This window comes from Streptomyces sp. NPDC046931, from assembly GCF_040644655.1.
In the GTDB taxonomy this organism is placed as follows: domain Bacteria; phylum Actinomycetota; class Actinomycetes; order Streptomycetales; family Streptomycetaceae; genus Streptomyces.
In genome coordinates this window covers 56,868-113,780 of record NZ_JBEYWX010000014.1, presented here as the reverse complement: position 1 = coordinate 113,780, position 56,913 = coordinate 56,868, and the positions used below count along the sequence as shown (strand labels likewise).

Annotated in this window: 47 protein-coding genes, 1 tRNA gene and 3 pseudogenes (1 of these 51 cut by a window edge); 32 read left to right on the top strand and 19 right to left on the bottom strand. The window is 71.3% G+C overall.

Going from position 1 to position 56,913, the window contains the following annotated elements:
- Window positions 1-54: 54 nt before the first annotated feature.
- Complete coding sequence (locus tag ABZ876_RS23695; RefSeq protein ID WP_361784538.1) at window positions 55-228, bottom strand: CsbD family protein; 174 nt, start codon at window positions 226-228, stop codon at window positions 55-57.
- Between the two features lie 190 nt (window positions 229-418).
- Here ABZ876_RS23695 and ABZ876_RS23690 point away from each other — a divergent pair, with 190 nt between their 5' ends.
- Complete coding sequence (locus ABZ876_RS23690; RefSeq protein ID WP_361784535.1) at window positions 419-1,309, top strand: hypothetical protein; 891 nt, start codon at window positions 419-421, stop codon at window positions 1,307-1,309.
- Window positions 1,310-1,427: 118 nt separating this feature from the next.
- On the opposite strand, the gene ABZ876_RS23685 is transcribed toward ABZ876_RS23690, so the two are convergent.
- Window positions 1,428-2,261 carry an SGNH/GDSL hydrolase family protein gene (locus ABZ876_RS23685; protein WP_361784820.1) on the bottom strand — a complete coding sequence of 278 codons (834 nt, stop codon included), beginning with the start codon at window positions 2,259-2,261 and terminating at the stop codon, window positions 1,428-1,430.
- 331 nt (window positions 2,262-2,592) lie between these two features.
- Between ABZ876_RS23685 and ABZ876_RS23680 the strand changes: the two genes are divergently transcribed.
- The gene (locus tag ABZ876_RS23680; RefSeq protein ID WP_361784532.1) at window positions 2,593-3,573 is read left to right on the top strand and encodes a D-cysteine desulfhydrase family protein; all 981 of its coding nucleotides are present in this window, start codon (window positions 2,593-2,595) and stop codon (window positions 3,571-3,573) included.
- A 74-nt stretch (window positions 3,574-3,647) separates the two neighbouring features.
- Window positions 3,648-4,496: an MBL fold metallo-hydrolase gene (locus ABZ876_RS23675; RefSeq protein WP_361784529.1), complete on the top strand. Its 849-nt coding sequence runs from the start codon at window positions 3,648-3,650 to the stop codon at window positions 4,494-4,496.
- Between the two features lie 68 nt (window positions 4,497-4,564).
- On the opposite strand, the gene ABZ876_RS23670 is transcribed toward ABZ876_RS23675, so the two are convergent.
- Window positions 4,565-5,737 (bottom strand): DNA topoisomerase IB, encoded by a 1,173-nt coding sequence (locus tag ABZ876_RS23670; RefSeq protein ID WP_361784526.1) that lies wholly within the window; start codon window positions 5,735-5,737, stop codon window positions 4,565-4,567.
- 155 nt (window positions 5,738-5,892) lie between these two features.
- On the opposite strand from ABZ876_RS23670, the gene ABZ876_RS23665 reads away from it, so the two are divergent.
- On the top strand, window positions 5,893-6,099 hold the full coding sequence (locus ABZ876_RS23665; protein WP_234517065.1) for a DUF6417 family protein: 207 nt from the start codon (window positions 5,893-5,895) through the stop codon (window positions 6,097-6,099).
- Between the two features lie 33 nt (window positions 6,100-6,132).
- On the opposite strand, the gene ABZ876_RS23660 is transcribed toward ABZ876_RS23665, so the two are convergent.
- Window positions 6,133-7,854, bottom strand: coding sequence for a SpoIIE family protein phosphatase (locus ABZ876_RS23660; protein ID WP_361784522.1), 1,722 nt, complete (start codon window positions 7,852-7,854; stop codon window positions 6,133-6,135).
- 508 nt (window positions 7,855-8,362) lie between these two features.
- Here ABZ876_RS23660 and ABZ876_RS23655 point away from each other — a divergent pair.
- The 3 genes from ABZ876_RS23655 (at window position 8,363) to ABZ876_RS23645 (ending at window position 11,780) form a co-directional block, all read left to right on the top strand.
- A complete protein-coding gene (locus ABZ876_RS23655; RefSeq protein WP_361784519.1) occupies window positions 8,363-9,292 on the top strand; it encodes an SRPBCC family protein in 930 nt (309 codons plus the stop codon).
- Between the two features lie 56 nt (window positions 9,293-9,348).
- Window positions 9,349-10,521 carry a zinc-dependent alcohol dehydrogenase gene (locus ABZ876_RS23650; RefSeq protein ID WP_361784516.1) on the top strand — a complete coding sequence of 391 codons (1,173 nt, stop codon included), beginning with the start codon at window positions 9,349-9,351 and terminating at the stop codon, window positions 10,519-10,521.
- A gap of 194 nt (window positions 10,522-10,715) precedes the next feature.
- Window positions 10,716-11,780, top strand: a complete 1,065-nt coding sequence (locus ABZ876_RS23645) for a biotin/lipoate A/B protein ligase family protein (RefSeq protein WP_361784513.1) — start codon at window positions 10,716-10,718, stop codon at window positions 11,778-11,780.
- A gap of 30 nt (window positions 11,781-11,810) precedes the next feature.
- Here ABZ876_RS23645 and ABZ876_RS23640 read toward each other — a convergent pair whose 3' ends face one another.
- Window positions 11,811-12,266 (bottom strand): hypothetical protein, encoded by a 456-nt coding sequence (locus ABZ876_RS23640; RefSeq protein ID WP_361784510.1) that lies wholly within the window; start codon window positions 12,264-12,266, stop codon window positions 11,811-11,813.
- An 84-nt stretch (window positions 12,267-12,350) separates the two neighbouring features.
- Complete coding sequence (locus ABZ876_RS23635; protein ID WP_361784508.1) at window positions 12,351-12,929, bottom strand: GNAT family N-acetyltransferase; 579 nt, start codon at window positions 12,927-12,929, stop codon at window positions 12,351-12,353.
- A 678-nt stretch (window positions 12,930-13,607) separates the two neighbouring features.
- Between ABZ876_RS23635 and ABZ876_RS23630 the strand changes: the two genes are divergently transcribed.
- The 5 genes from ABZ876_RS23630 to sbnA are packed head-to-tail and all read left to right on the top strand — an operon-like array spanning window position 13,608 to window position 22,661.
- Entirely contained in the window at window positions 13,608-16,205 is a 2,598-nt protein-coding gene (locus ABZ876_RS23630; RefSeq protein ID WP_361784506.1) for a Pls/PosA family non-ribosomal peptide synthetase, read from the top strand.
- A 13-nt stretch (window positions 16,206-16,218) separates the two neighbouring features.
- A complete protein-coding gene (locus tag ABZ876_RS23625) occupies window positions 16,219-19,482 on the top strand; it encodes an amino acid adenylation domain-containing protein (RefSeq protein WP_361784504.1) in 3,264 nt (1,087 codons plus the stop codon).
- A gap of 41 nt (window positions 19,483-19,523) precedes the next feature.
- The gene (locus ABZ876_RS23620) at window positions 19,524-20,528 is read left to right on the top strand and encodes a TauD/TfdA family dioxygenase (RefSeq protein WP_361784501.1); all 1,005 of its coding nucleotides are present in this window, start codon (window positions 19,524-19,526) and stop codon (window positions 20,526-20,528) included.
- The gene (sbnB, locus tag ABZ876_RS23615) at window positions 20,525-21,595 is read left to right on the top strand and encodes a 2,3-diaminopropionate biosynthesis protein SbnB (RefSeq protein ID WP_361784498.1); all 1,071 of its coding nucleotides are present in this window, start codon (window positions 20,525-20,527) and stop codon (window positions 21,593-21,595) included. The genes ABZ876_RS23620 and sbnB overlap by 4 nt, the downstream gene beginning before the upstream one ends.
- Window positions 21,596-21,632: 37 nt before the next feature.
- On the top strand, window positions 21,633-22,661 hold the full coding sequence (gene sbnA, locus ABZ876_RS23610) for a 2,3-diaminopropionate biosynthesis protein SbnA (RefSeq protein WP_361784495.1): 1,029 nt from the start codon (window positions 21,633-21,635) through the stop codon (window positions 22,659-22,661).
- Window positions 22,662-22,804: 143 nt separating this feature from the next.
- Here the strand turns inward: sbnA and ABZ876_RS23605 are convergent, their stop codons facing one another.
- The 3 genes from ABZ876_RS23605 to ABZ876_RS23595 all read right to left on the bottom strand — a co-directional run bounded on the left by ABZ876_RS23605 (window position 22,805) and on the right by ABZ876_RS23595 (window position 26,424).
- Entirely contained in the window at window positions 22,805-23,908 is a 1,104-nt protein-coding gene (locus tag ABZ876_RS23605; protein WP_361784492.1) for a hypothetical protein, read from the bottom strand.
- 219 nt (window positions 23,909-24,127) lie between these two features.
- Complete coding sequence (locus ABZ876_RS23600) at window positions 24,128-25,897, bottom strand: MFS transporter (protein WP_361784817.1); 1,770 nt, start codon at window positions 25,895-25,897, stop codon at window positions 24,128-24,130.
- 65 nt (window positions 25,898-25,962) lie between these two features.
- Window positions 25,963-26,424 carry a MarR family transcriptional regulator gene (locus ABZ876_RS23595; protein ID WP_361784489.1) on the bottom strand — a complete coding sequence of 154 codons (462 nt, stop codon included), beginning with the start codon at window positions 26,422-26,424 and terminating at the stop codon, window positions 25,963-25,965.
- A 198-nt stretch (window positions 26,425-26,622) separates the two neighbouring features.
- On the opposite strand from ABZ876_RS23595, the gene ABZ876_RS23590 reads away from it, so the two are divergent.
- The 5 genes and pseudogenes from ABZ876_RS23590 to ABZ876_RS23570 all read left to right on the top strand — a co-directional run.
- On the top strand, window positions 26,623-27,210 hold the full coding sequence (locus tag ABZ876_RS23590) for a hemerythrin domain-containing protein (RefSeq protein ID WP_361784488.1): 588 nt from the start codon (window positions 26,623-26,625) through the stop codon (window positions 27,208-27,210).
- A gap of 16 nt (window positions 27,211-27,226) precedes the next feature.
- On the top strand, window positions 27,227-27,880 hold the full coding sequence (locus tag ABZ876_RS23585) for a hypothetical protein (protein WP_361784485.1): 654 nt from the start codon (window positions 27,227-27,229) through the stop codon (window positions 27,878-27,880).
- Window positions 27,881-27,938: 58 nt separating this feature from the next.
- Entirely contained in the window at window positions 27,939-28,253 is a 315-nt protein-coding gene (locus tag ABZ876_RS23580; protein ID WP_361784482.1) for an ANTAR domain-containing protein, read from the top strand.
- A gap of 176 nt (window positions 28,254-28,429) precedes the next feature.
- Complete coding sequence (gene selA, locus ABZ876_RS23575) at window positions 28,430-29,812, top strand: L-seryl-tRNA(Sec) selenium transferase (RefSeq protein ID WP_361784479.1); 1,383 nt, start codon at window positions 28,430-28,432, stop codon at window positions 29,810-29,812.
- A 4-nt stretch (window positions 29,813-29,816) separates the two neighbouring features.
- Window positions 29,817-31,565: pseudogene (locus ABZ876_RS23570) on the top strand (SelB C-terminal domain-containing protein); the annotation flags it as partial.
- Between the two features lie 34 nt (window positions 31,566-31,599).
- On the opposite strand, the gene ABZ876_RS23565 reads toward ABZ876_RS23570, so the two are convergent.
- Window positions 31,600-31,693: transfer RNA gene (locus ABZ876_RS23565), tRNA-Sec, on the bottom strand.
- Window positions 31,694-31,931: 238 nt separating this feature from the next.
- On the opposite strand from ABZ876_RS23565, the gene selD reads away from it, so the two are divergent.
- A complete protein-coding gene (gene selD, locus ABZ876_RS23560) occupies window positions 31,932-32,954 on the top strand; it encodes a selenide, water dikinase SelD (protein WP_361784476.1) in 1,023 nt (340 codons plus the stop codon).
- A gap of 6 nt (window positions 32,955-32,960) precedes the next feature.
- Here the strand turns inward: selD and ABZ876_RS23555 are convergent.
- A pseudogene (locus ABZ876_RS23555) lies at window positions 32,961-33,728 on the bottom strand (formate dehydrogenase subunit alpha); the annotation flags it as partial.
- 138 nt (window positions 33,729-33,866) lie between these two features.
- Between ABZ876_RS23555 and ABZ876_RS23550 the strand changes: the two are divergent.
- Window positions 33,867-34,193, top strand: coding sequence for a plasmid stabilization protein (locus tag ABZ876_RS23550; RefSeq protein ID WP_361784473.1), 327 nt, complete (start codon window positions 33,867-33,869; stop codon window positions 34,191-34,193).
- Window positions 34,194-34,205: 12 nt separating this feature from the next.
- Here the strand turns inward: ABZ876_RS23550 and ABZ876_RS23545 are convergent, their stop codons facing one another.
- Window positions 34,206-34,601 carry a hypothetical protein gene (locus ABZ876_RS23545; protein WP_361784470.1) on the bottom strand — a complete coding sequence of 132 codons (396 nt, stop codon included), beginning with the start codon at window positions 34,599-34,601 and terminating at the stop codon, window positions 34,206-34,208.
- Between the two features lie 229 nt (window positions 34,602-34,830).
- Between ABZ876_RS23545 and ABZ876_RS23540 the strand changes: the two genes are divergently transcribed.
- Entirely contained in the window at window positions 34,831-37,113 is a 2,283-nt protein-coding gene (locus ABZ876_RS23540) for a catalase (RefSeq protein ID WP_361784467.1), read from the top strand.
- A 113-nt stretch (window positions 37,114-37,226) separates the two neighbouring features.
- Here ABZ876_RS23540 and ABZ876_RS23535 read toward each other — a convergent pair whose 3' ends face one another.
- Complete coding sequence (locus ABZ876_RS23535; protein WP_361784465.1) at window positions 37,227-37,898, bottom strand: helix-turn-helix domain-containing protein; 672 nt, start codon at window positions 37,896-37,898, stop codon at window positions 37,227-37,229.
- A 590-nt stretch (window positions 37,899-38,488) separates the two neighbouring features.
- Here ABZ876_RS23535 and ABZ876_RS23530 point away from each other — a divergent pair.
- Window positions 38,489-38,851 (top strand): ANTAR domain-containing protein, encoded by a 363-nt coding sequence (locus ABZ876_RS23530; RefSeq protein WP_361784462.1) that lies wholly within the window; start codon window positions 38,489-38,491, stop codon window positions 38,849-38,851.
- 181 nt (window positions 38,852-39,032) lie between these two features.
- Complete coding sequence (locus tag ABZ876_RS23525; RefSeq protein WP_361784460.1) at window positions 39,033-40,127, top strand: alpha/beta hydrolase; 1,095 nt, start codon at window positions 39,033-39,035, stop codon at window positions 40,125-40,127.
- Between the two features lie 69 nt (window positions 40,128-40,196).
- On the opposite strand, the gene ABZ876_RS23520 is transcribed toward ABZ876_RS23525, so the two are convergent.
- The 3 genes from ABZ876_RS23520 to ABZ876_RS23510 all read right to left on the bottom strand — a co-directional run bounded on the left by ABZ876_RS23520 (window position 40,197) and on the right by ABZ876_RS23510 (window position 43,264).
- Window positions 40,197-41,036 (bottom strand): ribonuclease BN, encoded by an 840-nt coding sequence (locus ABZ876_RS23520; protein ID WP_361784457.1) that lies wholly within the window; start codon window positions 41,034-41,036, stop codon window positions 40,197-40,199.
- Window positions 41,037-41,352: 316 nt separating this feature from the next.
- Entirely contained in the window at window positions 41,353-42,705 is a 1,353-nt protein-coding gene (locus ABZ876_RS23515; protein WP_361784454.1) for a cytochrome P450, read from the bottom strand.
- A 1-nt stretch (window position 42,706) separates the two neighbouring features.
- Window positions 42,707-43,264 carry a glycosyl hydrolase family 28-related protein gene (locus ABZ876_RS23510; protein ID WP_361784451.1) on the bottom strand — a complete coding sequence of 186 codons (558 nt, stop codon included), beginning with the start codon at window positions 43,262-43,264 and terminating at the stop codon, window positions 42,707-42,709.
- A 178-nt stretch (window positions 43,265-43,442) separates the two neighbouring features.
- On the opposite strand from ABZ876_RS23510, the gene ABZ876_RS23505 reads away from it, so the two are divergent.
- The 3 genes from ABZ876_RS23505 to ABZ876_RS23495 are packed head-to-tail and all read left to right on the top strand — an operon-like array spanning window position 43,443 to window position 44,785.
- Window positions 43,443-44,294, top strand: coding sequence for a glycosyltransferase family 2 protein (locus ABZ876_RS23505; RefSeq protein ID WP_361784448.1), 852 nt, complete (start codon window positions 43,443-43,445; stop codon window positions 44,292-44,294).
- Window positions 44,213-44,626: a hypothetical protein gene (locus ABZ876_RS23500; protein ID WP_361784842.1), complete on the top strand. Its 414-nt coding sequence runs from the start codon at window positions 44,213-44,215 to the stop codon at window positions 44,624-44,626. The genes ABZ876_RS23505 and ABZ876_RS23500 overlap by 82 nt, the downstream gene beginning before the upstream one ends.
- A gap of 3 nt (window positions 44,627-44,629) precedes the next feature.
- A complete protein-coding gene (locus tag ABZ876_RS23495) occupies window positions 44,630-44,785 on the top strand; it encodes a hypothetical protein (protein WP_361784445.1) in 156 nt (51 codons plus the stop codon).
- Between the two features lie 268 nt (window positions 44,786-45,053).
- Here ABZ876_RS23495 and ABZ876_RS23490 read toward each other — a convergent pair whose 3' ends face one another.
- On the bottom strand, window positions 45,054-45,773 hold the full coding sequence (locus tag ABZ876_RS23490; RefSeq protein WP_361784442.1) for a hypothetical protein: 720 nt from the start codon (window positions 45,771-45,773) through the stop codon (window positions 45,054-45,056).
- A gap of 408 nt (window positions 45,774-46,181) precedes the next feature.
- Between ABZ876_RS23490 and ABZ876_RS23485 the strand changes: the two are divergent.
- The 6 genes and pseudogenes from ABZ876_RS23485 to ABZ876_RS23460 form a co-directional block, all read left to right on the top strand.
- Window positions 46,182-46,679, top strand: a pseudogene (locus tag ABZ876_RS23485) (hypothetical protein); the annotation flags it as partial.
- 9 nt (window positions 46,680-46,688) lie between these two features.
- A complete protein-coding gene (locus tag ABZ876_RS23480; protein ID WP_361784814.1) occupies window positions 46,689-48,113 on the top strand; it encodes a hypothetical protein in 1,425 nt (474 codons plus the stop codon).
- Window positions 48,110-49,615: a VWA domain-containing protein gene (locus ABZ876_RS23475; RefSeq protein WP_361784439.1), complete on the top strand. Its 1,506-nt coding sequence runs from the start codon at window positions 48,110-48,112 to the stop codon at window positions 49,613-49,615. Before ABZ876_RS23480 ends, ABZ876_RS23475 begins: the two co-directional genes overlap by 4 nt.
- Before the next feature lie 81 nt (window positions 49,616-49,696).
- The gene (locus ABZ876_RS23470) at window positions 49,697-50,809 is read left to right on the top strand and encodes an AAA family ATPase (RefSeq protein WP_361784436.1); all 1,113 of its coding nucleotides are present in this window, start codon (window positions 49,697-49,699) and stop codon (window positions 50,807-50,809) included.
- Window positions 50,806-53,646: a hypothetical protein gene (locus ABZ876_RS23465; RefSeq protein ID WP_361784433.1), complete on the top strand. Its 2,841-nt coding sequence runs from the start codon at window positions 50,806-50,808 to the stop codon at window positions 53,644-53,646. The genes ABZ876_RS23470 and ABZ876_RS23465 overlap by 4 nt, the downstream gene beginning before the upstream one ends.
- A gap of 129 nt (window positions 53,647-53,775) precedes the next feature.
- The gene (locus ABZ876_RS23460) at window positions 53,776-54,228 is read left to right on the top strand and encodes an ATP-binding protein (protein ID WP_361784431.1); all 453 of its coding nucleotides are present in this window, start codon (window positions 53,776-53,778) and stop codon (window positions 54,226-54,228) included.
- Between the two features lie 132 nt (window positions 54,229-54,360).
- Here the strand turns inward: ABZ876_RS23460 and ABZ876_RS23455 are convergent, their stop codons facing one another.
- Both ABZ876_RS23455 and ABZ876_RS23450 read right to left on the bottom strand, forming a co-directional pair.
- Window positions 54,361-55,956: a glycerol-3-phosphate dehydrogenase/oxidase gene (locus tag ABZ876_RS23455; RefSeq protein WP_361784428.1), complete on the bottom strand. Its 1,596-nt coding sequence runs from the start codon at window positions 55,954-55,956 to the stop codon at window positions 54,361-54,363.
- A complete protein-coding gene (locus ABZ876_RS23450; RefSeq protein ID WP_361784425.1) occupies window positions 55,953-56,564 on the bottom strand; it encodes a TetR/AcrR family transcriptional regulator in 612 nt (203 codons plus the stop codon). The genes ABZ876_RS23455 and ABZ876_RS23450 overlap by 4 nt, the downstream gene beginning before the upstream one ends.
- A gap of 74 nt (window positions 56,565-56,638) precedes the next feature.
- On the opposite strand from ABZ876_RS23450, the gene ABZ876_RS23445 reads away from it, so the two are divergent.
- Window positions 56,639-56,913, top strand: the beginning of a protein-coding gene (locus ABZ876_RS23445; RefSeq protein WP_361784422.1) for an FAD-binding oxidoreductase. Its footprint extends 1,321 nt past the window's final position; the window shows 275 of its 1,596 coding nt (coding positions 1-275); its start codon is at window positions 56,639-56,641; its stop codon lies beyond the right edge, outside the window.

Sequence of the window (56,913 nt, the reverse complement as noted above, 5' to 3'; positions counted from 1 at the left end):
GCCGAAAGGGGCCCCGTCCGACGAACGGAGCCCCCACTGAGGGCGTCTGACGGGTCAGCGCTTGAAGGTGTCCTTCGTCTTCTCCTTCGCCTGGCGAGCGTCGCCCTTGGACTTCTCGGCCTGGCCCTCGGCCGTCATCCTCTCGTTCCCGACCGCGCGCCCGACCGTCTCCTTGGCCTTGCCCTTGGCCTGTTCCATCTTCGCCTTGGCCTTCTGCTCTCCAGCCACCTTTGCTCACTCCATGTCGCGTCGACTACGGATGTACACCGGGTGACCCTCGGCGCGGTCTTCAAACCGCACCCGGACCCGGCCCCGAGGTTTCTATGACAGCCGTCATGAGGGTGTGCTATGACAGCTGTGTGCTATGACAGCGGTCATGAGCGGTGTGGCGCCGGGAAGCCGCGGACGAGGGGGCACAGTGAGTGATGTCGCAGCCCGGTCGATGTGGGAGCTCGCCGAGCCCGTGCACGACCTCGTGTACTTCACGCCGGAGGCACGGCAAGCGGCCGACGAGATCGGCATGCGCGGCTTCTGGATGGGGTACTTCGCCCTGCGGGCCGCTCCGTTGGGGCAGGTGCCGCCCGCAGTGGTGACCAGCTGCTTCTACGTGTTCCACCCCAGCCGTGCGGCGCGGGCGCTGCCGGACGCCTGGCGGTGTGCGACGGTGGAGGACGTCCTCGGCGCGCGAGAGCGGGCGGTCGATCTCGCCATGCGGCGGTTGTACGGGGAGGACGCCCTGCGCAGTGCCCTGATGGCGGAGGCGGCGGACCTAGCCTGGGCCGCTGCCGAAGCGGCCGACACCGCGGGGCGGGTGCTCGGCGCCGCCAACCAGGCCCTCAAGCGCCCGGCCGAGCCCCATGTGCGGCTGTGGCAGGCCACCACCACGCTCCGCGAACACCGTGGTGACGGGCATGTCGCCGTCCTGGTGAGCCGCGGTATCGGGCCCGTCGAGGCGCTGGTCCTCAAGGCCGCCGCGGGAGAGTCCGACGGCGCGCTGCTGCGCGAGAGCCGGAAGTGGGACACCGCCACCTGGTGCGGCACCGAGGCCGAGCTGCGGGACCGGGGGTGGATCGACGACGGCGGGCGGCTGACCGCCCGGGGAGCGGCCGAGCGCCGGGCGATCGAGGAGGAGACCGACGCGGCCGCCGAGGGGCCCTGGCGGGCTCTGGGCCGCGACGTCACCGTACGACTGGCAGAGCTGCTGGCTCCGTGGTCCCGGAAGGTGGTGGCGTCCGGGCTCATCCCCTCCGGCAACCCGGTGGGCCTCACCGGCGCTCCGCCGCACGACTTCGGCGTTGCCCGCCTCTGAACCGCCAGCCGACACCCGCGGGGCTGGTGCAAGGGCCCGCCCGCAAGCGGTGCACGGGCGGGCGCGGGTGCGGTCGGCCGCTGCGCTCACGGCCTCCGGGAGCAGGCCGGCGGCCGTGTCACCTGTGCCGCGGCCGGTGACAGACGAGGGCGTGCTCGACGGCCGCCGCCATCGCCTGCTCCCCTTCCGCGTTCGGATGCAGGGGCGCGGCGGGCGTGGCCGGGGAGAGGGTCTCGATCCAGCGCTGCCCGGTCGGCCGGCACAGGTCGTGCCCTATGGTCGGCGTGTAGGTGTCGACGTACCCCGCGCCGTGCCGGTACGCCTCCCTGGCCAGCATCGTGTTGAGTTCCTTCTCCTTGTCCCGCAGATAGGGGAAGTCCCCCGCGGCGAACGGGACGGAGCCGCTCGTACAGCCGACACCGTTCTCCGGGAACAGGTCCGGGTAGCCCACCAGCAGGATCCGGGCGTGCGGGGACCGCTGCCGTACACCACGGATCACCCGGGCGATCTTCGGTGCCGTCCTCTCGACCGTATCCGTGAGCCGGTCACGGCCGCCGTCGGTGAAGAAGGCACGGCACGGGGCGCCGGTGGGATCCGAGGCGGTGAGGCGGGCGCAGGTGCCGAGGACGGTGGTGAAGCCGACGTCGTTCCCGCCGATGCTGACGGTCACCAGGTCAGTCCTCCTGCCGAGAGCGGAGAACTGGGCCGGGGCCGTGCCCTGAGGGGCCGTCATCTCGGCGGTGGTGGCCCCGGAACAGGTCACGTCCCTCAGCCGTGCCCGCGCGTACGCGGCCACGAGGGAGGGGTAATTGCGATCGGACCGCTTGCAGTTGGCGTCCACCTGGTCGGGGACCGCCGGTGCCGACGCGTAGGAGTCACCGAGGGCGACGTACCCCGGGTGGTGCGTGCCGGAGGAGGACGCACTCGCGGGACCGGCGCCCGGGCCCGCCAGGGTGGCGACGCCGCTGATCACTGCCGCACTGAACGCCAACGCGCGTCTTGCACCGAGACTCCGTGCCTTCTTCGCCACGGCCGGTCCTTTCCTGAAGGGGACACAGCCTCCGGCCGGGCGGCCGGAGCCGACGCGAGGTCAACTCGCGTGTCCCGGGAAGGATTCCGAGGATCACAAAGAACGACGGCCGCCGGTACCTGCCGTGCCGTAACGAATCGGCGGGCTCGGTGCGCCGCGCTGCTCGCGCCCGGCCCTCTCGCCCGCAGTGGATAATGCGAGCACCCGGACCACCCGCGCAGTCCTTGCCGCCCACCCGTCCGCTGGAGATCGCATGAGTGACAGGATCGCCCTGTCGACGTGGCCCACACCGCTGGAGCCGATGCCGCGCCTCGCGACGGCGTTGGGCCTCGGCGAGGACGATCTGTGGGTCAAGAGGGACGATCTCATCGGACTGGGGGGCGGCGGCAACAAAGTCCGCAAGCTGGAGTGGACCGTCGGTGCCGCCCTGGCGGAAGGCGCCGACACGCTGGTCACCACCGGGGCCGCGCAGAGCAACCATGCCCGCCTCACCGCGGCGGCGGGTGCCCGGGTGGGACTCGACGTGGTCCTGGTCTTCCCCGGTACGCCGGACGGCACTTCGCAGGGCTCCGGCAACCTCGTGCTCGACAGCCTCTTCGGGGCGCGGATCCACTGGGCAGGGGACGGCGATCCCAGCGCCCTGGGCGGCACCGCCGAGGACGTGTGCGCGCACCTTCGCCGCGGCGGCGCGCAGCCCTGTCTGATCCCCTTCGGCGGATCGAGCCCCCTGGGCGCGCGGGGATACGTGGACGGCGGTGAGGAACTGCTCGCCCAACTGCCGGACGTGCGGCATGTCGTGGTCGCGCTCGGTTCCGGCGGCACCATGGCGGGGCTGATCGGCGCGCTCGGCGTGGAACGGGTCCTCGGCGTGCACTGCGGGGCGGTGGCCGAACCCGCCGTCACGGTCGCGGGTCTCGCATCCGCCCTCACCCGCCGCGATATCGCCCCCGGGTCCCTGCGCATCCGGACCGACCAGGTGGGCGCCGGGTACGGAACCCTGCACGAACCGGTTCTCGAAGCGATGCGGACGGCCGCGACCACCGAGGGCATCGTCCTGGACCCGGTCTACAGTGGCCGCGCCCTGGCCGGTCTGATCACCGCCGTCCGGGACGGCGACATTCGTCGCGGGGAGCGCACCGTGCTGCTGCACACCGGCGGGCTGCCGGGCCTGTTCGGACATGACGAGACCGTCCGCCGCACCGTCACCGCGCTGCGCTCCCACCACTCGGGCTGAGCCCGCGCGCCCTCGCCCTTCGGCCCTGGGGTACTCGCCCTGAAGCCCCATCCGGCCGGCTGAAGGGACCTGCCATGACCGCCCCCGCCGCGGAGGCGCTGCGACTGCACTTCGTCGGCAACGCCACCGTCCTCATCCGTTACGGAGAGCTGACGCTGCTCACCGATCCGAACTTCCTGCACCGGGGCCAGCACGCCTACCTCGGCTACGGACTGGTGAGCCGGCGCCTGACCGACCCCGCCCTCGACGTACGGGACCTGCCACCGGACCTCGACGCCGTGCTCCTCTCCCATCTGCACGGCGACCACTGGGACCGGGTCACCCGCCGCCACCTCGACCGCTCGCTGCCCGTGATCACGACCCCGCACGCCTCCCGGAGACTGCAAGCCCTGCACGGCTTCCACCGGGCCGTGGGACTGCGCACCTGGCAGCGGGAGACGCTCGCCCACGGTGACAGCCGGGCACGGATCACCGCTCTGCCCGGCCGTCACGCGGGAGACCCGGTCCTGCGCCGGCTGCTGCCACCCGTCATGGGCAGCCTCCTGGAGTTCGGTCCGGTCTCCGGCGGCGTACGGCACCGGATGTACGTCTCGGGCGACACCCTGCTGTTCGACGGCCTCGACGAGATCGGCGCCCGCTGGCCCGACATCGACCTGTCCGTGCTGCACCTCGGCGGCACCCTGCTCCCCGGCGGCTTCCTGGTCACCATGGACGGAGCGCAGGGCGCCGAACTGGCCAGGCGCCTGCGGCCGCGCCATGTGATGCCGATCCACTACGGCGAGTACACCGTCATGAAGTCACCGCTGGAGGACTTCCTGGCCGAGGCCGCACGGCGCGGGCTCGACGACCGGCTGGTCGTCTGCCGCCCCGGTGAGGAGGCGACGCTCCTCCCCGGAGCGGACCGTGCCATCGTCACCACCTGACGGACCCGCGCGCTCCAGGCCGCCCGGAGGCCGCCACCGACGGTCAGCAGTGCGCCGAGCCCGCCCCGTCAGCGCCTCGCCACCCGCGGGGACCGGTGTCCCCCGATCGCGGACGCCTCACCTCTGTCACCACCGCCCCGCACGACCGCCAGGCCGTCGCGCGCCGGGGCGCTCGCCGTCTCCCTATCGCGCTCCACGGTGTCCGTCTCACCGTCCACCGGAGGCCGACCCGTCCTGATCATGCAGAGGACGGCCTGCTCGATCGCTCCCTGGGTGGCCGGAACGCCGAACGTCGCTGCCTCTCCCAGCCGGTCGAGGCTCGGCGCGATGGTGACGCCCTCCTCGAACAGCTCGATCACTCTCGGGTTGATGTAGGAGGCACGGCAGACCGCCGGCGTGTTGCCCAGGTACTGGGCCACCTCCTTGACCGCGCGGGAGACCGCCCTGCGCCGCCGGGCCTCGCCGAGTGCCGCGGTTTCGCAGACTCCGAGCGCCACGGAGGCCAGAACCGTGGCGTGCCAGGTGCGGAAGTCCTTCGCGGTGATCTCCACGCCGCTGACGTCCCTGAGATAGGAGTTGAGGTCGTCGGCGGAGACATCGTGCCAGGCCGGGGTCTGCCAGTAGGCGAGGAGCCGGTCGCCCCCGCCGCGCCGACGCAGCAGGGCGGTGAGCGCCCGAAGGGTGGCGTCGTCGCCGACGGCCTGTATCAGCTCCCGGCCGTGCTTGGCGGGATAGGCGAAGACGATGCGGCCCCGCGAGGCCCTGGCATGCTCACGGAGCAGGGTCGTCAGGCCGTAGGTCTGGTTCAGGTCCGCGTACCGATCGCTGCCGATCCGGAAGAATCCGAGATCGAGCAGGCGCGTGGCGGTGGCCAGGACGCGCTCGCGGTTCAGTCCGCGCCCGCTCAGGTGTGCCTCGACGGCCTCTCGCAGGGACGGCAGCGCGTCGGCGACCTCCAGGACGTGGTCGTGTTTGCTCTCCTCCTGCTGCGCCCGGAACTGGGGATGGTAGAGATACTGGCGGCGCCCCGCCGCGTCGGTGCCGACCGCTTGCAGATGGCCGTGCGGATGACGGCAGATCCATACGTCCCGCCAGGCGGGCGGGATGGTCAGCCCTTTGATCCGCTCCCGTTCCGACGCGTCCGACAGGGGGTTCCCGGAGTCATCGACATACTGGAATCCGCGGCCGCGCCGTCTCCGTGAGTAGCCCGGCTCGCAGGGACGACTGTGACGCAGACGCACGTCCTCACCTTCCTCACCCCCCGGGTCCGGCCCCGATCACGGACGTCTACCCGGTACCCCGAAGCGGCCCCCTCACCCGGCCGCGCGCGAAAGCTGCGTGCATCGGTCCGGGGTCCGTGCGTGACCAGCCGGTGGCCGGGTACGTTGCCCAGAGCATGGACGACAACGACCCCCTCGGCCTCGACGGCCTCGAGCCCGCTCCCGTCGAGCAGACGATGGAGCGACTGGCACTGATGAGCCGTGAGGAGGCACACGATCTGCTACGGCTGCTGGCGACGGTCGCCGAGGAGGGCGGCCCGCTCTCCGCGGAGGCGGAACGGCTGGCACGCGAGATCGCGGCCCGGATCCCCTCGGAGAACTGACCGCCGACTTCCCTCACCGCTGCGACGGAGCCGTCACGGCGCCGGAGGCGTACGCAGGGCCAGAACGGCGACGTCGTCGTCGTTGTCGGCCGGACGGGTGCGCTCCAGCAGCTGATCGGCGAACGACTCCAGTGAGCGCCGGGCCAGGGCGGCGGCGTGCCGGCGCAGCCGGTCGAGCCCCTCGTCGAGGGAGTGGCCCGGCGATTCGATGAGACCGTCGGTGTACAGCAACAACGTCGACTCAGGGGGCAGCACGGCGGTCGCGTCGGAACGGTGCCGCAGAGGTCCGATGCCGAGGAGAGGGCCGTGCCCGTCGGTGAGGTACTCGGTCAGACCCTCTCGGGTCACGAGCAGGGGCGGCGGATGGCCGGCGTTGGTCCACGACAGGGTCCAGCGTCCGTCGTCGCCGGGCGTCGCCCGGGCGAAGACCGTCGTGGCCATGGAGACGTCGGTCAGGCGCGTCATCGCCTCGTCGAGCCACTCGACTATGCGACTGGGCGGTTCCGTCTGGGACCACGCGTAGGCGCGGAGCATGTTGCGCACCTGCGCCATACCGGCCGCGGCGTCCAAATCGTGACCGACGACGTCCCCGATGGCGAGCGCCGTGTTCCCGTCGGCGAGCGTGAAAGCGTCGTACCAGTCGCCGCCGACCTGTGAGGCATCGGGAGAGGGCAGATAGCGGGCGGTCATCTCCAGCCCGGTCAGGCGCGGCAGCTGGGGGAGCAGATGACGCTGCATGGTCTCGGCGACCTTGCGCTGCCGTTGGTAGAGACGCGCGTTGTCCAGGGCCAGTCCCGCTCGCCGAGTGATGTCCTCCAGGAGCGCGAGGTCGGCCGGGATGAACACCTCGGGCCGCTCCGAACGCCCCAGGGTCAGCGCCCCGAGGACCTCTCGCAGGCCGCGGATCGGGGCGATGGCGGCGGAGTGCATGCCGGTGGCCTCGAACAGCTGGCGCTGTGCGACGGCCAACCCCGAATCCGGTGCGCGCCGGTAGGTCTCGGGGCCCGTCAGGGTCGATGCGACGCCGCGCAGGGCGCGCGACAGCGGCATCGGGGATTCCTCCGGCACGGGCGGCATCGGGCCCTGAAGGTCTTCCCGGTGCACCAGGACACCGTTCTCCGCATGCACCACGGTGGTGCGCCACACCTCGTCACGATCGGTGACCTGATCGATGACGGCCCAGTCCGCCAGACGGGGCACCACCAGCCGCACCAGTCGCCTCAGCGCCTCGTCCACATCCAGGGTCGAGGTCAGCTGGGTCGTCGTCTCGGCCAGCAGGGCCAGGCGTTCCAGTTCGGAAAGCGGCTCCGTGGTCGGGTCCGGCTGGTTACGGGGGGCGTCACCGTCGGCGGCCGCATGGAAGAGGACCAGCATGCCCGGTCCCAGGTCGCCGATGTCGTACGGGGTGACCAGCCACCACACCGGCACGACGAAGCCGTCCCCGCGGGCGAACCAGACGTCTCCGGCCTGCGCCGTCTGCCGGCCCAGAAAGGCCGGTCTCATCCCACACTGCGCCCTGGGCACCGGCTCCCCCCGGCGGTTGCGGTGCAGCAGGTCGTGGGCGTCGCGCCCGAGGAGTTCACCGGAAGGCCGGAGCAGCAGATGCTCGGCGCGGGAGTTGACGGCGAGGATGTGTCCCTGTTCGTCGACGAGGTAGGCGGCGGTACCGAGCGCGTCGAGCGCCCCCCTCAGCGACTCCCCCGCGGTTCGCCGCCAGGGCCCGTCGACGGCGTCCCCGCCTTTGAGCTCTGTCATCCTGCGCCTCCTCCGCCGTGCCAAGGCCCGCGATGCCGGCCGGGCCCACGCGGGCACCGACGGCAGTCGTACTTGCTGCCGATATTCTCACCGGCTTCCCGGTCGCCGCGCCCGTATCGGTCACTGCCGACGTGAATCCGGCCGGGCCCGGTGGCGAAAGACGGTGCCGGAGCGCGTAGGACGTCGGCCCATGGGTACCGGAGAGGGGTCGCGCTCCACGGCTCGCCGTGGAGGTCCCTGTGCAGCGGATGCCGGTTACCGGATCCCGGACACCGGCCTCCGAGCTCGCGACATCTGTCCGCGACGGCATACGAAGCGTCGGCCCGGGCGACAGCGGAATTCGGACATATGCGACCGACGCCCCTCCGTGCGGCTGTGACGGCGCACTTGCGAGGGGTCCTTCCCCCCTCCCGGCGGTCCGCGCCGGGCGATCTCCCCGGCTGTGGATGCCCAACGGTCGCAAGCCCCGCCTCCTCGGCCTTCGGCGCTGCGATCGGATGAGGACATCATGAACGCACACCACGAAACCACGCCCCACCGCCTCGCCCGTGCCCTGGGCTGGGGCAGCCTCGGCCTGGGAGGTCTGCAACTCGCGGCTCCGGACGCCGTACGGAAGCTGGCGGGCGTCGACGACTCCCGGGCATCGCGGACCCTCGTGCCGATGGTCGGCGTCCGCGAACTCCTGCACGCCGGGCTCCTGCTGGGCAGCCGTGAGCCGGCCCCCTGGGTCTGGACCCGCGTCGCGGGCGACGCGATGGACCTGGCGGTACTGGGCCGGGCCCTGAGCTCCCGCAGCGGTGGGCGCGGGCTCCGCACGGGCGCCGTCACAGCCGCCGTGGTGGCCTTGACCGCGCTCGACGTCTACACCGCGGCGCGCGGAACGGGCGGCACGGCACACCGGCGGGACGAGGACCACGCCCTGGAGGCGCACGCGGCCATCACCATCAACCGCCCGCGGGCGCAGGTCTACCGCTTCTGGCACGACTTCACCAATCTGCCGCGGTTCATGGCCCACCTGGAGTCGGTCGAACCGCGAGGCGAGGGGCGCTCCCATTGGAGGACGCGGGGGCCGCTGAAGAAGACCGTGGAATGGGATGCCGACATCGTGGAGGACCGGCCCGGGAAGCTCATCGCCTGGCAGTCGGTCGGCCACACCGCGGTGGAGAACCACGGATCGGTGCAGTTCTCGGACGCCCCCGGCGGGCGCGGCACCGAACTGCGGGTCCACCTGGCCTACGAGCCCCGGGCCGGCCGGGTCGGCACCGCGGTCGCCAAGCTCCTGGGCGAGCACCCCGAACAACAGGTCCACGACGACCTGCGCCGGCTCAAGCAGGTGCTGGAGGCAGGAGAAGTGGTCCGCTCCGAGGGCAGCCCGGAGGGCACGCTCGCCATGCGCCTGCTCAGGCAGCGCCCGGCCCGGCCGCTGGTCTCCGGCTGACCACGGCCACCGCGCGTCGACAGCAGCCGTAGCCCGGCTGCGGAAAGGACATCTTCATGAAGGCCAACTGCTGGACCGGACGCAACTCCGTCGAGGTGACCGAGGTCCCCGACCCCAAGATCCTCAGCCCCAGGGACGCGATCGTCCGGATCACCTCCACGGCGATCTGCGGCTCCGACCTCCATCTGTACGACGGCTACATCCCCACCATGGAGAAGGGCGACGTCCTCGGGCACGAGTTCATGGGCGAGATCGTGGAGGTGGGCCCGGAGGTGACCGACCTCAAGGTCGGCGACCGGGTCGTGGTGCCCTTCCCCATCGCCTGCGGCCACTGCTGGGCCTGCGAACACCAGCTGTACTCGGTGTGCGAGAACTCCAATCCCAACGCGGGCCTCGCCGAGAAGTTCATGGGCCACAGCCCCGCCGGGATCTTCGGCTACTCCCACATGCTCGGCGGCTACGCGGGCGGCCAGGCCGAGTACGCGCGCGTGCCGTTCGCGGACGTCGGGCCCATCAGGGTCGACGACGACCTGCCCGACGAACAGGTCCTCTTCCTGTCCGACATCCTGCCCACCGGCTACATGGGCGCGGAGATGTGCGACATCCAGCCGGGCGACGTCGTCGCCGTCTGGGGTGCGGGCCCGGTCGGCCAGTTCGCCGTCGCCAGCGCCTTTCTGCTGGGCGCAGAGCGGGTGATCACCATCGACCGCTTCCCCTACCGGCTCGACCGGATCAAGGACCACACCGGCACCGAGACCCTCAACTACGAGGAGGTCGACGTGCTGGACGCCCTGGCCGACATGACGGCCGGCCGGGGCCCCGACGCGTGCATCGACGCGGTCGGCATGGAGGCCCACCACCCCACCGGCCCTCTCCACGCCTACGACCGCGCCAAGCAGGCCGCACGGCTGGAGACCGAACGCCCGCACGCCCTCCGCGAGGCCATCCTGGCCTGTCGCAACGGCGGAACCGTCTCCGTGATCGGTGTCTACGGCGGGTTCCTCGACAAGTTCCCCATGGGCAGTCTGATGAACCGGTCGCTCACGCTGCGCGGCGCCCAGTGCCATGTGCACCGCTACCTGCGCCTGCTGCTCGACCGCATCCGCGACGGCGACATCGACCCCAGCTTCGTCATCTCGCACCGGTTGCCGCTGGACCAGGCTCCCCAGGGCTACGAGATGTTCAAGCACAAGGAGGACGAGTGCAACAAGGTCGTCCTCCAGCCGTAGCCCGGGCCCAGGCGCGGCCGTACCGCGCCGTCGCTCCCTCGGCCCCGGCCGGTACCACCACCGGCCGGGGCCGTCGTGGTGCGCCCCGGACCAGCCGCTCGGAGAACTGCCGCACAGGGGGCGGCGACCGGAACAGCGGGCATGGCGACCGGCGTTACCGGGACGGCGGCACAGGAGCGATCAAGGCGGTCGGCATGCACGGCGAGTACAAGGTCCCCGGGGGCAAGCTGGTGGTGGTCGAACTCGACGACCACGACGGTGTGCTGCGCAATGTCCGCGTCGCGGGCGACTTCTTCCTCGAACCGGACGAGGCGCTGCCGGCCATGGACCGCGCTCTCGAGGGAGCCCCCGCCGCCACGGAGGCCGCCGAACTCGCCGAGCGCATCCGAGCGGGTCTGCCCGAGGGCACCGTCATGTACGGCCTGACCGCCGAAGGCGTGGCGACAGCCGTCCGCCGTGCGCTCGCCCAGGCCACGGACTGGACCGACTACGACTGGCAGCTGATCCACGAGGAGCCACAGCCGCCCGCCCTGCACATGGCACTGGACGAGGTCCTCACGGCGGAGGTTGCCGCCGGGCGACGGCCGCCGACCCTGCGGGTGTGGGAGTGGGGTGGCCCGGCCGTCGTCATCGGCAGCTTCCAGTCCCTGGGCAACGAGGTCGACACCGAGGCCGCGCAGCGGCACGGGATGACCGTCGTACGCCGCATCTCCGGGGGAGGCGCCATGTTCGTGGAGCCCGGCAACACGATCACCTACTCGCTCTCCGTGCCAGCCTCCCTCGTGTCCGGGCTGTCCTTCGCCGACTCCTACGCCTACCTCGACGAATGGGTGCTGGGTGCCCTGGGCGACATGGGCATCAAGGCCTGGTACCAGCCCCTCAACGACATCGTCACCGACGCCGGCAAGATCGCCGGAGCCGCGCAGAAGCGCATGGTCGGTCCGGACGGCGGCCCGGGCGCGGTCCTGCACCACGTGACCATGTCCTACGACATCGACGCCGAAAAGATGCTCGAGGTGCTGCGAATCGGCCGGGAGAAGCTGTCCGGCAAGGGCATCCGCAGCGCCGAGAAGCGGGTCGACCCGCTGCGGCGGCAGACCGGGCTGTCCCGGGAGGCCGTCATCGACCGCATGATCCGTTCGTTCGGGAGGCGCTACGGCCTCTCCAGGGGCCCGCTCACCCCGCAGGAACTGGAGCGGGCCGGGGAGCTGGCCGCCACCAAGTTCTCCACCCCGCAATGGACGGCCCGTGTGCCGTAGCGGCGCGGTCCGCCCGTGCGCCCGCGGGCATCAGTTCCACAGCGGATAGGTGACCACGCGGTCGTACCCGTCGGGCCTGGCGTCGGTGTAGACGAGGCTCATCCGGGTGTAGTGCTGCACCCGCGGATTCTTCTTCCACGACTGTGGGTGATCGAGCCGCACGGTGACCGGATACGAGTGGAACGTGCCCGCCGCGCAGTACGGCGTGCAGTCGTTGACCACGTTGACGCCGCTGGCGGTCGCCGAGCCCTGATCCCAGTGCGACCAGCGGAGCGAGGAGAGGATGCTGTTGCCGTCACCGCAGGCGATCATGAACTCGGCGGGACGCACCTGGGCGTGCCAGACGCAGTCGACGATCACGGGATGAGCGGACCCCCGCTGGGGGGTGTGCCCGGCCGTGGGGGCGGCGGAGGCCGTTCCCATGGCTGCTGCGAGCAGCACGACGGCACTCAGTGTGACCGCTGTGTTCACCTTGTGCATCCGCATGTTGACTCCCGGCCGTGAGTGGCGCCTCTGTACGACGCTACGACCCCGGCAGGGCAATCCACCACTCGTACGCGCACGCGTCGGTCACCAGAGCTTGTCGATCTGCCCCGGATACAGCTCGACCCGGCTGTCGTGGAACGACGTGCGGTGCTGCCGGGCCCCGGCCGAGAAGAAGTCGCCCAGGGTGACCTTGTCGAAGCCGGGCCGGTCGCTGGGCAACGGGTCCTGCGGTGTCCCGCCGATCAGCACCGTACCGGGAAGCACCTGCCAGCCCGCACGCTCGTAGAAAGCCCGGAGCGGGCGATCGCAGGTGAACAGCCCGAGATCCAGGTTTCGGGCGATCATCGTCTCCCTCGCCGCGGCCACCAGGCGCCCGCCGTGTCCGAGGCCCCGTCTCTCCCGCCGCGTCACCACCGTGCTCAGTCCGCCGGCGGCATAGCGCCGCCCCGCGTGGGATATCTCCTTGGTCAGGATGTCCAGAGCGGCCAGCACCGTCCCCTCGGCCACGAGCAGCATCGACCAGGGCAGCAGCAGGGGATCGTGGGTCGGTGCGTCGGCGGCGACCGGACCGTCAGCGGACGGCCATGCCTGCTCCTGGAGATCGCGCACCTGGGTGCGCAGTTCGGGCGGGGTGGACTCTTCGGGAAACGCCAGGATCTGCACGCGCCGATTCTGGTGCCCCGGCACGAGGGCGCAAGCGCTTTTCCCGTGCCGGGTCCTCCGGAGCCGGCGGCTCGTCGGCAACTCGGCCGGAGGAGACGACTTCACCGACAGTGGCGCTTGGTACCAGGACGGAGCCCTCAAGGAGGCAGGAAAGGGGCAGGGAGGGTCCCTCGAGGGCTTCCGAGGAGTCGAACAGCCCCGCTGAATTCACCCGTTCGGATCAGTCAAGCGGAGTTGTCGAACATTCAGCTATTGCATCTGCATCCGTATCCGTGTCGCGCCGGGGGAGCCGCGCAAGCGGCGTCGAGCGAGCCGCCGAGCGCATTTCTTGTCGAGTACTGGTCAGTTTTTCGCGGGTCCGGCTTCGGTGCCGAAAAGCCGTGGTATGGCCGCTCGGCGTCGGGGTAAACCTTCCATCCGGGTGGTTGTCGCGCAGTTCCGCGAGGCAGCGAGCCCAGGAATACCGGCCCGTTGAGCGATAGTGTCGAGTTGTCGAGATCGAGTTCGAGTGGCCGCCGGGTCGCGGCCGACCGACACTGAAGCGGCAGGTTTTCGCGATCAGACACGGGAGAAGCCAGCGGGGCTTCCCGGACACCCGGCCCGGTCGCTGCCGGCCGCGGGGACATGGGTCTGGCCGTCGCAGAGCGATGGTTAGCGATATTTCCGCAAGGAGTTAGCATGGGAGAGAAGTCTGCCGAGGTCGTGATACCCGGGCCGGACGAACCTCCGAGCACCAGGCGAAGCAGCGCAGGCCCGTCAACTATGGAAACCGAGAGGAAACTCGCCGAAGTACTGGCTGATGTCGTGTGCGTCGAACGCGTTTCGGCCGACAGTCACTTCTTCGCAGATCTCGGTGCCAACTCCCTGGTGATGGCCCAATTCTGCGCGCGCGTCAGGAAGCGCTCGGACCTTCCGTCCGTGTCCATGAAGGACATTTATCGGAACCCGACGATCCGGCACCTGGCGGCGGCACTCGCGGACGCGGTCCCCACTCCTGTCGACGGACAGTCCCTGACGCGGTCGGCGCCGCCGCCGGCGCCGACTCAGGTCACCCGGGCCGGCACGGCGAGTTATGTCCTGTGCGGAACACTCCAGTTGCTGGTTTTCCTGGCCTATTCCTTCGTCACCGGACTCGCCACCGCCCGCGGCTACGAATGGGTCGCCGGCGGAAAGGGTCTGACCGACATCTATGTCCGGTCGTTGGTGTTCGGCGGAACGGGCTTCATCGCCCTGGTCGCGTTCCCGATCGCGGCCAAGTGGATCCTCGTGGGCCGCTGGAAGCCCGGTGAATTCCCCATCTGGAGCCTCGCCTATCTGCGGTTCTGGATCGTGAAGACGTTGCTCCACGCCAATCCGATGATCTTCCTCGTCGGCAACCCGCTGTATGTGCTGTACCTGCGGGCTCTCGGCGCGCGGATCGGCAAGAGAGTCACGATCCTCTCCCGCTCCGTACCGGTCTGCACCGACCTGCTCACGATCGGCGAGGACACGGTCGTCCGCAAGGACGCGTTCATCCTGTGCTACCGGGCGCACGCCGGGCGTATCCAGACCGGCCGGGTCACACTCGGCCGCGACGTGTACGTCGGTGAGAAGACCGTCCTCGACATCGACACCTCGATGGGCGACGGAGCCCAGCTAGGCCACGCATCCTCTCTGTACCGGGGCGAGTCCATCCCGGCCGGTGAGCATCGGCACGGGTCTCCGGCGCAACCCACGGACTTCGACTACATACGGGTCGAGCGGGCCGAATGCGGCGCGCTGCGCCGGGCCTGCTTCGGTCTCGCCACCCTGCTCCAGCTCTTCCTCCTGTACATCCCGCTGGCCATCGGCGGTCTGTACATGCTGTTCATCGCGGTTCCCGCACTCGGAAAGCGCGTGGAGCCGACCGACGTCAACTCCGTCTCCGAGCTTTTCGCCGACGCGCTGATCACGTCCCTCGTACTGTTCTTCGGTCTCGTCATCGTCGGTCTCGCCGCGCTGTTCATCGGACCCCGGCTGCTCAACCTGGTCATCAAGCCCGACAAGGTGTATCCGCTCTACAGCTTCCGGTACGGGGCGCAGCGGGCCATCGCCCTGATGACGAACATCCATTTCTTCACCTGGCTGTTCGGGGACAGCTCCTACATCGTGCACTACCTGCGGGGTCTCGGATACGACCTGGCGAGGGTGGAGCAGACCGGCTCCAACTTCGGCACCGAAGTGGTGCAGGAATCCCCGTTTCAGGTGTCCATCGGCAGGGGCACGATGGTGGCCGACGGTCTCTCCATCGTCAACGCGGACTTCTCCAGCACGTCCTTCCGGGTCTCGCGGGCGACGATCGGGCCGCACAACTTCATCGGCAACAACATCGCCTTCCCCGCGGGAGCGAGAACGGGCGACAACTGTCTGCTCGCGACCAAGGTGATGGTTCCCCTTGACGGCGAGATCCGCGAGGGCGTCGGGCTGCTCGGCTCGCCGAGCTTCGAGATTCCCCGGTCGGTCGAGCGCGACTCGAGGTTCGACCACCTCAGGACGGGCGGCGAACTGCGCCGTCGTCTCGCCGCGAAGAACCGTTACAACCTGCGCTCCATGGCCCTGCTCCTGGGTGTCCGGTGGCTGCACGCCTTCGCCCTCACGGCGCTCGGTCTGGCCTTCCTCAATCTGTACGGGGCGCTCGGGTACCTCGTGATCGCCGGATATCTGGCGCTCACGCTCGGGTTCACCGCCGTCTACTACACCGTGGTGGAGCGCTGCGTCGCGAGGTTCCGCAGGTTGCGGCCCCAGCTGTGCTCCATCTACGACCCGTACTTCTGGTGGCACGAGCGCCTGTGGAAGGTGCCGGAACGGCATCTCATGGTATTCAACGGCACCCCCTTCAAGAACGTGCTCTGGCGGATGCTGGGCGTGCGCATCGGCCGCAGGGTCTTCGACGACGGCTGCCATGTGACGGAGCGGACGCTCACCGCCATCGGGGACGACTGCACCCTCAACGTCGGCACCAAGATCCAGTGCCACTCCCAGGAGGACGGCACCTTCAAGTCCGACCGCACCACCCTCGGTGCGGGCTGCACCCTCGGCGTCGCCGCACATGTCCACTACGGCGTGACCGTGGGAGACAACGCCGAGCTGGCACCCGATTCCTTCCTCATGAAGGGCGAGGAAGTCCCCCCCTACGCACGGTGGGGAGGAAACCCCGCCGCGGAGAACCCCGACGCCCCCGGCCGCCCCTTCGGCGTGAGTCCGGCAACGACAGCAGCGACGTCCCCGGCACCCGGTGCCGCGCCGACGGTGAGTTGAGGAAGGCCATGCGATGGAAGCGCACGTGAACGCGGACCGGGAGTTCTGGAGCCGTGTGCTGGCCGCCGGTGGCTCCACCGCGATTCCCCGGTGGGCGCCGGATCCGGCCGTGGGTGTCGCCGCGTACGAGACGGCGGTACCGGGCGACACCGTACAGGCGGTGCACGCGCTGGCGGGGGAGTTGGAGGTACCGGTCAGCGCGGTCCTGCTGGCCGCGCACGCGAAGGTGCTGGCCGCGCTGTCGGGCGAGCAGGAGGTGGTGACGGGCTACGCCTCCGGGCCGGACAGCGGCCCGCTGCCGTGCCGGCTGACCGTCGCTCCCCCCACCTGGCGTGACCTGGTCTCGGCCGTCCACCGCAGCGCCGCGGAACTGCTCGCGCACCGAGCGTTCCCGGTGGCGGAACTGCACCGGGAGCTGGGCGTGGCCGGGCCGTCCTACGAGGTCGTCCTCGACCCGGCGGGCGCCGGGAGCCCGCTCGCCGAGACCACGGTGCTCGCGGTGGACTGGGACGAGCGGGGCGGGCGGACGCTGCTGCGCCTGCGCTATCGCACAGAGGAACTCAACGCCGAGTGCGCGGCCCGGATCGGCGGCTATCACCTCACCGCGCTCAGGCTGATGACGGCCGATGCGGAGGCAGAGCACGCACGGCAGAGCCTGCTGTCCGAGGAAGAGGTACGGCATCAGCTCGAGGGACTGGCCGGGCCCCGGCGGACGCTGCCGGACCATCGGGTGCACGAGCTGTTCGAGCACCAGGTGCGGGCCCACCCCGAGGCGGTGGCCGCGGTGCACGGCGACCGTGAATGGACGTATGCGGAGCTGAACTCCCGCGCGAACCGGCTGGCCCGGGCCCTGCTGGTCCGCGGGCTCGGCCGGGAGGGCGTCGTCGGCGTGGTCACCGAGCGCAACCTCGACTGGCTGGCCGCCGTGCTCGCGGTGTTCAAGGCAGGGGGCGTGTATCTGCCGATCGAGCCGCATTTCCCGGCCGGCCGCATCGAGGCCACACTGTCGCGCTCCGGGTGCCGCCTGGTGCTGACCGAGTCCGGCAGCACCCACACGCTCGACAAGGCCCTGGCCCTGCTGCCCGACATCGAGAAGTTGCCGGTCGAGACGGCGTACGCGGAACAGCAGGCCGACAGCGATGTCTCGGTGAAGGTCACGCCCGACCAGCTGGCCTACATCTACTTCACCTCCGGCTCCACCGGCGAGCCGAAGGGCGCGATGTGCGAGCACGAGGGCATGCTCAACCACATCTACGCCAAGATCGACGATCTGGGCATCGTCGAGGGACGAGTGGTGGCGCAGACGGCCCCGCAGTGCTTCGACATCTCGCTGTGGCAGCTGCTCGCCGGGCTGCTGGCGGGCGGGCGGACCCTGCTGTTCCGGCAGGACGTGATCGTGGACGTCGAGCAGTTCGTCGACACGCTGGCCCGAGGACGGGTCGGCGTCGTCCAGGTCGTGCCCTCCTACCTGGAGGTGGTGGTGTCGTACCTGGAGCAGCACCCCCGCGAACTGCCCGATCTGAGGTGTGTGTCGGTGACCGGCGAGGCGCTGAAGCGGGAACTGGTCCAGCGCTGGTTCACCATCCAGCCGGGGATCAAGCTGGTCAACGCCTACGGGCTGACCGAGACCTCCGACGACACCAACCACGCGGTCATGGACCGGGTACCGGAACGAGTGCTCCTGGGACGGGCCGTCAACAACGTGCGCGTCTACGTCGTCGACGAGCATCTGTCACTGGTGCCGCTGGGCGCCCCGGGCGTGATCGCCTTCTCCGGGGTGTGCGTGGGCCGGGGGTACGTCAACGACCCCCAGCGGACCCGCGAGGCGTATCTGGAGGACCCGTACCGGCCGGGCGAGCGGCTCTACCTGGGAGGCGACTGGGGACGCTGGCACCCGGGCGGCCAACTGGAGTTCCTCGGCCGCAGGGACCACCAGGTCAAGATCCGAGGCTTCCGCATCGAGATCGGCGAGATCGAGAACAACCTGCTCAGGGTGCCCGGGGTACGGGACGGCGCGGTGGTCGTCGCCGAGCTGGCGGGCCGCAGCGCGCACCTGATCGCGTTCTACACCGGCCGGTGCCAGCCCGCGGACGCGCTGCGCCAGGCGCTCAACGCCGTGCTGCCCGCCTACATGATTCCCTCGGCCTTCCGCTGGCAGCAGAGCCTGCCGCTGACCGCCAACGGCAAGATCGACAGGAAGGCCCTGACCGCGCTGGCCCAGCAGACCGCCTCGGCCGCGGACGCCGGCCCCGCCGGGAACCACTTCCAGGCGCCGCGCACCTCCTCCGAGCGGAAGCTCGCGGCGGCCTGGGCCGAGTTGCTGGGCGTCCCCCAGGACCACATCGGCCGGCAGGACCACTTCTTCGACTCCGGCGGCACCTCCCTGTCGGCGGTGAAACTCACCATCGCCCTGGGCCGTGCGGTGTCCCTGAAGGACATCACCCGCAACCCGGTGCTCGCCGATCTCGCCGCGCTCCTCGACGGCGCCACCAAGCGGCGCGCCGAGCTGCTTCAGCCACTGTCCGCACCCGACGGTACGCCGGACTGCGCCCTGGTGTGCTTCCCCTACGCCGGCGGCAACGCTGTCAACTTCCAGCCCATGGCCGGCGCCCTGGCCGGCAGCGGGACCGCGGTCTACGCCGTCGACCTGCCCGGCCATGACCTCGCCGCCCGGAACGAGCCGTTCGTGCCGATCACAAGGGTGGTGGAGCAGGTCAGCGCCGAGATCACGGGACGAGGCCTCACCAGGGTCATGCTCTGGGGACACTCCTCCGGCGCCGCCCCGGCGCTCGAGACGGCGAGAAGGCTCCTGGAGGCCGGAGCGGACGTCCCCCGGCTGTTCCTCGGTGCCCAGTTGCCCGGAACCGCCGCCGACCGGCGCTCGGCCATCGCCGAGCTGACGGAGCGGAGCAACGCCGAGATCGCCGCGCGGCTGACCGCCGACAGCGGCTACACCGAACTGGGGGAGCTGAACGCGCAGCACGCCGAGCACGTCGGTGCCGCCTACCGGCACGACTGCGTGTCCGCACACCGCTACTTCGCCGAAGTCCTGGAAAGCCCGCCGACGGTGAAACTGTCCGCGCCGGTCACCGTGGTCCTCGCCGCCGACGACCCGTACACATCCGGGCCCCCCGACCGCCACCGCGACTGGCAGCTCCTGGTGGAGCGCGTCGACCTGCACGAACTCGCCGACGGAGGCCACTACTTCCCGCGCACCCGACCGGCCGAAGCGGCACGGGCCGTCCTGGGCGCGGCGGAACTGCTGACCTCCTCCTGATCCTGCCCGAGTCCCTGGGGGGCCGTCGAAAGGAAACCGAGATGTCCTCCTCATCCCCGGCATCACTGCTCGAGGTGGAGCTGCTGCCGGACAGGCCCCCGATCCTGCACGTCGACCCGCCCGGCGATCCGGCCGGCTGGGCGGCCGGGCACCGCGACGCACTGCGCGCGGAGGTCGCCGAGCACGGAGCGCTTCTCGTCCGCGGCCTCGGACTGCGGGACACGGGCCAGGTCGGCGCCGTCTTCGCGGGACTCACCGACGGTCTGATGGCGGAGAGGGAGGCCTTCGCCCCCCGGCAGAGCCACGGCCCCGGGCTGTACTCCTCCGCTGCCTGGCCGGACAACCAGCCGATGTGCATGCACCACGAACTGAGCTACCGGCTGGAGGTCCCCGGCCTGATGCTGTTCGCCTGCCTGAGCGCGCCCGACCAGGGCGGCGCGACCGCCGTCGCCGACGCGGAGCGCTTGCTCCAGGCGCTGCCCAGCACGCTGACCCAACGCTTCGAACACGAGGGCTGGCTGCTGACCCGCAGCTACAACGACGAGATCGGGGCGTCCCTGGAGGAGTCGTTCGGCACCGGCGACCACGCCGCCGTGGAGCAGTACTGCCGCACCCACGCCATCGAGTTCGCCTGGCAGCCCGACGGGTCGCTGCGAACACGGCAGCGCCGCAGCGCAGTGGTGCGGCATCCGGGGACCGGCCGGCGCTGCTGGTTCAACCAGATCGCCTTCCTCAACGAGTGGACGCTGGCCCCGGAAGTGCGCGAGTACCTGGTGGACATCTACGGCGAGGACGGGCTGCCGTTCAACACTCGCTTCGGCGACGGCAGCCCCATCGGCGAGGACGTCATCCAGCTGATCAACAGCACCTACGAGGAGCACACCCGACGCGAGCCCTGGCAGCCCGGGGACCTGATGCTCGTCGACAACATCCGCACCGCACACAGCCGCGAGGCCTTCTCCGGGGAGCGCCGGGTGCTGGTCGGCATGGCCGAACCGCAGCGCCTCCCCGACAGCGACCCGACCCCGGAGGTGAGTCAGCGATGACGACCCTGCCCTCCTCCGCCACCCAGCCCGCCCCGCCGCCCCGGGACCCCGCGCCGACCTTCGCGGTGATCTCCGGAGCCCAGGTCCAGCAGACACTCGCCGGACGCGAGAGACGGATCGTGGAACTGGTCGAGACCACCTACCGACTGCACGGCGCAGGGGACTCGGTCAACCCACCCTCGTACTTCCTGCGCTTCCGCGACCGCCCGACGGCCCGGATCATCGCCCTGCCGGCCTCCATCGGCGGGTCCGTGCGGGTCGACGGCGTGAAATGGATCTCCAGCTTCCCGGGCAATGTGTCCGCCGGGCTGCCCAGGGCCTCCGCGGTACTGATCCTCAACGACCCGGACACCGGCTACCCGCTGGCCTGCCTGGAAAGCTCCATCATCAGCGCCACCAGAACCGCGGCGTCCGCCGCACTGGCAGCGGACTGGCTCAGTCGCACCCGGCCCCGGCCCACCCGGGTCGGATTCTTCGGCGCGGGCCTGATCGCCCGGTACATCCACGCCTTCCTCATCGGCACCGGCTGGGCGTTCGACACGACCGGGGTGCACGACCTGTCCGCCGACAGCACCGCCGGATTCTGCGGTTATCTGCGGCAGTCCCCGACCACCGGACAGGTCACGGTCCACGACAGCGCCGAGGACCTGATCCGCTCCAGCGACCTGGTGGTCTTCGCCACCGTCGCCGGCACACCCCATGTCACCGACCCGGCATGGTTCAGCCACAACCCGCTGGTCCTGCACGTGTCCCTGCGTGACCTCGCCCCCCGGATCCTGCTCGCCTCGGCCAACTACGTGGACGACGTCGAGCACTGTCTGAAGGCCGACACGTCACCCCATCTCACGGAGCAGGCCACCGGCAACCGCGACTTCCTGGACGGCACCCTCAACGACGTCATGACCGGACAGGCGACCCCGCCGGCCGACCGAACGGTGATCTTCTCGCCCTTCGGGCTCGGCGTCCTCGACCTCGCCGTCGGCAAGTACGTCTACGACGAAGCCGCCCGGGCCGGACACCTCCACCTCATCGACGACTTCTTCCACGAGCTGCGCCGATACGGCTGAAGGCGCCTTGCTTCAGCCCTGGCACCAGGAGGCCACCGTGCCCGTGATAACCGTTCCTCACGCCTTCAACGAAAGCCAGCTGTACGTCGACCTCGAGCCGATCTTCGGGCGTTCTCTCTACCTGAAGTGCGAGGGCTTCAACTTCGCGGGCTCGATCAAGCTGAAGGCCGCCATCGAGATGGTGGAGACGGCCGAACGGGAAGGAGTCCTGAAGCCCGACTCGATCCTCGTCGAGTCCTCGTCCGGCAACCTGGGCGTGGCGCTGAGCATGATCGCCGCCAGCAAGGGCTACCGGTTCCTGTGCGTCACGGACTCCCGATGCAATCTGTCGACCCGACTGCTGATGGAGGCGTTGGGCAGCCAGGTGCACATCGTCGCCGACCTGGACGCCAACGGCGGCTTCCTCGGCGCGCGCATCGAGTACGTCCGTGAGCTGTGCGCCTCCGACGACCGGTATGTGTGGCTCGGTCAGTACACCAACCCGGGCAACTGGCGGGCGCATTACCGCACCACGGCGCCGGAGATCGCGGAGCAGTTCCCGGAGCTGGACGTCCTGTTCATCGGGGCGGGCACCACCGGGACCCTGATGGGCTGCGCGCGCTACTTCCGTCAGTGGCACAGGTCCGTACGGATCGTCGCCGTGGACAGCGTCGGCTCGGTGGCCTTCGGCGGCAAGCCGGGGCGCCGGATGATCCCCGGTCTGGGCATGAGCATGCGGCCGCCGCTGCTGGACGAGTCGTTCGTGGACGACGTGATGCGGGTGGAGGAGGCGGACACCATCCGTGCCTGCCACCGTCTGGCCCGGCGCGGGTTCCTGTTCGGTGGCTCCACCGGGACGGTGGTCAGCGGCGCGCTGGACTGGCTGACCCGCCATGACCCGGGCGGTCTGACCTCGGTGGCCATTGCCGCGGACCTCGGCGAGCGCTACCTCGACACCATCTACCAGACCAACTGGCTGGAGGCTCTGTACGGCGACCGCATCCTCCTCGGCTCCGAAGAGCTCACGAGGGATCCCCGGGGAGGCCAGCCCATACCGCGGGCCTCGCGCCGACGCCCGGAGACCTAGGTTTCCTCCGGCGCAAAAAGCCCTGCCCGACGACACCGGGCGCCGGATCTGCGACCAGCGGGGCATCCCGCCCCGCTGGGATCGCGTTTCATGTGGTCCCGGAGGCCTTCGAGACCTCGTCGCGAAGGCGCCCGGGCCCGGCGTCAGTTCATGCAGCCTGCAGGGATGACCGGGCTGCCCTTGCAGTTGGCGCTCAGGCTCTTCGTGATCTGCGAACCACTCCCGATCGGGGTGTCGGTCCATACACCGCCCGGCGCGTGGGGGGCGGAGTTGCCGGTGATCCGCACGTTCGACAGAGTGACGTGTCCGCCCAGGTTGTAGAGGCCTCCGCCCTGAGCCGTGACACCGGTGACCCGGTTGTTGCTGACCGATGTGTTCCGCAGGGTCAGCGGGCCGTCGTTGTAGATGCCTCCGCCCCCTGGCAGTTTCGACATGACGCCGACGTGATTGCGGTCGACGCTCGAGTCGATGACCTGCAGAGCGGCGCCGCTGAAGATGCCGCCGCCGCCGTCACCCGACGTCACGGAGTTGTCAGTGATGTGGCTGGCGCGGACGACGGCCGCCCCGCCGCCGAACTCCAGGCCTCCGCCGTCGAAGCGTGCCACGTTGTACCGGATCACGGTTTTGCTGATCGTGGTCCTGGAGATGCTGCCGAACTGCACCAGGCCGCCACCGAATGCGGCTCTGTTGGCCAGGATCTTGGAGTTGCTGATGGTGGCGGAGCCGAGCACGGCCACTCCGCCCCCGTTGCGCGCGGAGGAGTTCTGGAGCACCGTGACGTGGTCCAGATTCATACGGCCACCGGCCGTGACCTGGATTCCCCCGCCGAGCTCCGGCTGCCCGGTGACCTTTCCGCCGCGTACGGTGAGGTACCGCGCATCCAGGTTCCCGCCCCACACCACCTCGAAGATCCGGAACGGGCGGGTGGCCGACCGGTCGCGCTGGATGGTGGCGCCGTTACCGAGGACAGTGATCCGCTTGGTGATGGGCGGCAGGCCGTCCTGGCCGGCAAAGGGAGCGGTCAGGTGGTAGACGCAGTGCGGGGCGAGCGCCAGTGTGCCGCCGATGCGACTGTTCGCGGTCCGGATCGCGGAGACCAGGGAGGCGCCGCTGCACGGCACCTTGGTGGCGACTTCACGGCCGGATGCCGGTGCGGCGGAAGCGTGCAGAACGGCGACGGAGGCGACGAGGGCTGCTCCGCCGAGGCTACAGGCGGCTCGCCGGGCGACGGCGGCTCGTTTGGGCATGGCTGATTTCCTTCCGGCACGTGGACAGTCGAGGGGGAGAGGATGCGTGGTCGCCCAGCTTCCATGAGAGGTGACGCCCTCAGAGCCCGGCACACCCGGCCCCGGCTGCCTGTCCCCCGCCAGGAGGACGGATACCGGCCGCCGACTACTCCGCTCGGCCGACCGGCCTGGTGACCGGTGTCCGGCGCGCCGACGCCATGAGGAGGGCGCGTTGTGACGTCACGGTGCCTCCTTCGCGGGCACGCCGACCGCGGGCGGCCCGTCGACGGCGGGCGGCCCGTCTCGGGGAGTGCGCTCCCGCGCCGGCGTGTGCCCGCCGCGCAGGGCCGAGGCGACCGCGGAGACCAGGGCCATGGCCGCGGCGACGCCGAAGACGATGGTCAGCCCGTGGTGGAACGGCCCGGAGACCAGCCGTGGGAAGAAGCCGTGGCCGGTCAGGGCGGCACGCTGGGCCGCCGGGAGGTGGGTGACCGCCCCGCCGGAGGCGAGCAGGTGTTCCACGGGGTTGTTGCCGAGGAACGTGGCGAACAGCGTACTGACGGGCGGCAGGGACGCCGCGTGCGCGGCCGCGTCGGCCGGGACGCCGTGCGCCGTGAGTCCGGGGCGCAGGGCCGCGGGCAGCGAGGAGGCCAGCCCGGAGACCATCAGCGAGAAGAACACACCGATGGACAGGGCGGTGCCCGAGTTCTGGAAGGTCGAGCGCATGCCCGAGGCGACGCCCCGGTACTCCGGCGGCACGCTGCCCATGATCGACGACGTGTTCGGTGAGGAGAACATGCCCTGGCCGAGCCCGTTGAGCAGCAGCAGCGCCGCGAACACCCCGTAGTCGAAATCGACCGGCAGGGTCAGCAGGCCGAGGAAGGAGCCGGCCACGACGACCAGACCCGCGGTGGAGAACACACGGGCGCCGAACCGGTCCGACAGATAGCCGGACAGGGGACCGGCGATCAGGAAGCCCAGCGTCAGCGGCAGCATGAAGATGCCCGCCCACAGCGGGGTGTCCTCGAACGCGTAGCCGTGCAGGGGCAGCCATATCCCCTGCAACCAGATGATGAGCATGAACTGGAGCCCGCCGCGCGCGATCGCGGTCAGCAGAGCGGCCAGATTGCCCGCGGCGAACGCCCGCACCTTGAACAGGGCCAGCTGGAACATGGGCTCGGCGACCCGCGTCTCCGCGTAGCAGAAGAGCAGCAGCAGGGCTCCGCCGCCGAAGAGCCCGGTGAGCACCCAGGGGTTGCCCCAGCCGGTGGGGCTGGAACCGTAGGGCTGGATGCCGTACGTGATGCCGGCCAGCAGGATCCCCGCGCCCGCCGCGAAGGTGATGTTCCCCAGCCAGTCGATGCGGGCACGGCGGCCCGCCGCGGTCTCGCGCAGACTGAGATACGACCAGATCGTCCCGGCGACACTCACCGGCACGCTCACCCAGAACACGGCCCGCCAGTCGACGGCGGCGAGCAGTCCGCCGGCCAGGAGTCCGAGGAACTGGCCGGCGAGCGCGGTGATCTGGTTGATGCCGAGGGCCATGCCGCGTTGCCGGGCGGGGAAGGCGTCGGTGAGGATGGCGGCCGAGTTGGCGGTGAGCATGGAGCCCCCGAACGCCTGCACGATGCGCCACAGGATCAGCCACAAGGCCCCCGCGCCCGCGTGGAACGGGTCCAGGGACAACGCGACCGAGGCGCAGGCGAAGACGAGGAAGCCGAGGTTGTAGATCCTGACCCGGCCGTACATGTCGCCGAGCCGGCCGAGGACCACCACGAGTACGGCCGACACCAGCAGATAGCCCAGGATCATCCAGAGTAGATAGCCGATGTTTCCGGGCGCGAGCGGGTCGAGGCCGATCCCGCGGAAGATCGCGGGCAGCGAGATGATCACGATGGAGGCGTCCATCGTCGCGATCAGTACACCGAGCGTGGTGTTCGACAGGGCGACCCACTTGTAGCCCGGTCCCGGGGGCAGGTCCCGCCGGCGCGTGCTGCGCGCGGCACGCACGGCGGGCGGCCGGCCGCCCACCGCGCCGTCCCCACGCCGGTCGCCGGGGCCCGAGGCGCCCGCGCTCACAGCCGTGCCGCCAGTCGGTCGAGGAGGGGCAGCGCCGAGGCGAGCGTCTCGCGCTCCTGAGGCGTGAACTCCTCCAGGACGGCCGAGAGGCGGTGGATGGACTCGGAGGCCCGCTCCGCCAGCATGGCCCGTCCCTCCTCGGTGATGGCCACGACGGCCCGTCGTCCGTCGGCCGCATCGGGTGCACGACGGACCAGCCCCCGCTGTTCCAGCACGGCCAGCGTGCTCGCCATCGCCTGCGGCCGTACACGTTCCAGGTCGGCGAGGGACCCCGGAGAGCCGGGACCTTCGGCCGCGAGCCGCGCGAGCACCGACACTCCGGAGAGCGACACATCGCCGACGGCGTGCGCCTGACGCAGCCGCCGGGTCGTTCTGCCCACGGCCAGCCGCAGACCGGAGGCGAGGTGTGCGATGTCCTCCGCGACGGCGATGCGATCGGAACCCGTGTCCTTGTCCATCTTCACAGGTAATAACACTAGGTTTAGCAGTCTCGGCTGTTCAATCAATTGTCAGTAATCCCCGGGACCTCATCGGCCGATCCCGTACACGCCCGGGACGCCTCAGCCCCTTCATGTTCTTCGCCCGGTTTTGCTCGCCCTTGTCCGGGTTACCCGCCCGGTGAAGCCGACGGCCGATATGGAGAGGAGGGCGCTGCCGTGAGCGACGCGACGAAGGAACGCGAGGAGGCGGCGCGACTTCCGGAGGGCGACGTGGTCCGCATCCTGCTGGAGCAGCACGCCCGGATCCGTGACCTGTTCGCCGAGGTCAAGAGCGCGCAGGGGGAGCAGAAGAAGTCGATCTTCGACGAGCTGAGGGCTCTGCTGGCGGTCCACGAGACCGCGGAGGAGATGATCCTGCGGCCCACGGCCAAGAAGACCGCCGGGAAGGCGGAGGCCGAAGCCCGCAACCATGAGGAACAGGCAGCCAACAAGGTCCTCGCCCAGCTGGAGAAGATGGACGTCGGCAGCCCCGAGTTCGACGGCAGGCTGGCCGCCTTCGAGCGGTCCGTGATCGAGCACGCCGAGCATGAGGAGCAGGAGGAGTTCCCCGCCGTGCGTCAGGGCTGCGACGAGGCCCAGCTCAAGCGGATGGGTGCCCAGCTCCAGATGGTCGAGAAGATCGCACCGACCCACCCGCACCCCACCGCGGCGGGATCGCCCACCGCCCAGTGGATCACCGGGCCCTTCGCCTCCCTGGTCGACCGGGCGAAGGACGCACTCACCCGGTCCCGAGGCGGTACCTGACACCGCGAGGCCGACCGTGCGGCCGTACGATCGGCTGCGCTTCGACGGCTGGATCGCCGGCATCGGTACGTCGTCCGGGACCCGGGTGGTGGTGGGGCGCTGGACGCGCACACCGTTCGGGCCCTTCGACGACGTCATGCTGGAGCGGCGGGACGGGCACCGCCTCCTGCTGGCCCCCTCCGCGCGGACGGCGCACTTCATCGCCGGCACCTACGCCTTCGACGAGGTACGGGTGGCGCCGGTCAGGGTGGATACCGCCGGGTGTCACTGGACGGTCACCGCCCCCTGCCTGCATCTGCGCCTCGTCCTGGGCCGCCGGGGCGCCCTGGGACGCCTGCTCAGGGCCGTGCCCGGGCCGCTGGCCGCCCGCCCCGCCTGGGCCGCGGCGGTGGCCCTGCCTGCGCGGCTGCTGCTGGACACGCGGACCTGTGGCAGCGCGGGCGCCGGCCGGTACGAGTGGTACGGGGCGAAGGACCTGCATCCCGTCATCGCCGCCGCGGCCCGCTACGAGGGCGAGGACCTGGGCTCCCTCGCCCCGGTCGAGCCCCCCGTGCGGTTCGGGTTCGGATCGACCCCCCGGACGCCCTGCGTCGTACGCGTCACCACCACCGTGGCCATGGGCGCCCGGCACACGCCCTTCGGTTCCCCGTCCGGCCTAGCCCACCCGTGAACCAGGCGTGGCAAAAGTCTGAGTCGTGCTCGGACGCCTCCTGCGGGAAGGTGGAACTGTGACAGCGGGCACCACGGAACTGGCCCAGGAGTGCGAGCGGCTGCGGGTGGAGAATCGGCATCTGAAGCGCGCGGTGGCTTCGCACGCCCTGGTCGACCAGGCCATCGGAGCGGTGGTCGTACTGGGGCGGATTCCGCAGGACGAAGCCTGGGGGGTGCTGCGGGACGTCTCGCAGCACACCAACACCAAGCTGCGGCTCGTCGCCGAACACGTCCTCAAGTTCGCCCAGGGCGGCGATCTGCCGCAGCCGGAGATGGACGAATTCAGACGGGCGCTGGACCGCACCAGGATCGCTTCCCGCACCCGCCCCTGAGCCCGGGACCGCGGCTCCCGGACCCTCCCCGTACGTCGAACACCCCATACCCCGGCCCCGGCCGCCGCCGGACGGCGCAGGTGTGCCGTCCCGGCGTGTCGGACTGCCGGCCGCGGGCACTGGGAGACGATGGGTTCTCCCGGACAGCCCGAGCGGGGCCGAAGAGGGAGGGCTGCATGGAGCGGCAGGTCGCAGCGGGCGGGGCCGACGAGCGGACCGGGACGGCCGCGGACGGCACCGCCGGTTCGTCACGGCGCCGCGACACCGCCGACGCGCGACGGCGGATTCCGCGCACCGACGACGTGTTGCGTGATCCCCGGCTGATCCGGGCCACGTGCCGACTGGGACCGGGCGTGGTGAAGGAGGCGGTCCGCCTGGCACAGGAGCGGGCGCGCAACGGCAGTATCCCGCCGGAGCAGGTGGGAGACGCGGCAGCCGCCCTGCTGCCCGCCACGGCCGGCGGGCTCCGGGCGGTGATCAACGCCACCGGTGTCGTGCTGCACACCAACCTCGGCCGGGCGCCGCTGTCGGCGGCCGCCCGCCAGGCGGTGCAGGAAGCCGCCGGGCCGACCGACGTCGAGCTCGACCTGCGCACCGGTGTACGCGCCCGCCGAGGACGCACGGCACTGCGGGCCCTGCACGACCGGGTCCCGTCCGCCGCCGCGGTGCACGTCGTCAACAACGGTGCCGCCGCCCTGGTCCTCGTCGCCACCGCGCTGGCCGCCGGCAAGGACATCGTCATCAGCCGGGGGGAGATGGTGGAGATCGGGGACGGTTTCCGGCTCCCGGACCTCCTCGTCTCCACAGGGGCCCGGCTCCGCGAGGTCGGCACGACCAACCGGACGACCGTCGCCGACTACGCCGCCGCGATCGGCCCGGACACCGGCTTCGTGCTGAAGGTGCACCCCTCGAACTTCCGCATCACCGGATTCACCCGCGCCGCCGAGACCGGCGAAGTGGCCGCGCTGGAGGTCCCCGTGGTCGTCGACATCGGCTCCGGCCTGCTCGCGCCGCACCCGTTGCTGCCCGAGGAACCCGACGCCGAGACCCAGTTGCGCGCCGGTGCCTCACTCGTCACCGCGAGCGGCGACAAACTGCTGGGCGGACCGCAGTGCGGACTGCTCCTCGGGGAAGAGGAGTTGATGCGCACCGTGTCCCGCCATCCCCTGGCCCGTGCCCTGCGGGTGGACAAGCTGACGCTGGCCGCCCTGGAGGCGACCCTCACCGGTCCGCAGACCCCGACCGCCGCCGCGCTGAGCGCCGACCCCGCCCACCTCATGGACCGCGCCGTCCGGCTCGCCGAAGTGCTGAGCGCCGACGGCGTCGACGTACGGGCGGTCGAGAGCGCCGCGACCGTCGGGGGCGGCGGCGCGCCCGGTGTCACACTGCCCAGCGCGGCGCTGTCCCTGCCGGATTCCTTCGCCGCCGTTCTGCGCACCGGGCCGGTCCCCGTGGTCGGGCGCCTGGAGGCGGGGCGCTGCCTGCTCGACCTCAGGGCGGTGCCGCAGCAGGACGACGAGCGGCTCGCCGGCGCCGTGCGCTCGGCCGCGAGGGGGTAGGGCCATGCGGGTGCTGGCCACCGCCGGGCACGTCGACCACGGCAAGTCCGCTCTGGTGCGGGCGCTCACCGGGATGGAACCCGACCGCTTCGAGGAGGAACGCCGCAGGGGACTCACCCTCGACCTCGGCTTCGTGTGGACCCGGATCGGCCCGGACGGGGAGCACCTCGCCTTCGTGGACGTGCCGGGGCACGAGAAGTTCGTCGCGACCATGCTCGCCGGGGTCGGACCGGTGCCCGCCGTCCTGTTCGTGGTGGCGGCCGACCAGGGCTGGCAGCCGCAGTCGCAGGAACACCTGGCGATCCTCGACGCACTCGGGGTGCGGCACGCCGTGCTCGCGGTGACCCGCAGCGACCTGGCGGACCCCGAACCCGTACGCGCCGATGCCCTCGAGCGCATGGCCGCCACCTCGCTCGGCACGGTGCCGTCGGTCGCCGTGAGCGCGATGACCGGCGCCGGACTGGAGGCACTGCGCACGGAGTTGGCCCGGCTGGCCGGCACACTGCCCCACCCGCCCGCCGATGCGGACACACGGCTGTGGCTGGACCGCGCCTTCACGGTACGCGGCCATGGCACCGTGGTGACCGGCACGCTCGGAGCGGGCACCCTGCGGGTCGGTGACCGCCTGGTGACGGGGGACGGCTCGGCGGTCCTGCGGGTGCGCGGGCTCCAGTGCCTGAACGAGGAACGGCACGACGTGCGGGGGGTGGCGCGCGTCGCCGTCAACGTGCACGGCTCCGCGGACGGCCCTCTGCGGCGAGGGCAGGTGCTGCTGGCACCGGACCGCTGGCTGCTCACCGGCCTGATCGACGTCCGGGTCGGCGGCGAGCCGGTCGGTGATCTGCCCCGTGAGGCCACGCTGCACATCGGCACGGCCGCCGTCCCCGTGACCGTCCGACCCCTCGGCGAGGACACCGCGAGGCTGACCCTGGGCCGCGAGCTTCCCCTGCGCGTCGGCGACCGGGCGGTGCTGCGGGAACCGGGCGGCCGGCGCCCACCCTGCGGCGTGACCGTGCTGGACGTGCGCCCGCCCCGCCTGAGCCGGCGGGGCGCGGGCCGGGCCAGGGCGGTGGAACTCGCCGCCATGACCGGCCGACCCGATGGCCCCGGAGAGCTGCGGCGGCGCCGACTCGTCCGCCGCTGCGAGCTGTTGGCGATGGGCGTGCCGCCGCCCACCGCGCCCGTTGCGGGGGACTGGCTCGTGGACGAAGCCCACTGGGCGGGGCTGCGGGCGCGGCTGGCCACCGAGGTGGAACGGTACGCACAGCGGCATCCGCTGGAGCCGGGCCTGCCGGCCGAGGCGGCCCGACGCCTGCTCGGCCTGCCCGACAGATCGCTGGTCGACGCCCTCGCCAGGATGCCGGGTACCACGGAACTGACCTGGCGGCAGGGCCGGTTGTACGGCCCCGGCAGCGCCCGGGCGACGCTTCCGCCGGCCGTCGCGGCGGCCGTCGACGCCGTACGGAGCGACCTTGCGCGGACGCCGTTCCGTGCCCCGGAGGCGGACCGCCTCAAGGAACTGGGCCTCACCCGCAAGGCGGTGGCCGCCGCGGTCTCGGCGGGGGAGCTGCTGGCGGTGACGGACGGCATCCTGCTGCTGCCCGGGGCGGACGCCCGGGCCGCCGACGTCCTGCGCGGGCTGCCCCAGCCGTTCACGCTCAGCGAGGCCCGCCGAGCCCTGGACACCACCCGGAGGGTGGCCGTGCCGCTGCTTGAGTTCCTGGACGCCAGGGGCTACACCCAGCGGGTGGACGACCAGCGTCGCCGCTGCCGGTCCGGCGTGGGAAGCGGAGGCGGACGGGAATCGAACCCGCCTGCCCGAGATCCTCGGACACCTCGGTTTTGAAGACCGGGAGGGCCACCAGGCACCCACACGCCTCCACCGCCCGCCAGGCTACCGGACGGCGTCGCGCCATCTCCGACGGCCACACCCCTGGTCGGGTCAGGAGGTTCGGCGCCGACGACGGGGACGACGGGGACGACGGGGACGACGGGGACGACGGGGACGACGGGGGACGACGGGGGACGACGGAGACAAGTTCGCCGGGGCCCCCGGCGGTACCCGGCGCGCGGCGCACGGAGGGGCGCCCGCCACCCACGAGCGATGGAGGACTCCGGCATGACCACGACGCGTGAGACACCCGTACGGCTCACCCAGTTCGCGCACGGCGGCGGGTGCGCCTGCAAGATCCCGCCCGGCGAGCTGGAGGACATGGTCGGCGCGCTGGCGGTACCGCCGGTCGCGGGCGACACCTCGCTCCTCGTCGGAACGGCCACCGGCGACGACGCCGCCGTCGTGACGTTGCCCGCCACCGGCGGTGCCGGCGCGCCGGCGGTGGTGGCCACGGCCGACTTCTTCACCCCCGTCGTCGACGACCCGTACGACTGGGGGCGTATCGCCGCGGCCAACGCCCTGTCCGACGTGTACGCGATGGGCGGCCGTCCGGTGGTCGTCGTCAACCTCCTCGCATGGCCCCGCGGTGTGCTGCCCTTCGACCTGGCGCGCGAGGTGCTGCGCGGCGGACTGGACATCGCCACGCAGGCCGGCTGCCACGTCGGCGGCGGGCACAGCGTCGACGACCCCGAACCGAAGTACGGCATGGCCGTCACCGGTATCGCTGACCCCGAGCGGCTGCTGCGCAACGACACCGGACGGCCCGGACTGCCGCTGTCGCTGACCAAGCCGCTCGGGCTCGGTGTGCTGAACAATCGTCACAAGGCCACGGGGGAGCGGTTCGAGCAGGCCGTCGCCACGATGACGGCCCTCAACGGGGACGCCTCGGCCGCCGCCCTGGCCGCCGGGGCCACCTGTGCCACCGACGTCACCGGCTTCGGCCTCCTCGGTCATCTGCACAAGCTGGCGAAGGCCTCCGGCGTGACCGCCGTCGTCGACACCACCGCCGTCCCCTACCTGGACGGCGCTCGGGAGGCGGTCCGGGACGGATACGTCAGCGGCGGCACCCGGCGCAATCTCGCATGGGTGGCGCCGCACACCGACTTCGGCGACACCGACGCCGACACCCGCCTGCTGCTGGCCGACGCGCAGACCTCCGGCGGGTTGCTCGTCGCCGGCGAGGTGCCGGGGGCGCCGGTGGTGGGGGAGCTGGTGCCGCGCGGGTCCCACTCGATCGTGCTGAAATAGCTCCGCTCACAGCTCCGTTCCCGTGTGGTCGTCGATGCCTGCCCGGACACGGTAGGACCGCACGAGTTCGACGGACGCCGGGCCCCGGGGCCGCCGGCCCGGACGGATGTCCACGGCGTACGCCTTCGTCTCCTGGATGTGCGTGTTCGGGTCCAGCGACAGGTGCAACAGCTCGTTGGCGGCGTCGCCGGTGCTGTAGCCGTTGGGACCCCAGTGGTAGGGCAGGCCCACCTGGTGCGGGATGCGCCCGTGCACCGTCAGCGGTGACATCCGGTCGGTGACCAGCACCCGCGCCTCGATCACCCCGCGCGCGCCGACGATCGTCGCCCATCCGGTGTGCGCAAGGCCCCGCTCGGCGGCGAGCTCCGGGGACACCTCGCAGAAGAACTCCGGTTGCAGCTCCGCCAGATAGGGCTGCCAGCGGGACATGCCGCCCGCCGTGTGGTGCTCGGTGAGCCGGTAGGTGGTCGCCACGTACGGGAACACCTCCGAGCCGGGTTCGTCGCCGCTCGGCTGGTAGCGGTTGTTCGGGTGCGGGGGCAGCAACTGCCGTACGGGGTTGCGCTGCTGCTCGTACAGCAGGTTCGTAAACGGCGAGTCCTGCGGCTCGTAGTGCACCGGCAGCGGCCCGTCGGTGACGCCGGACGGCACGTACAGCCAGGCCTTGCCGTCGGCCTGCATGATGAACGGGTCCCTGCCCGACAGGGCCTCGGGACCGGTGGCGCCCTGGGGTGGCTCGTGATCGGGCGGCTTGTCCTTCTTGAAGTCGGGCACGGGCGGGAGGGAACGGCCGGGAGCATCACCCGAATGGCGCGCATGGCGCCGTTTCGGTACCGCGAGGCGGGAAACCCAGGAAGCGGCGTCGCGGCGGGATGGCCGCGGCGCCGCACGAACCCAAGGAGTTGGTCCCTTATGGCGGCGAAGTCAGGTTCCAAACGGGAACGGCAGTACGAGCACATCAAGGAGAGCGCCCAGGAGCGCGGGGCCTCGACCGGGCGGGCCAAGGAGATGGCGGCGCGAACGGTGAACAAGCAACGAGCCCAGGCGGGCGAGACGAAGTCCTCCCGGTCCTCCTCGAGCAGGAGCGGCTCCCCGGGCGGATCGTCCCGGTCCTCGGGCGGCGGTTCGTCGCGGTCCGGACCCACCCGCGACGAACTGTACGAAGAGGCCAAGCGCAAGGGCATCGAGGGGCGGTCCTCGATGAACAAGCAGCAGCTGTCCAGGGCCCTCGGGCACTGAGTGGAAGGCGGGTCAGGGATCCACTCGCCGCTGCCCCCGCAGCCGTTCGTTGTGCCACGCGACGGCCCGCCGGATCTGTGACTCCTGCAACCCGGTGCGGCACGCGAGATGCACCAGGGACAGCACCGGCGGGCCGGTGGTGAGCGCTCGGGTGATCTTGGCCGCCCAGAGCTCCTCAGCCACGAAGGGGCGATGCCGGTACGTCTCCCGAACGGCCTGGAAATGAGCGTCGCTGCACGCGGTGACAAGACGAAGACCGTCGAACCAGTCGTGACCCCTCCGTGCGGAGGAGGAGTCCGGAACACAGCCCCGCACCGCGTCGCCGCCCGGGAAGGCCGCGGCGCACAGATCGCACAACTCCACAGCAAACGCCTCGGCGCGCGGTGCGCCCTTCTTCCGCCGACTCATCCGGCCTCCCAGGAAGGAAGACGACCCGGTGCGCACCGCCCGCCGCGGGGCGTGGCCGCGGGTGGCTCCATGGATCGCTCGAGCCCTACGAGTTGCCCGGCACGCCGACGGTGAAACGGACCCGCTCACCCCTCGGTTCGGAGCGCGCTGGTGCGCCGCCCTGTCCGACGTAGGAAATGTGCTCGTAAATTCCCCGTTTGCCTCATTTGATATGTGCAGGAGGAAGTTCATGGCCGAGGCCAACCCCGTCAAGCGTGCGGCGCAGAAGCTCACGGACAGCATGCACGGCAGCGACGGCGCTGGGCCGGAGGAGGGCATTCCAGGGAAGCCCGGACCCGAATCGCCGCAGTTCGAGGAGCCCACGGAGCCCCGTGACCCGCTTTCGCCGAAGCCGGACCAGAGCGGTCCCGACACCATGTCACCGACCGGTCGGCCCACGGGTGCCGACCAGGCGGTGATGGCCCAGGGCGGCAGCTATCTGACGACCGCGCAGGGCGCCCGGCTGTACGACACCGACCACTCGCTGAAGGCCGGGCCGCGTGGACCGGTGCTGATCCAGGACCACCATCTGCGTGAGAAGGTCATGCACTTCGACCACGAGCGCATCCCCGAGCGGGTGGTGCACGCCCGTGGCGCGGCCGCGCACGGTGTCTTCCAGAGCTACGGCACGGCGGCCTCCGTGACCAAGGCCGCCTTTCTCGCCAAAGACGTCGAGACCCCGGTGTTCGTCCGGTTCTCCACGGTGCTGGGATCCCGCGGTTCGTCCGACACCGTACGCGACACCCGGGGATTCGCCACCAAGTTCTACACCGGCGAAGGCGTCTTCGATCTCGTCGGCAACAACATCCCGGTGTTCTTCATCCAGGACGCGATCAAGTTCCCGGACGTCATCCACGCCGGCAAGCCGCACCCGGACCGGGAGATCCCCCAGGCGCAGAGTGCGCACGACACGTTCTGGGACTTCGTCACCCTGCACACCGAGGCCACCCACCACACGCTCTGGAACATGTCCGACCGCGGCATCCCGCGCTCGTTCCGCATGATGGAGGGCTTCGGTGTGCACACCTTCCGCCTGGTGGACGCGAAGGGCGGGACGACACTGGTGAAGTTCCACTGGAAGCCCAAGCTCGGCGTCCACTCCCTGGTGTGGGAGGAGGCGCAGATCATCAACGGCGTCGACCCCGACTTCCACCGCCGGGACCTCGCCGACGCCATCGAGGCGGGCGCCTACCCGCAGTGGGAGCTCGCCATCCAGACCTTCCCCGACACCCCTGAACAGACCTTCGAGGGCATCGACCTGCTGGACCCGACGAACATCGTCCCGGAGGAACTCGCCCCCGTGCAGCCCATCGGGCTGCTCACCCTGAACCGCAATCCGTCGAACTTCTTCGCCGAGACCGAGCAGGTCGCCTTCCACGTGGGCCACCTCGTCCCAGGCATCGACATCACCGACGACCCGCTGCTCGCGGGGCGGCTCTTCTCCTATCTGGACACCCAGATCACGCGCCTGGGCGGGCCCAACTTCCCCCAGCTGCCCATCAACCGCCCGCACGCCCCCGTGAACGACATGCTGCGCGACGGCATGCACCAGACGGCCGTGCACCGGGGCGTCGCGCCGTACCGGCCCAACTCCCTCGACGGCGGCTGTCCGTTCGCCGCCGGAGCGGACAACGGCGCGTACGTCGAGGCGCCGGTGCTTGTTCCGGAAGCCACAAAGGTACGTCAGGCCCCCGAGTCGTTCGCGGACCACTTCAGCCAGCCCCGCCGGTTCTGGCTCAGCATGAGCCCGGTGGAACGCGAGCACATCATCGGCGCCTACACCTTCGAGTTGGGCAAATGCTACGAACAGACCGTCAAGGAACGGGCGTTGCAGGTCCTGGCCAACATCGATCCCGAACTGTGCGCACAGGTCGCCGCCGGCCTCGGCCTGCCGGAACCCAAGCCCAGCGTGCCCCTGGCCGAGGTCGAACCCAGCCCGGCACTGTCCCAGGTCGGACACACCTGGCCCACGAGCGGACGCATCATCGGCATCGTGACCGGCTCGGACGGCGACCTCGACGGGGTCCGAGACGTGCGCAACGCGGTGCTGGAAGCGGGGATGGTGCCGCTGGTGGTGGCGCCCACCGGCGGCAAGCTCGGGGCAGCCGACGGCGCGCTGACGGTGCAGCGCACCTATGTGACCGCTCGCTCCGTCGAGTTCGACGCCATCCTGCTGGCCGGAACACCCGGCGTGGGCAGCGACGCCTACGGCGCCCGCGATGCCAAGGGCGCTCCCGCCGCCACCAGGCGGGCGACAAGCGATCCGCGGGTCGGCCTGCTGCTGTCCGAGGCCTTCCGCCACGGCAAGGCCATCGGTGCCTGGGCGGGCGGCGAGGCGGCGCTGGAGGCGGCCGGCGTACCCGCGGACGCGCCCGGAGTGGTGATCGGCGACAGCGGCACTGCCACTCTGCAGCACCTCATCGGCCTCCTGGGCGCGCACCGGGTCTGGGACCGCTTCACCGCGGGTGGCTGAGGGCCCCCGCCGACACCGGCCCCTGGGCCCCGGTGGCCCTCGTGTCCACGCCCGGCGTAACTCCACCGGGCGCGGACACGGCGCCGGTGAGCACGGCCGGTCGGCGGTGCCGGTCAGCGAGCGTTCCTCCGCAGGGTCGTCTGCGGCGTCCGGCCGTAGGCCCGGCGGTAGAGAGCGGAGAAGCGTCCCGGGTGGTGGAAGCCCCAGCGGGCCGCGATCCCGGTGACCGTGACGCCGCTGTAGGGGTCGGCCGCGCGGAGATCCCGGTGGGCGTGGGCGAGGCGGACCTGGCGCAGATAGCCGAGGGGAGTGGTGTCCAGGTGCCGCCGGAAGGCGTACTGGAGCGTGCGGATGGTGACGTGGGCGGCTGCCGCGATGTCGGCGACCGTGATGTCCTGGCCTGCGTGGTCGTCGATGTAGGCGACGGCGCGCCCCAGGGCCGGGGGCCGGGCGTCGGCGCGGTCGGCGGCGGTGGGTTCGCTCGGCGCGTTCGTGGGGAAGGCGGCGAGGACGCTGGCGGCCAGGTGCTGGGTGGCGGTGGAGAGGACCAGGGGCTGGGCGGCCAGGGCGGGTTGCGCGAGGATGGCCCGCAGGTGGGCGATGGTCCTCTTCAGGTGCTCGGCGGCGGGGGAGTGGGGCCGGTGCCCGGTCAGACGTACCGGCTCCGGACGTGAGCGCGCGGCGAGGTCGGCGACGTCGGTGAGCAGGCCGGGGTCGAGCATGGTGATGTTGTAGCGGGCCTGGCGGATACGTCCGCTGTAGGGCAGCTCCGGTGGGCGAAGCACACGATGTCACCGGGACCGAAGTCGTCCCGGACTCCGTGGAAGGTGTGCTCCTCGATGGTGCCGGCGTGTACGACGCAGAGGCAGAGCCTTCCGAGCGGGGTGACCGAGTAGTCCATGTCGAACCGCAGGTCCAGTTCGTCGGTGCTGACTCGGTCCGTGGCGTGACGAGCCAGCCGAGTGCGGCTGCCGTCGCTGCTGCTGCCGATGCGCATCCTCGCGTACGCCTGGCTGAGGAACGCCTCGGTCTTTCCCAGATCATCACTGTCGAAGGCCAGCGTGTCCATGGTCGCCGGCTGCCCTCTCTTCGCGGGCGTATGTCCTCGGGGCGGGCGGCTCGCCGGAACGGAGCCCACGCACGGGTATGACGCACGGCTTTGCGAGGCACCGTCGGAGGGCGGGCGCGTGGCAGTGGCGTGACCACTCGGCGAGGTCGGCGGGCCTTGCTTTCGTTCCCCGTCCTGCGCGGCCTGAGCTTTTCCTTTGCCGTATCGCGACACGGGCCCGCCGAGTGCAGAGTGGGCCGGGAAGAGATCGTGGCGTTCCGTGTGGACGGCCGGTTTCGCGACTCCCCCCGCCCGGAAGGTGTGTCCATGGCGTTCTCCGCCCCCTCCGGGCGTCACCCCCTGGAACGGCCGTCCGTGACAGACCTCGCCCGGGACGTCCGGCGGCTCCGTACGGAGAACGAGCGGCTTCAGCGCGCCCTCGGCGCGGACGCCACCCAGCATCAGGCCGTCGGAGTCCTCGCCGCGCTGGGCCGGATCGCTCCGGAAGCCGCGTGGCGGGTCCTGCGGGACGTGGCGCAGCGCTCCGGCACCGACCTCGACGACTTTGCCGAGGGTCTGGTGACGTTCGCCCAGGGCGGCGACCTCCCCGACCGGCAACTGGGCGAACTACGGCGGGCACTCGACCGGGACGCGACCGATTCCGGGGTGGAGACCTCCGTCAGGGCCTGACCCCCGCGGCGACCCGAACGGCCCACCGCTCGGACACGGGTGGCAGCGGCCCGCAAACGTCTCGCGTGCGCAGCCCACCCGAGCGGGCCTACGGCGCCACTCCTTCGGCCCGGTTCGGCGGGCCGGGCGGCGGCGACCACTGAAGGCTCGCTGCGGAAGAACCCCTCGGAAGGAGGAGCCCATGAGCGCCACCCGACGCTCTCGCCGCCTGCGCAAGCCCCTGTCCGGCCTGACGGCGCTGGCCACGACCGCAGCCCTCGCCGTCGCCGTCCCGGCCCTGGCCACCCCGGCCGCCGCCGCCTCCAAGGCGACCTGCGGCGACCCCCGGCAGAGCCTGGAGCCGACCGCCCAGGAGTTCCTCGACAAGCTCGCCGCGGCCGGCGGCCCGCCGATCCAGGACCTCTCGCCCGAGGCTGCCCGCAAGACGCTTCTGGACCTTCAGGCCGCCTACCCGGTGGCCAAGCTCCCGGCCGACACCATGACGCGCACCATCCCCGTCGGACCCACCGGCTCGGTCTCGATCCGCGTCGTCCGGCCGCCGGGCGCGTCCGGCACGCTGCCCGCGGTGATGTACTTCCACGGCGGCGGCTGGGTGCTCGGCGACGCCTCGACGCACGATCGGCTCGTACGGCAGATCGCCAACGCCGCCAACGTCGCGGTGGTGTTCGTCGAATACACCCGGTCGCCGGAGGCAAAGTACTCGGTCGCCAACGAGCAGGCGTACGCCGCCACCCAGTGGGTCGCCCAGCACGGGAACGAGATCGGCGTCGACGGGTCGCGGCTCGCCGTGGCCGGTGACAGCGTCGGCGGCAACATGACCGCCGCCGTCACCCTGATGGCCAAGCAGCGCGGCGGCCCCAAGTTGGCCCAACAGGTGCTGTTCTACCCGGTCACCGACGCCTCGTTCACCACCCCGTCCTACCAGCGCTTCGCCACGGGCTGCTGGCTCACCGCCGCTGGCATGAAGTGGTTCTGGAACGAGTACGCCCCCGAGGCCGCCGTGCGCACCCAGCCCACCGCCTCTCCGCTGCGCGCCACCGCCTCCGAGCTCAGCGGCCTGCCGAAGGCGCTGGTGATCACCGACAGCGATGTGCTCTCCGACGAGGGGCGTGACTACGCCGTCAAGCTGCGCTTGGCGGGCGTTCCCGTCACCCATGTCCACTACGAACACATGATCCACGACTTTGTGATGCTCAACGGGCTTGCCGACAGCGAGGCCGCCAAGTCCGCGGTCGCCCAGGCCGCGGACGCCCTGCGCAAGGCCCTGCACGGCTGACGCGCCCCTGTGCCGCCGGCGTGGACCACGTCGGCGGTCCCGGCCCCGTCCGGTCGCGCCGCCCGCCCCTCATCGGCTCGAGTACCGTTTCCCGGAGTGAGCCTCGTGGAGGTGGCGGCCCAGCAGGGCGCCTCCGAAGACGACGAAGCCGACTCCGATGAGCCAGGACTGGACGACGAGAACGGTGCCCACGGCACCGTAGGTGACGGCGTTGTTCACGATCAGCGGGGAGAACACCTGGTAGGAGAACCAGCGCAGGCCGACGAGGCCCAGCATGGTGGCCGCGGCCCCGGGCAGCAGCGCCCGCCAGGTCACCCGGCTGCCCAGCAGGAAGTGCTGGCCCCACCAGAAGAACAGCACGCCGAACACGACGGTCAGGAAGATGCGGACGCTGGACTGGAGGATCCCGCTCCGCAGGATCGCGCCACTCTGCACCTCGGCGAACAGATAGGCCGTCAGAGCCGTGAGCCATACGGCGCGGCGCCACACGGTGTGCCAGCGGCCCGCGGGCAGATCCCACACCCTCTCGTAGCCCGTCTGGACACTCGAGGCGAAGGTGAGTCCGAACAGAGCGAGGGCGAAGACGCTGAAGGCGCTGGTGGCGCTGAGCACCGTGCGCGGTGCGCCGAACAGGTGGTCGACGGCGTGCGCGGGGCGCCCCGTGAGGCTCATGCCGTCGGTGACCCAGGAAGCGAAGCCGCGCTGCTGGAAGGGCGCCGCGGCCGCGACGACGATCAGCAGCGGCGCGAGGGTGACCAGGGCCAGAGCGGCGAAGCCCATGGACCGGTGCAGCAGTTCCATCTCGCTGCCGTGCTGCCAGAACCGTCCGGCGGCCGAGTTGTGCCAGCGGGTGTGCCGTCTGCGGTGCTGGGGCCGCTCGTCCGGGGGCGGGCCCGGGGAACCCGTCATGCGTCCCCCGGTTCCCGAACCACTCTCGGCCGAAACCCCCTGGTCCCGCAGATCACCCCGGCGGTACGGGAAGGGCCGGCACCGCGGCGTGCACGATGCCGTAGGGGTCCGCTAAACTGATCTTGTGCACGGCGCTGAACCACGGCGCTGGTGCGATGCGTTGGTGGTCCAAGGAAAGACGCCCCGCTTCCTGCGGGGAGATGCAGGTGCAAGGCCTGCCCGGCGCTCGACAGGACCCCGCTTCCGGTATGCCGGAGGCGGGGTCCTCAGTGTGTTCCGGGACCCGTGCACGTCCGGCGTCCGGGGCGGTCGGCCGTCACCGGTCGCTTCGGCGCGTGACAAGCAGGGGCAGCGCGTTGGGGCGGATCTGCACATGCTCGACGGCGCGGACACGATGCCGGGGGACCGGGTGGAGCCGCCATCGCGCCATGATGGCCGCCAGCGTGATCCGCATCTCGTGCCAGGCGAAGGTGTCGCCGATGCATTTGCGGTTCCCGGCCCCGAAGGGGATGTAGGCGCCGCGCGGCAGGTCACGCTCCGTCCGGTGCAGCCAGCGGTCGGGGTCGAATCGCAGGGGATCGGGAAAAGCGGCCGGGTCGCGGTGCAGTGCGGCCGCGCTGAGGATGAGCTCGGTCCCTTCGGGCAGCGGTACCGAGCGGATGGTCGTCGGCCGTGTGGTGCGCCGCATCATGAGCCAGTTGGGCTGGTACAGGCGCAGGACCTCGGTCAGGAACCGGTCCGTGTACGGGGTCGCGGCACAGGGCTCGGTGGCGATGCCCACGGCGTGGGCCTCCGCACCGATCCGGTCCTGGGCCCGGGGGTCGGTGCTGAGGACGTGCAGTGCCCAGGACAGGGTGGTGGCGGTGGTTTCCGCTCCAGCGATCAGGAGGGTCAGCAGTTCGTCACGTGCCTGCTCGTCGGTCATGGCCGGGGTGGCGCCGTCGGCGTGTCCCACCATGAGGGACAGCAGATCACCTTCGCCGGCGTGGAGCCGGGCGTGATGGACGGCACGCTCGGCGAGCCCGCGCAGGGTGGCGGCGGCGGCGAAGAAGCGCCGCCGGCCACGCGTGGGAAGGGAGGCGACCGGGGCGGGGAGCAGCGTGTGCAGAAACATCCCCTTGGTGAGCACATGCAGATACGAGGGGACCCGCTCGCCCATCTCGGCGAGGTCGGGGGGAATGTCGTGCGACGACGAGAACAGGGCGTGGATGATGACCTTCGCGGCCAGGCTGCGCATCTCCTCGTCGAGTCGGACGACGGATCCCGGGCGCCAGCCCTCGGCCGTCGCCTCGGCCAGTGCGGCCATGGTGGCCGCGTAGGCGGGCATCCGGTCGCGATGGAAGCCCGGCTGGAGGATGCGGCGCTGGCGTCGGTGGAACGCTCCTTCGGACAGGGCGATGCCGTTGCCCATGAAAGGTCGCGCCGTTTGGAAGAGGAGTCCTTTCCCGAGATTTCTGCTCTTCTCGGTGAGGCCTTCATGGACGGCTTCCGGTGAAGTGAGCACGAATGCCGGCCAGCCGCCGAGGAAGACCTGGACGACCTCGCCCTGATCGCGCAGGGAAGCGAAGAACCGGGAGCGGCTCGCCGCGAGCCTCGGCAGGTGCCCGAGGACCGGGCACCTGCCGACGGCGACGGGGGCGGAACGGAGCACATCCACCTTCTGGTGCAACTCAGTGACCTTTGACGAAGTCGATGACGTACCACTTGCTCTTGGACGCGTTGTAGACGGCGGTGACGAAGTCCCGTTTGTTCGCCGTGGTCGTCAGCGTGACCGAGGAGATGGTCGAGCCCAGGCCGAAGGCGGAGCTGAGGGTGAGGGTGCGGCTGCCCGTGCCGTCCTGGATGGGTTCCCGGACGGCGCGCTGCCCGTCGGTGGGGTTGGTGGGGGTGCCGAGGGTGCGGTTGCCGCCGAGGGTGACACGGAAGAGGTTTCCGAGCGCGGCGTTGGTGGCGATGGTCGCAGCGTCGGTCAGCGTCACCGGGGCCGGGCTGACCTTGGAGTCGGCGTAGTCCTTGCGGGTGAGGTGCTGGGCCTGTGTCGGGGCGGTCCCGGCGGATACGTCGCCCTCGTAGAAGGCGGAGTCGGCGCCGTAGACGAAGCCGGTGGCCACCGTGCCGCCCGAGGACGGTACGGCGTTGATGGCGCTTTGGACGGCGGTGGTGTCGTCGGTGCTTCCGTTGCCGGTCGCTCCGTAGTCCAGGACGTTGATCCAGTAGCTACTGGCCACGATGACTCCGTTCGCTGCTGTCCCGCAAAGGGAGGCGCTCCGGAAGAGGCGAAAGACGCCACTCCGGCCGCAGAGGACCGGCACGTGAGTGCGACCGAATGGAGGGACACGGGCCCGAAGAGCGCATTTCTGTTTGAAAGCGTTCGGGTTTCCTCGGTTACCGTAACGGCGCTGCTGAGTGGCCGTAAAGGCCCAGACCGAAAATCCCGTGGGGCTTTCCACGGTCGATCATCCGGGAAAGACGAGTGAAAAGACCGCGCTCAGACGCCAGTTCGGACGCCGCCACCCCCCGGTCCTTGTCGCCGCTGTTCCGGCACATAACGAGGAAGGCCGACTCGCTTCGGCCATTGCTTCCATCAAAGCCCAGCAAACGCCGGTCAGTCGGATTATCGTAATTGTCGACCGGTGTACCGACCGCGCGGCGGACATCGCGCGTGCGAGCGGTTGCCACGTCATCGAGACCGCGTACGACGACCGTCTGAAGGCAGGCGTGCTCAACCACGTGCTCCCGGGGCTTCTGGGCGGCCCGGAGGATACCGACCTTCTCCTGATCACGGACGCGGATTCCACGATCTGCCCGGAGTTCACCGAGGTCGCACTCCGCTGTCTGCACGCCCGCCCGGAAGTGGGCGCGGTCGGCGGGGTGTTCTACGGGCGGGGCGGCTCGGGACTGCTCGGCGCTCTGCAACGCAACGAATACGCACGCTACGCTCGCGAGGTCGCACGCCGTGGAGGACGGGCCACCGTGCTCACCGGCACCCGCGACCGTCTTCCGTGTCGAGGTACTGCGAACGGTGGCCGGGGCCCACGGCACACGGCTGCCGGGCCGGAAGGGCTGTGTCTACGACGCCGATGCACTGACCGAGGACAACGAGATCACCCTGGCCGTCGAACACCTCGGATGGGCCACTCTCTCTCCCCGCCAGTGCCGGGTCATCACCGAGCTTCATGCCCACCTGGGGCGACTTCGTCAGGCAACGGCTGCGATGGCAGCGCGGCGCGCTGGAAAACCTGCGGACTTACGGACTGACCCGCATCACGCTGCCGTACATCGTCAAACAGTGCGCGATGTACTTCGGGATCGTGGCCGTCTCACTGATGCTGTTCACGAGCATGCTCTTCGTGTACCTCGGGCTGTACACCGCCCCCCGCGGCCGGCTCTGGATCCCGCTCGCCGTCTTCGTCGCCGAGCGGGTGTGTACGGTGCGCCGCCAGGGGTTCATCGCCATGGCACTGGCGGCACCGCTCGTCTTCGAGTTCGCCTATGACGGCGTCCAGCCGTGGGTCTACCTGCGTGCGGCCGCCGACTCACTACGCAACAAGGGACGTCAGTGGCACCACCTCACGAAGGGCGAGGGATGACCGATGATGCACGGAAAGCGGACCTATATCGCCGCCTCCGTGGGAGCCGCGGGCGGCCCGTCGCTGCTCAGCACCGCCTACCGCCTGTGGTGGATCGTCATCACCCTCGTCGCCGCCGCGGCGGCCCTGTGGCGCCTCGTTCCCCGCAGGATGGAGTGACCGACCCGGCCGTGCTGCGCAGCGCCTGGCCGGCGAGGGCCAGGGGCTGTCCGGCATGGCGCCGGGCGAGATCCTCGGCCTGCCGGGTGGTCAGCCACGACAGACGGGCCGAGGGGGCTTCGGCCTCGTGGTGTGCGGTGCCCTACCGGGCGCGGGCGAGCAGATGACCCTTGGCCTCGCCGGCGAGTAAGGCGCCCGGATCAGGCGGCCGCCGGGGAGGCTTCCCACTCGGTCGGCCGGTGGTCCCCATGCCGCCGTGCGCCGATCGTTACTGACTCCTTCCCGCGACGGGTGCGGCTTCCTGGAATCCCGTTGCCGGTGCGGCGGAGCCGGCCCGGGTGTCCGTGGGCGGACGGTGACCGGACCAGGACGGATGGCTTTGCAGTCCGGACAGGCGGGCCGGAGTCGCCGTGGGTGTGCCGTAGGTCCGGGTCGACCGGCCGCCACGGACCGTCGCCTCCGCCAGGGCCAGGGCGAGCTGTTCGAGGCGGTTCTCCAGTGTGCGCAGCAGTTCCTCGTCCCGCTGGCGCAGGGATCCGAGCAGGTCCATGGCGCTCTCCTCATCGGCGAGCGCCGCGACGCTCTCACCGGCCCGGCAGGCCGCCAGCGCCTGGGCGGCGGCGGCGTACTCGCACTCCGTGATCCTCAGCATCTGGCGGTCGGTGGCCGGACGCCCGCCGAGCAGGACACCGTCCGCGATCACCGCGGCGGCCTCCAGAGGGATGCGCGCGGCGCGGACGGCGCCCGACGCGAGCGTCCGGACGAGGGCGGTGGCGTCGCTCAGCAGCCGGCGGGGCCGTAGCGCGCGGACATGGTCGTCGATGCGGTCGATGTGCGCCCGTACGTCGGCGAGAAGGTGTTCGAGTGTGTGGCGGTGCGGATGTGCCGGGGTGACAGCCAAATCCGCTCGCAGCATGTGGATGAGGGCGGCGTGGGTCTTCCGGGCGTCCTGTAGCACCGGAATGAGCGCGTCCGTCGTCACTGCCATTGCGCATGCTCCCTTGTGTGGGGTCGTGGGACGGCGGGAGGGGCGGACCTGCCTGCGGAGCGGATGTCCGGCGTGGGCCGGCCCCGGGATCAGCGTGTGCGAACGGGCCGAAGATCGCGCGGTGGCCTGGTCCATCCCGGGTGCGGCCGACGGTGGCTCCTTGCGGTGACAGCCGCCCGGCGGGACATCTGACGACAAGCCACCCGGCTAGCCCGTCCGGGTGCCGGGGAGCCGTGCGGCCGCCTGCCCGACGAGGCTCGCTCGGGGATTCGTTCGTCGCCCGGGGTTGCCGATGGCCGGGCGGGGCGGTGCGCGCTGCCGGAGGGCGATGTCAGTGGTCGCCACTATGTTCAGCCGTGTCCCGCCGATCCGGCGTGGAAGTCCCCTGGGCGCAAAGGAGATGGTGCGTTGTCGCATTGGGAGAAGTCGAGCACGGCACGCGTGACACCACCCGCGCGGCCGCGCAAGCTGGCCAAGGTGCCGTTCGTCGAGCTGGCCGACGGACGTCTGCAGGGAGTGGTGTCCAGCGGCTCGGACATCGAGCGGGTGTACGTCTCGTCGGTCGCGGCCGGGACCTACGCGTTCGCATGCAGTACCAACAACAACCGTCCCTGCGGCGGCGCACGGGGCTCGTTCTGCAACCACATCCGGGCTCTGGTCAACGAGGCCGTGTTGCAGTACGGCGCCGAGCGCGTCTCCCGTTATCTGCGCGTGGACGTCGCGGACGCCGGTCCGAGCGCGGAGACCGTCGTCTCGGCCATGACCGGCACCCGGCCCCCGCGGGCGGACACCAAGGCCGCCGCCGCCGTCTTCAGCCGGTTCCTGCGCCATCTGGCCTATCTGGAACTTGCCCCGACCACGGCGCCGTTGCCCGAGATGCAGTGGTTTGCCCCGACGAGGGCGGTGGTGGCGGCGATACCCCCGCGCGAGCCCGTTTCGAGTGGGGCGGAGCGCACCGGCCCGCTCGCCGAGCCCATTGCCGGACTGGACGATGCCCTGACGGCCGTCGACGCCTTCGACCGGACTCTCGTCGGCGGACTGCTCCGCCCGCGGCCCGACCAGGCCGCGGCCCTCGGTGAACTCGCCGACGCCGTCGCGGGGACACCGCTGGCCTCCAGGGTCGCCGAGGCCGCCCGGAAGGCAGCCGCCGCAGCCGCGGGCGAGGACGACTTCGTCGCCCTCGCCGCCGCCCGCACCGCGCTGCTGGGCGCCGTGCACGACGCCCTCATGGCGCGTGTGGCGGAGACGACCGGCCGGGGGCACGGCGAGGCGGATGCGGCCCCGGAGCCCGGTGCGCAACCGGCGGCGAACCTGCCGGCCGCCGCCCGCGCCTGGCTCTGCGATCTGGCGCGCGCCGGATGGCAGGGCATCGACCACGAGACGGTCTCCGGGGCGGCACAGGTCGTCTCCGCGATGCTCCCGGACCCCGCCCTGCGCCGCCTGGGGACCCTTCTCGACGGCTTCGCCGCCGAACTCGCCGCCTCGTGCCCCGGCGCGTCACTCGAACGGATCCCGGTACGCCGCTGGGGCGACCTGTGGTCACGGGCGATGCTCCTGACGCTCCCGCACTCCGCCGGCACGCCCACGGCCGGTACGGTCACCGGGCGCCTGCTGCCCCTCGGCGTCGACGTGCAGGAACACGCGACCGCCGCCCAGGCGCAGGTCCACGCGGTCCTGGAACCCGCCGACGGCACCACACCACGGCTGGTGCGGGCCAGTATCTCGGTGCCGAAGCCGGACACGGTTCTCGGAGCCGGTGTCTGGCAGCTGATGCGACCGCACATGTCGCTGCTGGCCGCGGCCGGTGAGGGCCGATCCATGGATCTGGTGGACATGCCGATCACCGCCGAAGGCGATTTGATCTGGAGTGAGGAGCACGCACGTCCGGGGGAGCCCGCGGACGCCTTCGCCACCGCCCGCGTCGCCCTGACCGTGGCGACGGCCGCGCCGGCCGCGCCACTGGACCGGCACCCGGCCCGTATCGCCGTACCCGTACTGCTGGAGGGATACGCCGTTCAGCAGGACGACGACACGCTGACGTTCACGGTCGCCGGTCACCGGCTCGCCGTCGACGCCGACCGGGCGCCTGGTGCGGGCCCCCTCGGGGCCGAGGCCGTGGCGGCGTCGAAGGCCTGCATCGGCCTGCTGCGCTGGGACGCCGGTGCGTTCAGCGTGCAGCCGCTCGCCGTCGAGACGGCCGTGCGCAAGAAGGCGGTGGCGGTGCACGCCGGAGCGTGGGCCGGCGGCACGGCCGACAAGGCCGGAGTCAAGGCCGAGAAGGCCGCCACCGATGCCGTCGCCGCGCTGCGGGAGCGCGCTGGGAGGCTGCTGCGGAAATGAGCGAGCAATCGACCGAGCACACGACCGAACAAGCCGCAGGTCGGACGACCGGGCAAGTGACCGGGCCGGCCACCGGCCGGACGACCGGGCGCACGGCTACGGCGGACGACGGGTCGGCAGCCCACGACAGCCGTCGCCAGGTCCTGTACTGGCGGCTTCTCGCCCGCCTCTTCGACCACGAGGAGCAGGCGACGCTCGAATCGGCGAGCCTCGCCGTCGTCGAGGACATCGGCCTGCCGCCCGCGCTGCTGGACCCGGCGACGTCCGTCGACTCGATCGTGCAGCGCCATCCGGAACTGGCCGGGGAGTTCGACGGCCTCATGGTGCCGGAGCCCGAGGAGGACGGCGCACGTGACCATGCGGCCGAGGTCCGGCGTGCGGCACTGGTGTCGAAGGTGCTGCTCAACGTCTTCGCCTCCGGCTCCGGCACGGTCACCGCCGCGCAGCTGTCCCGCTGGCAGTCCGACGCGGGCTGGCTGGAGCGCGCACTCGGCTGCAAGCCGGGCGATCTGCGTGGCGGCCGCGGCACGGGGGCCGGCGCCGCGGGCCCGGGCGTCAGCCCGACCGGCTCCGGCGGCCGCGGTACGACGCCCGATCTCAGCCGGCTGATCCCGGTGATCGGCCCGGAACTCGGTTCCATCGAGGCGGACCTCGTCAAGAGGATGCACCTGCGCGAGGTTCTCGCGGACCCGCAGCTCGCCTCCCGGCTGACACCGAGCATGTCGCTGATCGAGCAGCTGCTGCGCGACAAGAACAACCTCTCCGGTGTCGCCCTGGCCAACGCCAAGGCTCTGATCCGCCGTTTCGTGGACGAGGTCGCCGAGGTGCTGCGCACGCAGGTGGAGAAGGCCACGGTCGGCGCCCTGGACCGTTCTGTGCCGCCCAAGCGTGTCTTCCGCAACCTGGACCTCGACCGCACGATCTGGAAGAACCTCACCAACTGGAGCCCGGAGGAGGAGCGGCTCTACGTCGACCGCCTCTACTACCGTCACACCGCCCGCAAGACGACTCCCCAGCGGCTGATCGTGGTCGTGGACCAGTCGGGCTCGATGGTCGACTCGATGGTCAACTGCACGATCCTGGCGTCGATCTTCGCCGGGCTGCCCAAGGTGGACGTCCACCTCATCGCCTACGACACACAGGCGCTCGACCTCACGCCGTGGGTGCACGACCCCTTCGAGACCCTGCTGCGCACCAACCTGGGCGGCGGCACCGACGGCACGGTCGCCATGGCGCTGACCCAGCCGAAGGTCGCCGAACCCCGGAACACCGTGGTCGTCTGGATCTCCGACTTCTACGAATGGCGCACCGAGCAGCTGTTCGAGAGTATGTCCGCCCTGCACCGCTCCGGGGTCAAGTTCATCCCCGTCGGCTCGGTGACCAGCTCCGGCCGCGGCAGCGTCAACCCATGGTTCCGGGAGCGCTTCAAGGACCTCGGCACGCCGGTGATCTCCGGCCACATACGCAAGCTGGTCCATGAACTCAAGACGTTTCTCGCCTAGTTCTTCCGGTTCCTCACCCGGTCGTTCGTTCCGTCATTCGCTCATGCATTCGTTCAGTCGTCCACTGTGAAAGGCCCTGACATGTCCGACCTGTTGCGCGCTCCCGCCGAGACCAAGTACGCCGAGGAGCTGGACTGGCTGGAGTCGATCGACGACGGCCCCAAGCCCTTCGCCTGGCGTCTGTCCCCGAAGATGGTCCGGCTGTTCATCCTGGGCTCCGAGCGCTCCGACGGTCTCGACCGTGACATACCGCAGAAGTGGTTCGGCGACCGCAGCTTCGTCGAGCGCTCCATCGTCACACTGGCCTCCGACCGCGGTCTGCTGCTCATCGGCGACCCCGGCACCGGCAAGAGCTGGCTGGCGGAACTGCTGTCCGCCGCCATCTGCCGTAATTCCACCCTGGTGGTACAGGGCACGGCCGGCACCACGGAGGACCACATCAAGTACTCCTGGAACGTGTCCATGGTGATCGCCAAGGGCCAGTCGCGCGAGTCGATGATCCCCTCGCCGATCATGACCGCGATGGAGACCGGTGCGATCGGCCGCTTCGAGGAACTCACCCGCTCCACCAGCGACGTCCAGGACGCACTGATCTCGATCCTGTCGGAGAAGTACATCTCGGTCCCCGAGCTGGACAGCGACAACATCGTCTTCGCCAAGCCCGGCTTCTCCGTCATCGCCACCGCCAACAGCCGCGACCGGGGAGTCAACGACCTGTCCTCGGCCCTCAAGCGCCGCTTCAACTTCGTCCGCATCCCGGTGGTGACGAACAAGAAGAGCGAGGCGGAGATCGTCCGTTTCCGCACCGAGGAACTGCTGCGCCGGCACCGCATCGAGCTGGACGTGCCGCCCACGCTGCTCGACGTGCTGCTCCAGAGCTTCGCCGATCTGCGCGCCTCGGCCGCCGCGGCGTCCGGCGACGACGAGAGGCTGGAGTCCGCGCTGTCCACCGCCGAGCAGATCGGTGTGCTCGAGGACGCCATTCTGCACGGCAACTTCTTCGGCGAGCGCATGCTGACCGCCCGCACACTCGCCTCCTCGCTCGTGGGATCGCTGGCCCGCCGCGAGCCGGAGGACCTGGCCATCCTCAACAAGTACCTGCACGGGGTCGTCGAACCGCGCAGCAAGGAAGAGGGCGGATCCTGGCCGGAGTTCCTCGAGGGCGGCCGCGACACGATCGCCACCCTGTCATGAGCGGCACGGGGGAAGAAACGTTCGACGCCCTGCGCTCGCAACTCCAGCAGGCCGCGGCTGCGTTCGCCGACGGGCCGGACGCCCTGGAGGGCATCCTGCTCGGCATCGTCGACGACGTCGACCGAGCGGTGCGGGAGCCACTGGAGATCTTCCCGGTCTGCCACCACTCGCCCGCCTCGGCGACCGCGATGGCGCGTCGGCTGCGGGAGAAGCAGCCGAAGGTGGTGTATCTGGAGCTGTGCGAGGACATGGCGCCGCTGCTCACCGAACTGCGCAACTGCCGACTCCCGGTCGCGGTGCAGGCGTTCGCGACCGAGGTCGACGGCTTCCCGGCCGACTGGGCGCCCCTGTCGGTGGTCGCGCCGATCACCGAGGCTTCGGCCGAGTACCAGGCGATCGCCTACGCGCTGGACACACCGGGTGTCGAGCTGGTGCTCGTCGACCGCTCCTCGGACCATGTGTTCCAGTGGGAGCCGCGCGACACGGCGTCCGCCGAGCCGGCCGATCCGGACGCGCCGCCGGCCGAGGAGGAGGCCGCGCTGCATGGGGACGCGGTCGGCGTGGAGATCGGCGACCTCAGGCCGCGCTTCGCCGAGCTGGAGGAGCATCTGCTGCGCCACGGCCGGGTACGGCACTGGTCGGAATGGTGGCACCAGTACGTCGAGCTGCCGCTCGGCGACTGCGACCACGACACCTACCGGCAGGTCATGCTTCTGATCGGCAGTCTGTTCCGGCGACTCGCCCCCGGGGATCCGCGACGGGTGCGCGTTGACGAGGACCGCGAGCGCCATATGTGGACCAGGATGCGCGCACACCTCGCCGCGACCGGTACCGATCCCGCGGACTGCCTCTATGTGTGCGGTGCGTTCCACACGGCCAGCCGTGTCGCGGAGTTCGGCGTCCACGGCACCGACACCTTCGAGATCAGCCCGCCCAGCGCCACCAAGTGGCAGCACGGCCTGATCCCGTCCAGCCACACGGCGATCGAGGCACAGTTCGGCCTCGCCGCCGGCTCCGTGTCGATCGCCGCCACGGTGTGGGCGAAGAACCTCAGGCGCACGGGGATACGGCCGTACCGCCTGGACGGTCAGGCGGGCGCGAAGACGACCGCGGCAGCCAAGAGGACCAAGGCGACCGGGAAGAGCGCGGCAACCGGGACGACGGGCGCTGCGGCCGTACCCGAGCCGGCGGCCCCGTCCGCGGACCGGCTGTCCGCGTTCCTCCAGCGGGCGCCGGTGCTCGACCGGCTGGACGAGGCGGAACTGCTCGGCTGGTCGGTGGAGATCGTGCGCGCAGCACGCCGCAACGGCTACCTCGCCTCCACCGCCGACGCCATCGCGGTGTTCGAGACGTCGATCCTGCTGGCCGGGATGCGCTACCGGGCCAAGCCCACGCCGTACGACTTCCAGGACGCGGCGGTCACCTGCATCGAGAAGGACTCCGTGCCGGGCCGACGCGATGTGCGCCGCCTGGTGGAGATCATGATGGGCGGCGACCGGATCGGCCAGGTCGGCTACGACGCCCTGCCGCCCCTTGCGCGCGACGTGCACGACCGGCTCGCGCCGCTCGGCCTGAAACTCGGACAGCGCGGTGTGCAGCGGGCCTTGCTGGACATCGCCTCCCGTCCGGAACTCCGGCGGTGCTCCGATGTGCTGTGGATGCTGCGCCGTCTGATGCCCCAGGGCGCCGCGCGGCCGATCATGGGCGAGCGGCGGCTCGGCGAGCGGTCCATCCAGGAGTCCTGGGACCTCGCGCTCGGCACCCACCAGCGGGCGCTCATCGAACTCGGCTACGAAGGCGTCAGCATCGAGCAGGTCCTGGAGCAGCGCCTGCGGCGCACGGCGTACGCTCCGCACGCCACCGCGGCGACCGTGCTGGAGACCGTGGAGGACGCGACGCTGTACCTGCGCAGCCGCCGCCTCGCCGACGAGCTGGGCACACATGCCCTGGAGGTGCTGTCGAGGGAACGGGGCGTCGACGGCGCGCCCGAGGTGCTGCGCCGGGTACGACGGCTGCTGGCCTACCACCGCACCTGCGAACCGGTGCTGCCGCCGTGGATCGAGTCCTTCGTCAAGGCCGGCTACGCCCACTACTGCACCCTGCTGCCGGCGGCGTTCACCGACGAGGAGGCGACGGTCCGTCAGGTCGCGGCGACCATGGGCTTCCTGTTCGGCATGGAGAGCCTCGCGCTGTCGCTGGGCTGCGACCGGACCCAGCTGGAGCTGGCCGTCGCGCAGTCCCATCCGCAGGAGCCGTCGAAGACGGCCCTGTTGTGGGCGGCTCAGGTGCAGCTCGGACATCTCTCGCGCGCGGAGCTGAGGGCCCGGTGCGACGACCTGCTGGACAACCTGTTGGTCGTCCCCGCGTATCCGCGTTATCTCAGCGGATTCCTGCACGCGCTGGAGCCGGTCCCACAGCTGGCCGACTTCGTCGTGGAGGCCGTGTCGAACGCGTTCGCACGGTTGCCGGATCCGGTGCTGCTGCCCTGGCTGCCGACCCTGATCACCACATTGCGGTCCGACGGTGCCGAGCTGGCTCCGCTGCTGATCCGTGAGGCCGGGCGCATCTTCCCCGGCCGGCTGCCGGCGCTGGACGCATGGGTTCCGCCGTGGCGGGACCAGCCCGGCCCCCAGGCCGATCCATCGGCCGGGCGCGCCGGGGTCGGCCGGGGCGTCGCGCTGCTCGCCGCCCACCCGGCCGCATGCGATGCGGTGGCGGGGATCCTGGGCTGCGACGAGGCCTGGGAGCGGGCGGAACCGGGACCGTCCGGCGTGGCGCTGCTCGTCCGCCACCCCGGTACGGCGGTCGCGCTGGAGGCGTTGCTGGCAGCCCCCTGACGCGTGCGGGGCCATGTCCCCGGTGGCCGAGGGGCGTCTCCCGTCCGCCTGCGGCACGGCGGCGGCCGCAGGAATACCTCACCCCCGACCGAACGTTTAGTCGGTCGGAGGTGAGGTGCCATGCGGCCCATGGGTATTCCGCACAGGCTTCGCCATCAGGTCCGGCCGGTCGGGTGCGCGCAGGAAGCCGCCCGGCCGATCCACCGCCGTGCATGGCTGCTGTGTCCCCGCCCCGAGGCGGCGGGGCGGGCCCGTCGTCGTGCCCGGACCTTCCTCGAGCGCCGGCGGATGGACCAGTACACCATCGACCAGGTGCTGCTGCTGGTGTCGGAACTGGTCACCAACGCCGTGGAGCACGCCCGGCCGCCGATCGTGCTGCATGTCCAGATCGGACCGCGTCGGATACGGGTCGAGGTCACCGACAGCGGACCGGCCCGCCGCGAGGCCGCGTGGGCGGCGAGTTGCGGCCCGGACGAGCGCGGCCGGGGCCTGCGCATCATCGACGAGGTCGCCACGGCCCATGGCGAGGGCCATGCGCACCACCGCACCCTGCACTGGGCGGACCTGACCACCGCCGCCTGACCGTGCCGCGCGCTCCGGCGGCGGCACCTCGGCAGCGCGGCACGGCGGAACGCGATGCCGCCGCGCGCGGGACGAGCGGCCCGGCACCCAAGGGTGCCGGGCCGCTCCGGGTGTTCCGGTACGGGCCGCCCGTCAGTGGCTGCCCGGGTCCTCGCCGAGTACCTCCTGTGCGGTCTCCACAGCGGTGGCGCGGTCGTCGGGAACCAGTCCGATGCGGGTGCGGCGGTCCAGCAGGTCGGCCGTGTCGAGCGCTCCTTCATGGCGTACGGCCCACAGCAGCTCGGCGCGGGTCACCGGGTGGCCTTCCAGGACCGGTTCGGCCAGCCGGGGGTCGCTCACGGCCAGGGCGTGCACGGCCGGCGCCTCGGTGCCGTACCGGTTGATCAGACGCCGCGGTGCGTGCAGGGCGCTCAGCGTCTCGGACGACGCGGCGCCGACCAGGGGAAGGCCGGCGGTGGGCGAGGGCCCCGCGACCAGACGGCGGGCGGCGATCGCGGCGTCGACGGCGTCCTGGGCCATCCGCCGATAGGTGGTCAGCTTGCCGCCGACCACGGTGATCACGCCCTCCGCAGAGGTGAGGACCGCGTGCCTGCGCGAGATGTCGGCGGTCCTCGGTGCCGCGCCGGAGCCCCCGGCCGGTGTGGTGTCCAGCAGGGGACGCAGTCCGGCGAAGGCGCCCACCACGTCGTCGCGGTGCACCGGGATGTCCAGGGCGGAGCCGAGGACATCGAGCAGAAAGCCGATGTCGGTCTCGGGTACGGAGGGCACGTCCGGGACATCGTCCACGGGCTCGTCGGTGAGGCCGACGTAGACCCGGCCGTCGCCCTGGGGCAGCACGAGGACGAAACGGCTGGTCTCACCCGGGATCGGGATGTGCAGGCCGGCGGGCAGGAAGCCGAGCCGGTCCGCGCGCAGCACGAGGTGGGTGCCGCGGGAGGGCCGTATACGGACCCCGTCCACCAGACCGCCCGCCCAGACGCCGGAAGCGTTGATCACCGCGCGGGCCCGGATCTCGCCCTCGCGCCCGGTGAGTTCGTCGCGTACCCGGGCCCCGGACGAGGTCAGCTCCAGCGCCCGTACACGGGTCAGTATCCGTGCGCCCCGCGCCGCGGCGGTGCGCGCGATCGCGGTGACCAGGCGGGCGTCGTCGGTCACGCGTCCGTCCCAGGAGAGCAATCCGCCGCGCAGGCCCGCGGCGCGCAGCGCGGGGGCCAGGTGGCGCGTCTCCGCCGCGGAGAGCCTGCGCGGCGCGGGCAGCGTCGCCCGCGCCGTGCGTGCCGCCAGGCGCAGCGAGTCACCGGCCCGGAAGCCGGCCCAGGCCAGGGCGGCCTGGCCGCGGGAGACCAGGGGGGTGAGCGGCAGCACGAACGGCTGGGCGCGCACCAGATGGGGGGCGGTGCGCTCCATCAGGATGCCGCGTTCGAGTGCGCTTTCGTGGGCCACGTCGAACTGCGCCGAGGCGAGATAGCGCAGACCGCCGTGGATGAGCTTGGAACTCCAGCGGGAGGTGCCGAAGGCCAGGTCGTGGGCGTCGATCGCGGCCACCGTCACTCCGCGGGCGGCGGCGTCCAGGGCGGCGCCCGCGCCGGTCGCGCCGAGACCGACGACCAGGACGTCCACGGGCGGCCCGCCGACGGTCTCGTCCAGTTCGCGCAGGCGGCGGGCGGCGGTCAGGGACGTGCCCGGAGCGGGCTGCCCCGAAGAGGCCGGGCTGCTGCTGGAACTCATGGTGTGAGGGTCCTCTCGAGGATGGTCCGCAGTTCTCCGTAGAAGGCCTCCGTGCCCAACTCGGCGTCGTCCTCCTCGGTCATGGTGCGCAGCGACAGGGTGAAGGACTGGGCGACCAGGAGCAGGGACCTGGCCTGCCGTTCGGGGTGGCCGGGGCGTACCGACCCGTCCGCCTGGCCCTCCCGGAGGGCTTCGGTGAGCAGTTCGAGGAGGGCTTCCTGGCTCGCTCCCCGCCGGTCGAGCACATAGGGGAGGAGGAGTTCCGGATCCACGTCGATGATCTTGCGGAAGAGCGGATGGCGGCGGAAGGCGTCCACGCCCTTCACGAGCCCCTCCACGATCAGGGTGCGGGCGTCCGTCCCCCTACCGCGCTCGGGCATCGCGCCGGTGGCCACCGCGATCCACTCCCGCGTCATCAGGTCGCCGACCAGCGACCGCACATCGGGCCAGCGGCGGTACAGCGTCATCCGGGAGACGCCGGCACGGCGGGCCACGTCGGTCAGTGTGGTGCGTCGGACACCGACGGCCAGGACGCAGTCGCGGACCGCGTCGAGTACCGGGTCGTTGTCCGAGGCGTTGTCCGAGGCGTTGTGACGAATAGGCGTCATGTGTAACAGTGTAACGCCCCCTGCGGCAGCGCAGGAGACGGCTCTTTTCACGACGACCGGTGAGGACAAGCACCATGGACATGCTGTGGAGCGGCTGGGGCGACCCGGCCCGGGCCACGCCGCTGCCCGACACGGTGATCGGGCTGCTGCGCGACATGCTCGGAGTGAAGCCGCGCGACGCCGAGCCGGTCGCCCTGGAAGAGATCACCGTGCCCGAGCCACCCCTGGATCCCGCCGCGCACCAGGCCCTGCTGGCCGCCGTCGGCGCCGATGAGCACCTGCGCACCGACGCCGAGTCGCGCATCCGGCACACCCGCGGCAAGTCCACCCCCGATCTGCTCCGCATCCG

Coding starts and splice junctions, on each gene's coding strand:
- ABZ876_RS23545 (WP_361784470.1), bottom strand. CDS start 34,601: ATGAGTCGGCGGAAGAAGGGCGCACCGCGCGCCGAGGCGTTTGCTGTG.
- ABZ876_RS23645 (WP_361784513.1), top strand. CDS start 10,716: ATGCACGGCGAGTACAAGGTCCCCGGGGGCAAGCTGGTGGTGGTCGAA.
- ABZ876_RS23490 (WP_361784442.1), bottom strand. CDS start 45,773: ATGGCAGTGACGACGGACGCGCTCATTCCGGTGCTACAGGACGCCCGG.
- ABZ876_RS23625 (WP_361784504.1), top strand. CDS start 16,219: ATGGAAGCGCACGTGAACGCGGACCGGGAGTTCTGGAGCCGTGTGCTG.
- ABZ876_RS23680 (WP_361784532.1), top strand. CDS start 2,593: ATGAGTGACAGGATCGCCCTGTCGACGTGGCCCACACCGCTGGAGCCG.
- ABZ876_RS23620 (WP_361784501.1), top strand. CDS start 19,524: ATGTCCTCCTCATCCCCGGCATCACTGCTCGAGGTGGAGCTGCTGCCG.
- ABZ876_RS23475 (WP_361784439.1), top strand. CDS start 48,110: ATGAGCGAGCAATCGACCGAGCACACGACCGAACAAGCCGCAGGTCGG.
- ABZ876_RS23500 (WP_361784842.1), top strand. CDS start 44,213: ATGCCCACCTGGGGCGACTTCGTCAGGCAACGGCTGCGATGGCAGCGC.
- ABZ876_RS23660 (WP_361784522.1), bottom strand. CDS start 7,854: ATGACAGAGCTCAAAGGCGGGGACGCCGTCGACGGGCCCTGGCGGCGA.
- ABZ876_RS23675 (WP_361784529.1), top strand. CDS start 3,648: ATGACCGCCCCCGCCGCGGAGGCGCTGCGACTGCACTTCGTCGGCAAC.
- sbnB (WP_361784498.1), top strand. CDS start 20,525: ATGACGACCCTGCCCTCCTCCGCCACCCAGCCCGCCCCGCCGCCCCGG.
- ABZ876_RS23465 (WP_361784433.1), top strand. CDS start 50,806: ATGAGCGGCACGGGGGAAGAAACGTTCGACGCCCTGCGCTCGCAACTC.
- ABZ876_RS23650 (WP_361784516.1), top strand. CDS start 9,349: ATGAAGGCCAACTGCTGGACCGGACGCAACTCCGTCGAGGTGACCGAG.
- ABZ876_RS23665 (WP_234517065.1), top strand. CDS start 5,893: ATGGACGACAACGACCCCCTCGGCCTCGACGGCCTCGAGCCCGCTCCC.
- ABZ876_RS23470 (WP_361784436.1), top strand. CDS start 49,697: ATGTCCGACCTGTTGCGCGCTCCCGCCGAGACCAAGTACGCCGAGGAG.
- ABZ876_RS23455 (WP_361784428.1), bottom strand. CDS start 55,956: ATGAGTTCCAGCAGCAGCCCGGCCTCTTCGGGGCAGCCCGCTCCGGGC.
- ABZ876_RS23550 (WP_361784473.1), top strand. CDS start 33,867: ATGGCGGCGAAGTCAGGTTCCAAACGGGAACGGCAGTACGAGCACATC.
- ABZ876_RS23530 (WP_361784462.1), top strand. CDS start 38,489: ATGGCGTTCTCCGCCCCCTCCGGGCGTCACCCCCTGGAACGGCCGTCC.
- selA (WP_361784479.1), top strand. CDS start 28,430: ATGGAGCGGCAGGTCGCAGCGGGCGGGGCCGACGAGCGGACCGGGACG.
- ABZ876_RS23450 (WP_361784425.1), bottom strand. CDS start 56,564: ATGACGCCTATTCGTCACAACGCCTCGGACAACGCCTCGGACAACGAC.
- ABZ876_RS23595 (WP_361784489.1), bottom strand. CDS start 26,424: ATGGACAAGGACACGGGTTCCGATCGCATCGCCGTCGCGGAGGACATC.
- selD (WP_361784476.1), top strand. CDS start 31,932: ATGACCACGACGCGTGAGACACCCGTACGGCTCACCCAGTTCGCGCAC.
- ABZ876_RS23495 (WP_361784445.1), top strand. CDS start 44,630: ATGATGCACGGAAAGCGGACCTATATCGCCGCCTCCGTGGGAGCCGCG.
- ABZ876_RS23655 (WP_361784519.1), top strand. CDS start 8,363: ATGAACGCACACCACGAAACCACGCCCCACCGCCTCGCCCGTGCCCTG.
- ABZ876_RS23520 (WP_361784457.1), bottom strand. CDS start 41,036: ATGACGGGTTCCCCGGGCCCGCCCCCGGACGAGCGGCCCCAGCACCGC.
- ABZ876_RS23460 (WP_361784431.1), top strand. CDS start 53,776: ATGGGTATTCCGCACAGGCTTCGCCATCAGGTCCGGCCGGTCGGGTGC.
- ABZ876_RS23525 (WP_361784460.1), top strand. CDS start 39,033: ATGAGCGCCACCCGACGCTCTCGCCGCCTGCGCAAGCCCCTGTCCGGC.
- ABZ876_RS23630 (WP_361784506.1), top strand. CDS start 13,608: ATGGGAGAGAAGTCTGCCGAGGTCGTGATACCCGGGCCGGACGAACCT.
- ABZ876_RS23540 (WP_361784467.1), top strand. CDS start 34,831: ATGGCCGAGGCCAACCCCGTCAAGCGTGCGGCGCAGAAGCTCACGGAC.
- ABZ876_RS23605 (WP_361784492.1), bottom strand. CDS start 23,908: ATGCCCAAACGAGCCGCCGTCGCCCGGCGAGCCGCCTGTAGCCTCGGC.
- ABZ876_RS23640 (WP_361784510.1), bottom strand. CDS start 12,266: ATGCGGATGCACAAGGTGAACACAGCGGTCACACTGAGTGCCGTCGTG.